This is a genomic window from uncultured Marinobacter sp. (genome assembly GCF_947488835.1).
Taxonomy (GTDB): Bacteria; Pseudomonadota; Gammaproteobacteria; order Pseudomonadales; family Oleiphilaceae; genus Marinobacter.
Map to the genome: position 1 here is coordinate 749,731 of NZ_CANLBK010000001.1, position 57,671 is coordinate 807,401.

The 57,671-nt window shown below is 53.7% G+C and carries 55 protein-coding genes (2 of these 55 only partly in view); 27 read left to right on the top strand and 28 right to left on the bottom strand.

Annotated elements, in window-relative coordinates; translation table 11 throughout:
• Both ruvC and aspS read right to left on the bottom strand, forming a co-directional pair.
• Window positions 1–491, bottom strand: partial view of a crossover junction endodeoxyribonuclease RuvC gene (ruvC, locus tag Q0824_RS03475; protein ID WP_298447556.1) — the 5' portion only. Its footprint begins 37 nt before the window's first position; 491 of the gene's 528 nt are visible here — the first part of the coding sequence; it begins with the start codon at window positions 489–491; its stop codon lies beyond the left edge, outside the window.
• A gap of 24 nt (window positions 492–515) precedes the next feature.
• Complete coding sequence (gene aspS / locus Q0824_RS03480) at window positions 516–2,318, bottom strand: aspartate--tRNA ligase (RefSeq protein WP_298447558.1); 1,803 nt, start codon at window positions 2,316–2,318, stop codon at window positions 516–518.
• 211 nt (window positions 2,319–2,529) lie between these two features.
• On the opposite strand from aspS, the gene fabR reads away from it, so the two are divergent.
• Window positions 2,530–3,153 (top strand): HTH-type transcriptional repressor FabR, encoded by a 624-nt coding sequence (gene fabR / locus Q0824_RS03485; protein ID WP_298447559.1) that lies wholly within the window; start codon window positions 2,530–2,532, stop codon window positions 3,151–3,153.
• A gap of 23 nt (window positions 3,154–3,176) precedes the next feature.
• On the opposite strand, the gene Q0824_RS03490 is transcribed toward fabR, so the two are convergent.
• The 9 genes from Q0824_RS03490 to guaB all read right to left on the bottom strand — a co-directional run bounded on the left by Q0824_RS03490 (window position 3,177) and on the right by guaB (window position 14,751).
• Complete coding sequence (locus Q0824_RS03490) at window positions 3,177–3,608, bottom strand: HIT family protein (RefSeq protein WP_298447561.1); 432 nt, start codon at window positions 3,606–3,608, stop codon at window positions 3,177–3,179.
• 22 nt (window positions 3,609–3,630) lie between these two features.
• Complete coding sequence (locus Q0824_RS03495; protein ID WP_298447562.1) at window positions 3,631–4,974, bottom strand: UDP-glucose/GDP-mannose dehydrogenase family protein; 1,344 nt, start codon at window positions 4,972–4,974, stop codon at window positions 3,631–3,633.
• Between the two features lie 37 nt (window positions 4,975–5,011).
• Window positions 5,012–6,007, bottom strand: coding sequence for a UDP-glucose 4-epimerase GalE (galE, locus tag Q0824_RS03500; protein WP_298447564.1), 996 nt, complete (start codon window positions 6,005–6,007; stop codon window positions 5,012–5,014).
• A 6-nt stretch (window positions 6,008–6,013) separates the two neighbouring features.
• Entirely contained in the window at window positions 6,014–6,517 is a 504-nt protein-coding gene (tadA, locus tag Q0824_RS03505; protein ID WP_298447566.1) for a tRNA adenosine(34) deaminase TadA, read from the bottom strand.
• 133 nt (window positions 6,518–6,650) lie between these two features.
• On the bottom strand, window positions 6,651–7,583 hold the full coding sequence (locus tag Q0824_RS03510) for a formate/nitrite transporter family protein (RefSeq protein WP_298447568.1): 933 nt from the start codon (window positions 7,581–7,583) through the stop codon (window positions 6,651–6,653).
• A 141-nt stretch (window positions 7,584–7,724) separates the two neighbouring features.
• Window positions 7,725–9,290 carry a phospholipase D family protein gene (locus Q0824_RS03515; RefSeq protein ID WP_298447569.1) on the bottom strand — a complete coding sequence of 522 codons (1,566 nt, stop codon included), beginning with the start codon at window positions 9,288–9,290 and terminating at the stop codon, window positions 7,725–7,727.
• A 77-nt stretch (window positions 9,291–9,367) separates the two neighbouring features.
• Entirely contained in the window at window positions 9,368–11,416 is a 2,049-nt protein-coding gene (locus Q0824_RS03520; protein ID WP_298447571.1) for a bifunctional diguanylate cyclase/phosphodiesterase, read from the bottom strand.
• Between the two features lie 231 nt (window positions 11,417–11,647).
• Complete coding sequence (gene guaA / locus Q0824_RS03525) at window positions 11,648–13,225, bottom strand: glutamine-hydrolyzing GMP synthase (RefSeq protein WP_298447573.1); 1,578 nt, start codon at window positions 13,223–13,225, stop codon at window positions 11,648–11,650.
• Window positions 13,226–13,287: 62 nt separating this feature from the next.
• Window positions 13,288–14,751 carry an IMP dehydrogenase gene (gene guaB / locus Q0824_RS03530; RefSeq protein WP_298447575.1) on the bottom strand — a complete coding sequence of 488 codons (1,464 nt, stop codon included), beginning with the start codon at window positions 14,749–14,751 and terminating at the stop codon, window positions 13,288–13,290.
• 223 nt (window positions 14,752–14,974) lie between these two features.
• Here guaB and xseA point away from each other — a divergent pair, with 223 nt between their 5' ends.
• The 3 genes from xseA to Q0824_RS03545 all read left to right on the top strand — a co-directional run bounded on the left by xseA (window position 14,975) and on the right by Q0824_RS03545 (window position 18,634).
• Entirely contained in the window at window positions 14,975–16,330 is a 1,356-nt protein-coding gene (gene xseA, locus Q0824_RS03535; RefSeq protein ID WP_298447577.1) for an exodeoxyribonuclease VII large subunit, read from the top strand.
• A gap of 119 nt (window positions 16,331–16,449) precedes the next feature.
• Window positions 16,450–18,324, top strand: coding sequence for a propionyl-CoA synthetase (locus Q0824_RS03540; protein WP_298447579.1), 1,875 nt, complete (start codon window positions 16,450–16,452; stop codon window positions 18,322–18,324).
• 100 nt (window positions 18,325–18,424) lie between these two features.
• The gene (locus tag Q0824_RS03545; protein ID WP_200200918.1) at window positions 18,425–18,634 is read left to right on the top strand and encodes a cold-shock protein; all 210 of its coding nucleotides are present in this window, start codon (window positions 18,425–18,427) and stop codon (window positions 18,632–18,634) included.
• 82 nt (window positions 18,635–18,716) lie between these two features.
• Here Q0824_RS03545 and leuA read toward each other — a convergent pair whose 3' ends face one another.
• Window positions 18,717–20,423 carry a 2-isopropylmalate synthase gene (leuA, locus tag Q0824_RS03550; protein ID WP_298447581.1) on the bottom strand — a complete coding sequence of 569 codons (1,707 nt, stop codon included), beginning with the start codon at window positions 20,421–20,423 and terminating at the stop codon, window positions 18,717–18,719.
• A gap of 146 nt (window positions 20,424–20,569) precedes the next feature.
• Here leuA and Q0824_RS03555 point away from each other — a divergent pair, with 146 nt between their 5' ends.
• Window positions 20,570–21,067 carry an Lrp/AsnC family transcriptional regulator gene (locus Q0824_RS03555; RefSeq protein WP_298447582.1) on the top strand — a complete coding sequence of 166 codons (498 nt, stop codon included), beginning with the start codon at window positions 20,570–20,572 and terminating at the stop codon, window positions 21,065–21,067.
• Window positions 21,068–21,166: 99 nt separating this feature from the next.
• Window positions 21,167–22,897, top strand: a complete 1,731-nt coding sequence (locus Q0824_RS03560) for a proline--tRNA ligase (RefSeq protein WP_298447584.1) — start codon at window positions 21,167–21,169, stop codon at window positions 22,895–22,897.
• 92 nt (window positions 22,898–22,989) lie between these two features.
• Here Q0824_RS03560 and murB read toward each other — a convergent pair whose 3' ends face one another.
• The 9 genes from murB to Q0824_RS03605 all read right to left on the bottom strand — a co-directional run bounded on the left by murB (window position 22,990) and on the right by Q0824_RS03605 (window position 31,886).
• Window positions 22,990–24,018 carry a UDP-N-acetylmuramate dehydrogenase gene (gene murB, locus Q0824_RS03565; protein WP_298447585.1) on the bottom strand — a complete coding sequence of 343 codons (1,029 nt, stop codon included), beginning with the start codon at window positions 24,016–24,018 and terminating at the stop codon, window positions 22,990–22,992.
• Complete coding sequence (locus tag Q0824_RS03570) at window positions 24,015–24,494, bottom strand: low molecular weight protein-tyrosine-phosphatase (RefSeq protein WP_298447587.1); 480 nt, start codon at window positions 24,492–24,494, stop codon at window positions 24,015–24,017. Before Q0824_RS03570 ends, murB begins: the two co-directional genes overlap by 4 nt.
• The gene (kdsB, locus tag Q0824_RS03575) at window positions 24,491–25,306 is read right to left on the bottom strand and encodes a 3-deoxy-manno-octulosonate cytidylyltransferase (protein ID WP_298447589.1); all 816 of its coding nucleotides are present in this window, start codon (window positions 25,304–25,306) and stop codon (window positions 24,491–24,493) included. Before kdsB ends, Q0824_RS03570 begins: the two co-directional genes overlap by 4 nt.
• 27 nt (window positions 25,307–25,333) lie before the next feature.
• The gene (locus tag Q0824_RS03580) at window positions 25,334–25,522 is read right to left on the bottom strand and encodes a Trm112 family protein (protein WP_298447591.1); all 189 of its coding nucleotides are present in this window, start codon (window positions 25,520–25,522) and stop codon (window positions 25,334–25,336) included.
• A gap of 19 nt (window positions 25,523–25,541) precedes the next feature.
• Entirely contained in the window at window positions 25,542–26,579 is a 1,038-nt protein-coding gene (gene lpxK, locus Q0824_RS03585; RefSeq protein ID WP_298447593.1) for a tetraacyldisaccharide 4'-kinase, read from the bottom strand.
• Entirely contained in the window at window positions 26,576–28,354 is a 1,779-nt protein-coding gene (gene msbA, locus Q0824_RS03590) for a lipid A export permease/ATP-binding protein MsbA (RefSeq protein WP_298447594.1), read from the bottom strand. Before msbA ends, lpxK begins: the two co-directional genes overlap by 4 nt.
• A complete protein-coding gene (locus tag Q0824_RS03595; protein ID WP_298447596.1) occupies window positions 28,351–28,776 on the bottom strand; it encodes a biopolymer transporter ExbD in 426 nt (141 codons plus the stop codon). The genes msbA and Q0824_RS03595 overlap by 4 nt, the downstream gene beginning before the upstream one ends.
• Window positions 28,777–28,781: 5 nt before the next feature.
• The gene (locus Q0824_RS03600) at window positions 28,782–29,408 is read right to left on the bottom strand and encodes a MotA/TolQ/ExbB proton channel family protein (RefSeq protein WP_298447597.1); all 627 of its coding nucleotides are present in this window, start codon (window positions 29,406–29,408) and stop codon (window positions 28,782–28,784) included.
• A gap of 72 nt (window positions 29,409–29,480) precedes the next feature.
• Window positions 29,481–31,886 carry a DNA internalization-related competence protein ComEC/Rec2 gene (locus tag Q0824_RS03605; protein WP_298447598.1) on the bottom strand — a complete coding sequence of 802 codons (2,406 nt, stop codon included), beginning with the start codon at window positions 31,884–31,886 and terminating at the stop codon, window positions 29,481–29,483.
• 83 nt (window positions 31,887–31,969) lie between these two features.
• Here Q0824_RS03605 and Q0824_RS03610 point away from each other — a divergent pair, with 83 nt between their 5' ends.
• Complete coding sequence (locus Q0824_RS03610; protein WP_298447599.1) at window positions 31,970–32,515, top strand: DUF2062 domain-containing protein; 546 nt, start codon at window positions 31,970–31,972, stop codon at window positions 32,513–32,515.
• On the opposite strand, the gene lolD is transcribed toward Q0824_RS03610, so the two are convergent.
• Both lolD and Q0824_RS03620 read right to left on the bottom strand, forming a co-directional pair.
• A complete protein-coding gene (lolD, locus tag Q0824_RS03615; protein WP_298449508.1) occupies window positions 32,503–33,192 on the bottom strand; it encodes a lipoprotein-releasing ABC transporter ATP-binding protein LolD in 690 nt (229 codons plus the stop codon). The genes Q0824_RS03610 and lolD overlap by 13 nt on opposite strands.
• A 13-nt stretch (window positions 33,193–33,205) precedes the next feature.
• Window positions 33,206–34,447: a lipoprotein-releasing ABC transporter permease subunit gene (locus Q0824_RS03620; protein WP_298447601.1), complete on the bottom strand. Its 1,242-nt coding sequence runs from the start codon at window positions 34,445–34,447 to the stop codon at window positions 33,206–33,208.
• A gap of 124 nt (window positions 34,448–34,571) precedes the next feature.
• Here Q0824_RS03620 and Q0824_RS03625 point away from each other — a divergent pair, with 124 nt between their 5' ends.
• The 9 genes from Q0824_RS03625 to infA all read left to right on the top strand — a co-directional run bounded on the left by Q0824_RS03625 (window position 34,572) and on the right by infA (window position 41,495).
• Window positions 34,572–35,159: a PilZ domain-containing protein gene (locus tag Q0824_RS03625; protein WP_298447603.1), complete on the top strand. Its 588-nt coding sequence runs from the start codon at window positions 34,572–34,574 to the stop codon at window positions 35,157–35,159.
• Window positions 35,160–35,245: 86 nt separating this feature from the next.
• Window positions 35,246–35,569, top strand: a complete 324-nt coding sequence (locus Q0824_RS03630; protein ID WP_298447605.1) for a hypothetical protein — start codon at window positions 35,246–35,248, stop codon at window positions 35,567–35,569.
• A gap of 110 nt (window positions 35,570–35,679) precedes the next feature.
• Window positions 35,680–36,732: an agmatine/peptidylarginine deiminase gene (locus tag Q0824_RS03635; RefSeq protein ID WP_298447607.1), complete on the top strand. Its 1,053-nt coding sequence runs from the start codon at window positions 35,680–35,682 to the stop codon at window positions 36,730–36,732.
• Window positions 36,729–37,664 carry a carbon-nitrogen hydrolase gene (locus Q0824_RS03640; protein WP_298447609.1) on the top strand — a complete coding sequence of 312 codons (936 nt, stop codon included), beginning with the start codon at window positions 36,729–36,731 and terminating at the stop codon, window positions 37,662–37,664. The genes Q0824_RS03635 and Q0824_RS03640 overlap by 4 nt, the downstream gene beginning before the upstream one ends.
• Window positions 37,665–37,671: 7 nt before the next feature.
• Entirely contained in the window at window positions 37,672–38,583 is a 912-nt protein-coding gene (locus Q0824_RS03645; protein WP_298447611.1) for an AAA family ATPase, read from the top strand.
• A gap of 139 nt (window positions 38,584–38,722) precedes the next feature.
• Entirely contained in the window at window positions 38,723–39,676 is a 954-nt protein-coding gene (gene trxB, locus Q0824_RS03650; RefSeq protein ID WP_298447612.1) for a thioredoxin-disulfide reductase, read from the top strand.
• Window positions 39,677–39,697: 21 nt separating this feature from the next.
• Entirely contained in the window at window positions 39,698–40,411 is a 714-nt protein-coding gene (gene aat / locus Q0824_RS03655) for a leucyl/phenylalanyl-tRNA--protein transferase (protein WP_298447614.1), read from the top strand.
• Window positions 40,412–41,125 carry an arginyltransferase gene (locus tag Q0824_RS03660; protein ID WP_298447615.1) on the top strand — a complete coding sequence of 238 codons (714 nt, stop codon included), beginning with the start codon at window positions 40,412–40,414 and terminating at the stop codon, window positions 41,123–41,125. It abuts the gene before it with no gap.
• A 151-nt stretch (window positions 41,126–41,276) separates the two neighbouring features.
• Window positions 41,277–41,495 (top strand): translation initiation factor IF-1, encoded by a 219-nt coding sequence (gene infA, locus Q0824_RS03665; RefSeq protein ID WP_071263575.1) that lies wholly within the window; start codon window positions 41,277–41,279, stop codon window positions 41,493–41,495.
• Between the two features lie 95 nt (window positions 41,496–41,590).
• On the opposite strand, the gene clpA is transcribed toward infA, so the two are convergent.
• Window positions 41,591–43,861: an ATP-dependent Clp protease ATP-binding subunit ClpA gene (clpA, locus tag Q0824_RS03670; RefSeq protein WP_298447616.1), complete on the bottom strand. Its 2,271-nt coding sequence runs from the start codon at window positions 43,859–43,861 to the stop codon at window positions 41,591–41,593.
• Between the two features lie 18 nt (window positions 43,862–43,879).
• Window positions 43,880–44,239: an ATP-dependent Clp protease adapter ClpS gene (gene clpS, locus Q0824_RS03675; RefSeq protein ID WP_298449510.1), complete on the bottom strand. Its 360-nt coding sequence runs from the start codon at window positions 44,237–44,239 to the stop codon at window positions 43,880–43,882.
• Between the two features lie 322 nt (window positions 44,240–44,561).
• Between clpS and Q0824_RS03680 the strand changes: the two genes are divergently transcribed.
• The 8 genes from Q0824_RS03680 (at window position 44,562) to Q0824_RS03715 (ending at window position 51,574) form a co-directional block, all read left to right on the top strand.
• The gene (locus tag Q0824_RS03680; protein ID WP_298447618.1) at window positions 44,562–44,843 is read left to right on the top strand and encodes a cold shock domain-containing protein; all 282 of its coding nucleotides are present in this window, start codon (window positions 44,562–44,564) and stop codon (window positions 44,841–44,843) included.
• Window positions 44,844–45,014: 171 nt separating this feature from the next.
• On the top strand, window positions 45,015–45,653 hold the full coding sequence (locus Q0824_RS03685) for a pseudouridine synthase (RefSeq protein ID WP_298447619.1): 639 nt from the start codon (window positions 45,015–45,017) through the stop codon (window positions 45,651–45,653).
• Window positions 45,650–46,099, top strand: coding sequence for an NUDIX hydrolase (locus Q0824_RS03690; protein WP_298447621.1), 450 nt, complete (start codon window positions 45,650–45,652; stop codon window positions 46,097–46,099). The genes Q0824_RS03685 and Q0824_RS03690 overlap by 4 nt, the downstream gene beginning before the upstream one ends.
• A gap of 51 nt (window positions 46,100–46,150) precedes the next feature.
• Window positions 46,151–47,335 carry a tRNA 2-thiouridine(34) synthase MnmA gene (mnmA, locus tag Q0824_RS03695; RefSeq protein WP_298447624.1) on the top strand — a complete coding sequence of 395 codons (1,185 nt, stop codon included), beginning with the start codon at window positions 46,151–46,153 and terminating at the stop codon, window positions 47,333–47,335.
• Window positions 47,332–47,976 (top strand): high frequency lysogenization protein HflD, encoded by a 645-nt coding sequence (gene hflD / locus Q0824_RS03700; protein ID WP_298447626.1) that lies wholly within the window; start codon window positions 47,332–47,334, stop codon window positions 47,974–47,976. Before mnmA ends, hflD begins: the two co-directional genes overlap by 4 nt.
• Before the next feature lie 89 nt (window positions 47,977–48,065).
• Window positions 48,066–49,433 (top strand): adenylosuccinate lyase, encoded by a 1,368-nt coding sequence (gene purB, locus Q0824_RS03705; RefSeq protein ID WP_298447628.1) that lies wholly within the window; start codon window positions 48,066–48,068, stop codon window positions 49,431–49,433.
• A gap of 16 nt (window positions 49,434–49,449) precedes the next feature.
• Complete coding sequence (locus Q0824_RS03710; RefSeq protein WP_298447629.1) at window positions 49,450–50,601, top strand: cupin domain-containing protein; 1,152 nt, start codon at window positions 49,450–49,452, stop codon at window positions 50,599–50,601.
• Between the two features lie 4 nt (window positions 50,602–50,605).
• A complete protein-coding gene (locus tag Q0824_RS03715) occupies window positions 50,606–51,574 on the top strand; it encodes a GNAT family N-acetyltransferase (protein ID WP_298447631.1) in 969 nt (322 codons plus the stop codon).
• On the opposite strand, the gene Q0824_RS03720 is transcribed toward Q0824_RS03715, so the two are convergent.
• Complete coding sequence (locus tag Q0824_RS03720) at window positions 51,563–52,573, bottom strand: LysR family transcriptional regulator (protein WP_298447632.1); 1,011 nt, start codon at window positions 52,571–52,573, stop codon at window positions 51,563–51,565. The genes Q0824_RS03715 and Q0824_RS03720 overlap by 12 nt on opposite strands.
• A gap of 246 nt (window positions 52,574–52,819) precedes the next feature.
• On the opposite strand from Q0824_RS03720, the gene Q0824_RS03725 reads away from it, so the two are divergent.
• Window positions 52,820–53,593 carry a hypothetical protein gene (locus tag Q0824_RS03725; RefSeq protein ID WP_298447634.1) on the top strand — a complete coding sequence of 258 codons (774 nt, stop codon included), beginning with the start codon at window positions 52,820–52,822 and terminating at the stop codon, window positions 53,591–53,593.
• Window positions 53,586–55,592 (top strand): ATP-binding protein, encoded by a 2,007-nt coding sequence (locus tag Q0824_RS03730; protein ID WP_298447636.1) that lies wholly within the window; start codon window positions 53,586–53,588, stop codon window positions 55,590–55,592. Before Q0824_RS03725 ends, Q0824_RS03730 begins: the two co-directional genes overlap by 8 nt.
• On the opposite strand, the gene Q0824_RS03735 is transcribed toward Q0824_RS03730, so the two are convergent.
• Both Q0824_RS03735 and Q0824_RS03740 read right to left on the bottom strand, forming a co-directional pair.
• The gene (locus Q0824_RS03735) at window positions 55,552–56,019 is read right to left on the bottom strand and encodes a MarR family transcriptional regulator (RefSeq protein WP_298447638.1); all 468 of its coding nucleotides are present in this window, start codon (window positions 56,017–56,019) and stop codon (window positions 55,552–55,554) included. The two genes, Q0824_RS03730 and Q0824_RS03735, sit on opposite strands and share 41 nt — an antisense overlap.
• 8 nt (window positions 56,020–56,027) lie before the next feature.
• Window positions 56,028–56,558 carry a glutathione peroxidase gene (locus Q0824_RS03740; protein ID WP_366521624.1) on the bottom strand — a complete coding sequence of 177 codons (531 nt, stop codon included), beginning with the start codon at window positions 56,556–56,558 and terminating at the stop codon, window positions 56,028–56,030.
• Window positions 56,559–56,785: 227 nt separating this feature from the next.
• Between Q0824_RS03740 and Q0824_RS03745 the strand changes: the two genes are divergently transcribed.
• On the top strand, window positions 56,786–57,671 hold the 5' portion of the coding sequence (locus tag Q0824_RS03745; RefSeq protein ID WP_298447642.1) for a pyridoxal phosphate-dependent aminotransferase. 329 nt of this gene lie beyond the right edge of the window; 886 of the gene's 1,215 nt are visible here — the first part of the coding sequence; the start codon lies at window positions 56,786–56,788; the stop codon falls past the right edge of the window.

Below are 57,671 nucleotides of genomic sequence, written 5' to 3' on the forward strand. Positions count from 1 at the left end.
GCACCACCTGCCACTCTCAGTATGCTTTGATTCATGTGTGCATGGCACAAGGCGATAGCCAGTGCATCGGCTGCGTCTGCTTGGGGTTTACGGGAGAGTGACAGCAACACCTGAACCATGTGCTGTACCTGAGACTTTTCGGCACCGCCCTTGCCAACCACCGCCTGCTTGACCTGTCGGGCTGAATATTCATGTACCGCGAGACCGCTGGTTGCCGCACCCACAATTGCCGCCCCACGGGCTTGCCCGAGCTTGAGGGCTGAATCGGGGTTTCGGGCCATAAAAACTTGCTCAATGGCAAATTCTTGTGGCTGAAATTCTGCGATCAGGGTCACCAGGCTCTGAAAGATAATTTTCAGGCGCTCCGGCATGGGCTTTTCACCCATGCGGATGCAACCACTGTCGATATATTCTATGTGCCGGCCCTCGGCGCGGATGATACCGTAACCGGTGATCCTTGAGCCGGGGTCGACACCCAGAATAATTGCCACATCAGAGCCCTGTTATTGCTTTATTTACTCTTCGCCAGTGGTTGGCGCATTGCCTTCAACGGGCTTTACCGGCTTACGCAAGCGAATGTGCAGCTCACGCAGCTGCTTTTCATCCACTTCACCCGGCGCTTGCGTCATCAGGCACGTTGCGCTCTGGGTTTTCGGGAAGGCGATCACATCCCGAATCGAGCTGGAACCGGTCATCAACATGATCAGTCGATCCAGACCGAACGCCAAGCCACCATGGGGCGGGCAACCGTACTTGAGCGCATCAAGCAAGAAGCCGAACTTGGCGCGAGACTCTTCTTCACTAATGCCCAGAATACGGAACACTTCTTTCTGCATGGTGTCACTGTGAATACGAATAGAACCACCACCCAACTCGGTTCCGTTAAGAACCATATCGTAGGCCCGTGACAGAGCCGTTTCCGGATTGTTAGCCAACTCTTCGGGGCTGCAGCTTGGCGCAGTGAACGGGTGGTGAATGGCAGTCAGGCCGCCATCCGGCAGAACTTCAAACATCGGGAAGTCCACTACCCACATAGGTGCCCACTCGCAAGTAAGCAATTTCAGGTCGTGACCAACACGAATGCGCAGCGCGCCGAGCGCTTCGTTAACAACCGTAGTTTTGTCTGCACCGAAGAACACGATATCACCATCTTCTGCACCGGCACGTTCAATAACGGCCATGGCAACATCATCACCCAGGAACTTGACGATGGGCGATTGCAAGCCTTCCACGCCTTTGGCTAGCTCGTTCACCTTGATGTACGCCAGGCCTTTTGCGCCATAGATGCCAACAAACTTGGTGTATTCGTCGATCTGCTTGCGGCTCAGCTCGCCACCCTTGGGCACGCGCAGGGCTGCAACACGGCCTTTTGGATCATTTGCCGGGCCGGCAAACACCTTGAAATCAACACCAGCAACCAGATCGCCCACATCCTGAAGCTCAAGCGGGATACGCAGATCCGGCTTATCGCTACCAAAACGATCCATGGCCTCAGCGTATGGCATGCGGGGGAACGCAGGCAGTTCAACATTCATGACATCTTTGAACAGGGCGCGAATCATGCCCTCGTTCAGGTTCATCAAATCTTCTTCGTTTATGAATGATGCCTCGATATCTACCTGGGTGAATTCAGGCTGGCGATCGGCACGCAAATCTTCGTCACGGAAACACTTGGCAATCTGGTAGTAGCGATCAACGCCCGACACCATCAGCATCTGTTTGAACAGCTGAGGCGATTGCGGAAGCGCAAAGAAAGAACCTTCGTGAGTACGGCTCGGCACCAGATAGTCACGGGCACCTTCGGGCGTTGCGCGGGTCAGGATGGGGGTTTCCACATCCATGAAGCCGTTGCTGTCGAGGTAGTTACGGATATAACTGGTTACCCGTGAACGGAAACGCAAGCGGTTCAGCATTTCCGGGCGACGCAGGTCGACAAAGCGATAGCGCAGGCGCACGTCTTCGCCTACGTCTACGTGCTCATCCAGCGGGAACGGGGGTGTTGCAGCAGCGTTCAGGATTGTTACTTCTTTACCAAGAAGCTCAACCTGGCCTGTCGACATGTTGCTATTCTCGGTGCCGGCGGGCCGGCGGCGAACCAACCCGGTAACCTTCACCACGTATTCACTGCGCACCTTTTCAGCGAGCGCAAAGCTTTCCTCAGTGTCCGGATCTACCACAACTTGCGCAATACCGTCCCGGTCGCGCAGATCAAGGAAGATAACCCCACCATGGTCGCGGCGGCGGTGTACCCATCCGCAAAGTGTAACTTCCTGATCAATGTGAGATTCGTTGATCCCACCGCAATAATGACTGCGCATACCGGTTCCCGTAGTGTCTGGTGTAAGTGTTTGGTGTCTGAGAATAAAGTCCGAAAGCCGCCCATTATAAACATAATGGCAGTGAAAATCAGGCCTGTTTAGCCCCGAACAAAAAACAGCAAAATACCCCGACGCAGTCGTTGTTCAAAGGTTCCCTCGCGGTGAACAGACCGCTAGACTACTGCCCTCACGCATGATTGGAGCCGCAACCTTGTCAACCAGAGCCGAGCAGAAACTTCTCACCCGGCGTTCCCTTATGGATGCGGCACTCGCCCAGTTGAGCCCGGACCGAGGATTTGGAAGCCTTAGCCTGCGTGAAGTCGCAAGGGAGGCCGGCATTGCGCCAACGTCTTTCTATCGCCACTTTGTCGATCTGGATGAGCTGGGGTTGGTGCTCGTAGACGAAGGCGGCGTGGCTTTGCGGCAGTTAATGCGCCAGGCCCGCAAACGCATCGCGAGGGATGGCAGCGCTATCTCAACCTCTGTTGAAACCTTCATGGAGTATCTTGGTAAGAACGCCAACCTGTTCCGGCTAATGCTCAGGGAACGCACGGGCGGCTCCAAACCCTTCCGAACAGCCATCAAAGCCGAGATTGATCATTTCGTAACAGAGTTGGCCGACGACTTGCGGCGATTTGCAGACGAGCAAAACAAGCCTTTGTCTGATGCACGAGTGGTCGCTGAGGCGATGGTAACACTGGTATTCAACCAGGGAGCCGACGCGCTGGATGCGACACAGAAAGAGCGGGAGGAGCTGACAATCAAACTAAAAACCGAACTCAGGATGATTCTGATCGGCTCGCAAATGATGGCCCGGCACGCATCCATACGATAAAGCCCGCTGGCGAGCAAAAATGCTCAGCAAGCGGCGATTTCAGACAATACAGTCGCCAAAGAAAGCCTGACTTCCGCCAGTTCATGCTCTTCGTAAGGAACCGGTGGCTGCTTACCCCACACGGGGCCCGGCCAGGCCGGATCACCCTCAAAACGGACGATGTGATGCAGGTGTAGCTGGGGAACCATATTCCCGAGCGCGGCCACGTTCATTTTGACACCACCAAAGGTTACCATCATGCCGCGACTGAGTGCTGAGGATTCGCGCATCAGCTGGTGCTGCTGCTCCGGGCTTAACTGGTAGATCTCACGAATGCCGGCAAGCGCCGGCACCAGCAAAACCCAGGGCCAGGTTTTATCGTTCATCAGCCTGATTTCGCAGAGGCTGGTACGGCCAAGACTAACGGTATCGACAGCCAGCCGCTCATGAAGACGAAATTCCTGATCCTGAGTCATCACCGCGCTCCTACCTGCCAGTTTACTTCGACTGGAATTGATTACGACCGCGACCGATGGCGTAGTAAATCAATCCGTGGCGATCCAATATTTCCGGCTCGTAAAGATTTCGGCCGTCAAATATGACAGGCTCGCGCAGTGTAGATTTGATGGCGTCGAAATCCGGAGAACGGAATTCTTTCCACTCCGTACAAATCGCCAGTACGTCTGCACCGCGAAGTGTCTGCTCTTTCGTACCGCAAAGCGTCAAACCTTCGTGATCACCGTAGATGCGCTGGGTTTCTTCCATGGATTCCGGATCAAACGCCTGAACAGTAGCGCCAGCCTTCCAGAGATCTTCCATCAACGTGCGTGCTGAAGCTTCGCGCATGTCGTCGGTATTTGGCTTGAACGCCAAACCCCAGATTGCGACGACCTTCCCTTTCAAGTCGCCATCGAAATAATGGCTGATCTTGTCAAACAGCACGTGCTTCTGAGCGTAGTTCACTGCTTCTACAGCATTGAGCAAACGGGCATCGTACCCGGAGTTTGCAGCGGTCCGGGCCAGCGCCTGAACATCTTTGGGAAAACACGATCCACCGTAACCACAACCCGGATAGATAAAGTGGTAACCGATCCGCGGGTCTGAGCCTATGCCGCGGCGGACCGCTTCAATATCGGCACCCAAACGCTCAGCCAGGTTGGCTATCTCGTTCATGAAACTGATTTTGGTCGCCAGCATGGAGTTGGCTGCGTACTTGGTCAGTTCGGCAGAGCGGATATCCATGAAAATCATACGATCGTGGCTACGGTTGAACGGGTAATACACTTCCCGCAGCAGGTCCGCTGCCTTTTCGCTATCCGTGCCGATGATGATGCGGTCGGGCTTCATAAAATCGTTGATCGCCGCGCCTTCCTTGAGGAACTCGGGGTTGGAAACCACATCAAACTCGAGGTCCAGACCACGGCTATCAAGCTGCGCTTTTACTGCGTTGGCTACCTTATCGCCAGTACCAACCGGTACCGTGGATTTATCCACGATAACTTTATAGTCGTCCATGTACTGGCCGATAGACTTGGCGACCGCTGTCACATACTGCATATCCGCGGAGCCATCTTCATCCGGCGGTGTACCCACAGCGATGAACTGGAGCGTGCCGTGCTTCACAGCTTCCTGAACATCCGTTGTGAAGGCCAGGCGCCCGGCTTCCACCGTATGTTTTACGATGTTGTCGAGCCCGGGCTCAAAAATAGGTATCTGGCCATTCTTCAGCTTGTCGATCTTTGCCTGATCAACGTCCATGCACAGCACTTCATGGCCAACATCTGCCAGACACGCTCCGGTAACAAGCCCGACATAACCGGTACCAAAAATCGTTATTTTCATCCGTTAAATCCCGATATTTTAAATTAAAAACAGTCTATTACTGGCCAGCCGCTTCTTTCTTCTTCTGCCAGATCGCTTCCCAGGCCAACGCAGTGCCAACAATTGTTTCCAGATTATCGTAGGCAGGCTGCCAGCCGAGGGTCTTTTTAATCAGTGCATTATCTGCCATCAACGCTCCGGGGTCACCGGCCCTGCGGCCCGTTTCAGCTACCGGAAAACCAACACCGGACTGTTTGCGAACCACATCAATCACTTCGCGCACCGTAAACCCACGACCATAACCGCAGTTCATGACTTTCGACTCGCCACCACCGGCCATATAATCCAGCGCCATAACATGGGCGCTTGCGAGGTCTTCCACGTGAATGTAATCCCGCACGCAGGTGCCATCGCTGGTGTCATAGTCTGTGCCAAAGATGCTCATGCCGTCACGCTGCCCGGTTACGCATTCACAGGCGACTTTGATCAGGTGGGTTGCTTCCGGTGTTGCCTGGCCGAGTATGCCATCCGGATTAGCGCCAGCCACATTGAAGTAGCGCAGCACAACATAATTAAGGCCAGAAGCGGCAGCCAAATCCATAATCATCCGCTCGCTCATCATCTTGGATGCGCCATAGGGATTGATGGGGGCAAGGGGCAAATCTTCCGTAAGAACCGTCTGTTCAGGCATGCCGTAAACCGCGGCAGTTGAGGAAAATACCATGTACGGTACTTTGAACTTATCTACTGCCTTAAGCAGATTAAGGGTGTTGCGGGTGTTGTTGCCGTAGTACTTGAGCGGGTTAGTCATAGACTCCGGCACCACAATATTGGCGGCGAAGTGCAGGACAGCTTCAAATTTGTGGTTGGAAAACACCTGATCAATCTCGGCTTCGTTGGCCAGGTCACCTACAACCAGCTCGCCGGCAGTGACAGCCCAGCGGTACCCCGTTGAGAGATTATCAAAAACGACAATATCATGGCCGGCCTCGGCCAACTGGCGCACCACATGGCTGCCGATATACCCGGCGCCGCCGGTTACAAGTACTTTCATGCAGAACTACTCCTTCCCTGAATTCTGTTTGCGCCGTTGCCGGATTTCGGCCCGCCTACGGCTGAAAAAGTCGCTGATCACTTGGCTGCATTCATTCTGCAGGATGCCGCCCAACGTTTCCACTTGCCAGTTCAACTGTGGCTCGTCCAATGTGCGCCGTGCAGATTCAACCGCGCCGGCCTTGGGCTCGAGAGCTCCATATACAAGACGACTTATGCGACTGTGCACAATGGCGCCAACACACATGGTGCAGGGTTCTAGGGTGACGTAAAGGGTTGCCCCGGCAAGGCGGTAGTTCCCTATCCTTGCGGCCGCATCACGCAAAGCGCAAATCTCGGCGTGGGCAGTAGGGTCGCAACCGGAAATGGGCACATTGAAGCCCGAACCTAACTCTTTACCGTCGAGAACAACAACCGCACCAACCGGCACCTCTCCCAAAGACGCCCCCCGGTTTGCCAATGTAAGCGCTCGGGCCATCCAGTACTCATCACTGTTTTCTGAAGCGGGCATAAATAGATCTGCTCACGAAGGTTCGGGAGGTACGCTGGTACTCTGATGACCTAGGGACGGCCCAGGCGGAGGCGAAACATTATAACCATGAGTGTGCTAATGGAAAGGCCTTATCCCAGTACGCGGAGCCGCGTTACATTTCTTCATGCACCTGACCATAGGCCAGCATGGCAAATAAACCTGTGCCTCCCAGGATGTTGCCAATCAGTACCGGGAAAATATGATAGCTCAGTGCGGTAAACATATTCATATCGCCATTGAGTACCAGAGTGAAAATCTCGTTTGATCCGGCAATCACATGGGTAAAACCGCCTGCTGCAATCAACCAGGTAAACATGACGATCACCAACACCTCAGACCCCTTCGCTGAAGGCAGCATCCACACCATTGCAGCAATAAAGAATCCGGATGGAATACCGCGCAGGAATGTCTCGACCGGGGTCAGCGTTGCCAAGTGATGGGATATCTCAAGAATCGCTGCGAGGGTTTCGGTGGAAATAATCCCGCTGTTAACACCCATGGCTGCGGTGAGGAATGTACCGAATAAGTTGGCTGTGAGCACAATGCCCCAAAGGCGAGCGCTACATGCAAGAAGGTTCCGCGTCGGTTTAGCCAAAACCGGCAAGACGACCGTGATGGTATTTTCAGTAAACAGCTGAAGCCGGCACAGGATAACCAGTACAAACCCGAACGAATAACCCAAGCTTTCAATCAACGTAAGGTAGGGGTGATCCGAACCAAGATTGGAGCGAATTATTCCTTCAACGAGAACCGAGGTCGAAATTCCGACACCCGCCGCCACACCCGACCACCAGAGTGACATTTTTGGGCGTTGCAGCTCATCTTCGCCCTCTCGCAAAACAATGGAGTAGACCGTCAGAGGTGATAAGTTGCCACGCTCAGCAACAGAATCGCGCTCCTTTGGCGTCAGAGACTTTTCACTAGGCGTTGGCGTTTGTTCGCGAGACTCTCGATCCTGCGCCTTGGCACTCGCCTCTTGATCGTCCGAAGATTTGCCGGCTTTCTTCCCGGAGGCGGCATTTCGATCGGCTTTGGCGTCACTCATTGAACTGTCCTGTGGGCATGTGAAACTGCTCCTGCCAGTGCAAGATTCAGTCGCCTGGGAACTTGCCTCAAGTAACTATAGTAGCAGTGTGCCAGAGTAATGCGTGCCGAATCCCATGGCCAGGCAAGCTAATAGCTGAAACTACAGATATTTCTCGATGGGCAACAAGCTGAAGAAGCCGGATTTGAATCGCCGCCAGAATCCTGTGGCTGGCTCGTGGGTCCAGGATTGCTCTTCGCCCGCTGACCAAAGCAACTCCCCATTGGCCTCTCGGGTTACCTGCCAGCTGTTCTCCGGCGCCATTGCGGCTTCAATGTCGTGCGCAAGCTGCGCTGCCAGCTGGGGGCTGTGGATTACTAACACGGTTTCAGAATTCAGGTAGATCGAACGCAGGTTGATATTAAGCGAACCGATGTACACGATTTTACGATCAAATACTGCGGATTTTGCATGCAAACCCACCATTCCTTCAGTGCAGAAACCCGGCATCTTTATCCAGTTGGAGCAGGCTGCCGCATCCGGCCGCAGTTCATAAAGTTCCAGCCCATTATCGAGCATCGCTCCGCGACGGCGTGCGTAGCCCGCATGGTTCGTGGTTAGGTCGTTTGAGGCCAGGGAATTGGTCAGGGCCAGAACGCGAACACCTCGTGCGCTGATCTGCTCCAGTATATCGAGCTGATCGTCACCCAGAATGAGATACGCGGATTCCGCCAGAATCTCCTCGTCGGTCTGCTCAACGAGTTGGAACAGCGTCTCGGCAGCGCGTTGAGGATGGTCCGTCTCCGTGTCACCATCTACCACCGGCGAATCGAACACCAGCTCCGCTTCCGCCCAAGTTATTTCGGAAAACACCTGGGCCATATACTCAAGCGCTTGAGCTGCATCTTGCGGCGGCACCTGGGTGAGCCCCGTGGTACCGGAAGCACTTGCACGTAGCTGATCCAACTGCGAGCTCAAGCCCGGCTCCTGCTCAGCATCAGGCTCTAATTGGCGAATGGGATAGCTTGATGCGCTGTTCCAGAACGCATCAAAATTTGCAGAAAGGTCAGCAACAATCGGCCCTGCAATGAGAACATCACGGTCGCGAAAATTCGTCTGGGGGTGCAGATCGAAGTACTCATCGCCGATATTACGACCACCCATGATGCCCAAGGCGCCGTCGACTACGAAGGTCTTGTTGTGCATGCGCTGATTTAGGCGCTGAAAGTCGATTACGAAGCTCAGCCATTTACCAATGCCCGTGCGAACCGCAAAGGGATTGTAAATGGAAATCTCGATATTGGGGTGGTGGTCCAGCGCGGAGAGCGTGGTGTCGCGACCGTCCAGGTTCACATCATCGAGCAACAGCCGCACATGCACACCGCGGTCGGCAGCTGCCAAAAGACGCTGTGCCAGATAAGTCCCTGATACATCTAGGTTCCAGATGTAGTACTGAGCATCAATACTTTGTTCGGCAGTTTCTATCAGCGCAGCTCGCTGTAGAAAAGCCTCGCGGCCGGTGTCCTGAATGTAAAATCCCGAATAACCTGATTGACCCTGCAGGTGAGACTGAACCTGACGGCCCAAGCGCGTTTCACCTGGATGGTCAAACGCGTATGACAGCGACTGTTCATTTTGAGGGGGCAACTGGGCGCAGCCCTGCATAAACACGATAACAAGTAGGACAGGAATACTTCTGGCACGCAATGCGTGCTTTGCATCGGTCATCGCCCTGCCAGACAAAAAATGTGAAAAACCATTGCCCCCTCCTCAACCGCTTACCTGCTCAGATCTGACTGACGTATTTATTCACGCCGACATCCAATCATCTCTTTTGCCGGCACAGGCTTACTGAAATGATAACCCTGAGCGACATCACACCCCAATTCGCGCAATAAGGTAAGCTGAGCCGCCGTTTCAACGCCCTCGGCAACAACTTGTAAACCCAAGCTGTGGGCCATAGCTATGGTCGCGGTTACCAGATCCCGATCCTCTTTATTTTTTGTTATGCCACTAACAAAGCTGCGATCAATCTTCAACAGATCGAAGTCATACTGCCGCAAATAGCTTAATGATGAATAGCCTGTTCCAAAGTCATCCATTGATAACCTGACCCCAAGCTGATGAAGTTTTCCTAGCGAATCCTCCACGTAAGATTGCCCCGCCATCAGTACGCCTTCGGTTATTTCGAACTCCAGGCGTTCGGGTCTGAGATTTTCATCCCTCAGCCTTTCTTCAACAAAACTGACCAGCTTTTTGTCTCTGAATTGTCTCGGAGAAAGGTTGACCGCCACGGTATAGCCGCTCCGTGACTCACCCTCCCACTCAACCAGGAACTGTAGCGCTTGTTCAATGACATACTTCCCAATAGGGACAATTGAACCCGTATGCTCAGCAATGGGAATAAACTCATCAGGCCCAACATTGCCCAGTATCGGGTTGTGCCAGCGCAACAGTGCTTCAGCGCCAATAACTTTCCCATCCCTGACATCAAACTTTGGCTGATAGTATACTTCGAACTCATTCCGCTCTAATGCACCATGCAACTGCCCTTCAATCTCCATTCGGCGCATAATCATTTCATTCATTTCACGAGTAAAAAACGAATGAGTGTTTCGGCCTGATGCTTTTGCCTGATACATTGCTATATCCGCATTTCTCAGCAAATCCGTGGCGGTATCACCATTATCGGGATAGATAGAAATCCCGATGCTCGTTGTCAGAATTAGTTCCCGCCCATCAATTCGGAAAGGCTCCCGGAAAGCCGCAAGCAAGTTTTCCACTACGTCAACCACACCCGTGCAGTCAGTCAGGGACTTCAACAAAACAATAAACTCATCGCCGCCTAAACGCCCCACCGTATCTGACTTACGAACACTCAAACTCAGCCTTTTGGCAGCCTCAACAAGCAGTTTATCCCCTACATCGTGCCCCAAGGAATCGTTAACTTTTTTAAAATCATCTATATCCAGAAAAATTACAGCAGCTTTCTCACTTTCCCTCTCCATGTCTTTGATCATTTGGAGTAGGCGATCAAGTGACAAGAATCGATTAGGAAGAGAGGTCAGTGCATCAAAGTAAGCCTGTTTACGGATAAGTTCCGAGGCGGTGTGTTGGTCCGTTATATCCCGGACAATGGCGACAACTTGCTCATGTCTTTCCAAGCTCCTGAGCCGTGCCTCGAAGTATCTGATTTCGCCAGTAAAATCCAGCTCATACTCGAAAGATACAACGCGGCCTGCCTCCAGTGCCTCAATGATCTTTGCCTTAAACTTTAATGCGACATTCCTGGGCAGTATGTCGGCAATATTATTTCCGATAATCCCCTCTGGGCGAACGTAAAGCTGATCAAATCCACCGGCATGATAATTGTTGATATTTCCATTCCCAGACATCAGTAAATACAAATCCGGCGTAGACTCAAATACGGCGCTAAGCCAATTTTCCTTCAATGTGACTTCGGCCTGAGCTTGCTTTACGTCACCCAAACCAATATCAATGCAATACATTTCGCATTCATTGCGCTCATTAATAAACATTGCATGGTTAGAAAACACATTGACAACTTGGCCATCTTTGCTGCGAAGCTCAAGCTCCGAGGCAGGGATTTCGACACCCTTGTGTACCCACTCTTTATGGGCCGCGATAACGCCCTCCCGCATTATCTCTGGGATGATCAGCTCTTCCAGCCTTCTGCCCAACGCTTCTTGTGCAGTGTAGCCATAAAGTAGCTCACTACCTCTATTCCAGTAAATAACTCGGCGTTCTTCGTCATATCCTTGAACAGAAATAGCGTCCACGGCATCAAACAATTGATGGACTGAATCCCTTGTAGCTGGCTGAGGGTTTAACATATCGCTAATTTGCCTGCTTTGTGGTTAGACGAATAAACCGTTACACACTCAACACGTAACAGAGCCCAAATGCCTAATGATGTAGCCTCCAGACCGAGAGTAACAGATGATTCTGGGCACAAGCATCACCATTTCTTAACCACTTGTATGTTCCGGCAGGGACAAAAAACCCCCAGCAAGTGGGGGTGGTGGTTAAGCATCTCTTCACTGCATCAGCAGCCAAGCAATTAACTACTCCCACTCAATCGTAGCAGGAGGCTTGGAAGATACATCATAAGTTACCCGTGACACACCGCTGATCTCGTTGATAATGCGGTTAGACACAGTTTCCAGAAGATCGTACGGCAGGTGCGCCCAACGAGCTGTCATGAAGTCGACGGTTTCAACGGCGCGCAGGGCAATGACCCACTCGTAACGACGGGCATCGCCCACTACGCCCACCGATTTCACCGGAAGGAATACAGCAAACGCCTGGCTGGTCTTGTGGTAAAAGTCTGCGCGGTGCAGTTCTTCCAGGAAGATGGCATCGGCACGGCGAAGAATTTCAGCGTATTCTTTTTTCACCTCACCCAATATGCGCACGCCCAAGCCTGGCCCCGGGAACGGATGACGATAGACCATATCGTATGGCAGGCCCAGTTCGAGACCAATGCGGCGAACTTCATCTTTAAACAGTTCGCGCAGTGGCTCTACCAGCTTCAATTTCATGGTTTCCGGCAGGCCACCCACGTTATGGTGGGATTTGATCACATGGGCCTTGCCGGTTTTAGAGGCGGCCGATTCAATCACGTCCGGATAAATAGTACCTTGAGCCAGCCAGTTCACATCTTTAATGCGAGCGGCTTCTTCATCAAATACATCAATGAAGGTATTACCAATAACCTTACGCTTCTGCTCCGGGTCGCTCACGCCTTTGAGGTTGGTCAGAAAGAGCTCTTCCGCATCAGCCCGGATGACTTTTACACCCATGCTGTTGCCGAACATATCCATTACCTGATCACCTTCGTTGAGGCGAAGCAAGCCGTTATCAACAAACACACAGGTAAGCTGGTCGCCAATAGCCTTGTGCAGCAATGCCGCTGTCACAGAGGAATCCACGCCACCGGACAAGCCCAGAAGTACCTTGTCAGTACCCACCTGCTCGCGAATCTTGGCAACAGCATCATCCACAATCTTGGCGGGAGTCCACAAAGCTTCACAGCCACAAATGGACAGTACAAAGTGTTCAAGAATGCGTTTGCCCTGCAGGGTGTGCGTCACTTCCGGGTGAAATTGCAGCCCGTACAGGTTGCGGGATACGTCTTGCATCGCTGCAATGGGCGCGCTTTCTGTTGAGGCCAGCAGCTCGAAGCCTTCTGGCATAACAACAACTTTGTCGCCATGGCTCATCCACACGTCGAGCAGAGAGTCTCCCGTAGACGTGAGGTGGTCAGTGATGTCTTGTAGCAATGGGCCCTTGGCACGCACTTTCACCTGAGCATAGCCAAATTCACGCTTCTCTGAACTGGCAACCCGGCCACCCAGTTGCTCGGCCATGGTTTGCATGCCGTAGCAGATGCCCAGTATCGGAATGCCGCGATCAAACAGCCCCTCCGGGGCGCGCGGGCAATCCAGCTCTGTCACCGATTCAGGACCACCGGCCAGCAAAATACCTTTCGGGTTGAACTCTTTCAGTTCTTCATCAGTAATATCAAATGCGCGAACTTCGCAGTAAACACCTATTTCGCGCACACGGCGTGCAATTAGCTGAGTGTACTGAGAACCAAAATCCAGAATCAGGATACGGTGGTCGTGAATGTTATTGGCCATAGAGTCCTCGAAAAAAATAAGCTGTGCGGCCCAGATCTGAGCCGCACTCAGGCAGTCTGTTCTCAGCTAACGCGGTAGTTTGGCGCTTCTTTGGTGATGGTGACATCGTGCACGTGGCTCTCACGCATGCCAGCACCGGTAATGCGAACAAACTTGGGCTTGGTGCGCATTTCAGGCATGTTGGCGCTTCCTGTGTAGCCCATGGATGCCCGCAGACCTCCAATCAACTGATGAATGATATTGCGCATGGGGCCTTTGCAGGCAACACGGCCTTCGATACCTTCCGGTACAAGTTTTTCAATACCTTTGCTGGCATCCTGGAAGTAACGGTCACTTGAACCCTGCCCCATGGCTCCCAACGAACCCATACCACGATAGGCTTTGTAACTGCGGCCTTGATAGAGTTCGATTTCGCCAGGCGCTTCATCGGTGCCCGCCAACAAGCTGCCAATCATCACGCAGTGTGCGCCGGCAACAATAGCTTTGGATATATCACCGGAGAAGCGTACACCACCATCAGCAATGATAGGGATATCACGGTCTTTCAGCGCTTCGGCAACGCTGGATACAGCAGAAATCTGCGGTACACCCACGCCGGCAACAATACGGGTAGTACAAATGGAACCGGGGCCTATGCCTACTTTAACAGCATCCACTCCCGCGTCGGCCAATGCGATAGCCGCTTCCCCAGTGGCAATGTTACCGCCGATCACCTGAAGATCCGGATAATGCTTTTTAACCCAGCGAACGCGTTCGATTACGCCTTTTGAGTGGCCGTGAGCTGTGTCTACAACAATCACATCCACGCCGGCATCAGCCAGCGCAATAATGCGTGCTTCTGTGTCACCGCCGGTGCCCACCGCAGCACCTACTCGCAAGCGGCCCTGGCTGTCTTTGCACGCCATCGGGTAATCTTTCGATTTTTGAATATCTTTAGCGGTAATCAGACCGCGAAGCTGGAATTCCGCATTAACCACCAACACTTTTTCGATGCGGTGGCGGTGCAATAGTTCTTTGACTTCGTCCAGGCTGGCGCCTTCTTGCACCGTCACGAGTTTGTCTTTCGGTGTCATGATCTGGTGTACAGGGGTATCCATGCTGCTTTCAAAACGGATGTCGCGACCGGTCACTATGCCAACCAGCTCATTGCCATCAACCACAGGCAAACCGGAAATATTGTTGGCCATGGTGATTTCCACCAGCTCGCGCACGGTGTTTTGCGGGCTAACAGTAATCGGGTCTTTTACTACGCCACTTTCAAACTTCTTCACCCGGCGCACTTCGGCAGCCTGATAGTCCGGGCTCATGTTTTTGTGCATGATGCCTATGCCACCTTCCTGGGCCATGGCAATTGCCAGCTCTGCATCGGTTACCGTATCCATGGCCGCAGATATCAGAGGGATGTTCAGCGTAATATCCCGAGTAAGTTTGGTGCGCAGGTCCACTTGGTGTGGCAAAACCTCGGAATAACCGGGCACCAATAGAACATCATCAAATGTGAGAGCTTCTTCGACAATTCGCAGCATTGGGATCGGCCTTTTGAACGTGCTAAATTTAAACCCTACGAGCAGCACCGATGAATAAACAGGGTGCAGACGCAAAGTAAAATGCGTAATCGGCCTATTATAAAGAGGTGTAGCAGGTCAGTAAACTGCACAATTTCCTGTCATTTACCGCATGCTTTTGAAATTCCAGTAATTTACACTCATATTTTTCGGCTATTGCGTATAAGCCGGTTAGGAGTTTTTGGTGAAAAACGTGTTTCCGGACACCCGGCCCAGGGCGCTCTCCGTCAGCGAGCTGAACCATCAGGCCAGACACCTACTGGAATCCAGCTTCATGCAGGTGTGGGTTGAGGGCGAACTGTCAGGCTTTTCCCGGCCTTCCTCCGGGCATTGGTATTTTTCCCTGAAAGACCAGAAGTGCCAGATTCGCTGCGCCATGTTCCGGGGGCTGAATCAGCGCATTCGCCCCTTACCAAAGGAAGGCGACCAGGTTCGTATTCGCGGCAAAGTTACCCTGTACGAAAACCGGGGCGATTTTCAGATTATTGTTGAACATTTGGAACCCGCCGGCCTTGGCGCACTGCAACAGGCGTTTGAAGAGCTAAAGCATAAACTGCAGTCAGAAGGCTTGTTCGAGGTGGGCCGTAAAAAACCGATCCCGACCTTGCCTGCCCATATCGGTGTTGTCACCTCCCCTACCGGCGCCGCCATACACGATATTCTCACCGTTCTGGCAAGACGCTGCCCTGCCATACCGGTCACCCTCTACCCCACAACCGTGCAAGGCAAGCCGGCTACAGCGGAAATTGTTCGGGCGATAGAGATGGCCCAAGCTCATGGAGTGGCCGATGTTCTGGTTATTGGGCGCGGTGGTGGCTCTCTGGAAGATCTCTGGTGTTTTAACGAAGAGGCCGTAGCTCGAGCTATTGCAGCCTGCGCCATACCCACGGTCAGCGCCGTTGGCCACGAAACAGACGTTACCATTGCCGATTTTGTAGCAGATTTACGGGCACCGACACCATCAGCCGCAGCTGAAAAAATCTCCCCCGACCAAAACGACATGCTCCGACAGGTGAATGATCGCGAGTTCCGCCTGGCTAATGCTGTCAAGCGAGCCCTCCAGCGCCTGAATATAAAACTGGACCATCTCTCTGCGCGTTTGCGCGACCCAAGGCGCGAGCTACTGGAGAAAGCCCAGCGGCTGGACGATCTGGAGATGCGACTGGGCAAAGCCATAGCTCATCGCATGGATCGCTCGCAGGTGGTTAGCGCTCATCTGGCACAACGGCTTGCCATGCAGTCCCCCCGCAAACAACTTGCAAACAGCCGCGAAGCGCTTGATCGATCGTCCCTGCAACTGGGCAAAGCCATGGAACGAATACTGGCAAAACTTCAAGACCGACTGGAACACACCGCAGGCACACTCAACGTTGTAAGCCCCCTGGCCACCCTGGGGCGCGGGTATGCCATCGTTCGCGATAATCAGGGCCGCATCATCCGCAACGCACCCGACCTCGCAGTGGGCGATCAAATCTCCGCGAGGGTTGCAAATGGTACAGTTACCGCCGAGGTCACATCTGCCAGCCATGAAAACGACTGACCCCGCCGCCCCCTAGACTAATCCGATGGTCTACTGGTTCATCGCCTCAAAGCGCATAAAGTTGGATAACTGACAACAAAAACTCCAGCAGGTGCTACACGTACTACGAGGCGAATTGTATGAATTACAACTCAGAGTTCCGGAGATCCATTGATAAACCGGAAGAGTTCTGGCGTGAAAAAGCAGGCGATATTGAATGGATACAACCGCCTGGAGCCATCTGGAAAGCTACTGATAATGGTCATGGCCACTGGTTTCCTGACGCCACACTTAATACGTCTGACGTAGCCCTGGATGCCAACGTTCGAGCTGGGCGGGGTAATCAAAAAGCGCTCATCTACGATTCGCCGGTTACAGGCACCAAGTGCAGCTATACCTATACAGAACTGACGAACGAAGTCGCACGTTTTGCCGGCGCCCTCGCCGCTCAAGGCGTAAGCAAGGGCGATGTGGTCATCATCTATATGCCGATGATTCCGGAAGCCGCCATTGCAATGCTGGCCTGCGCGCGGATCGGTGCAATCCACTCAGTAGTGTTTGGTGGGTTTGCAGCCCACGAGCTCGCAGTCAGAATCAATGACGCGCAGCCCAAGGCGGTGATCACGGCATCCTGCGGTATAGAAGTTGCCAAGGTTATCGAGTACAAACCTCTGGTGGACAAGGCCATTGAGCAGGCATCACACAAGCCCGACTTCTGCGTGGTCTATCAGCGCCCGCAAGTAAAAGCTCAAATGCAGGATGGCCGTGACCACGACTGGAGCGACTTGATGGCCACTGCTGAACCCGTTGAACCGGTTCCAGTGAAGGCGACGGATCCGCTCTACGTTCTGTACACCTCGGGCACCACCGGCAAACCCAAAGGTGTGGTAAGAGACAACGGTGGCCATGCGGTGGCTCTGAAATACAGTATGAAGCTGGTTTATGACGCCAATCCCGGTGACGTGTTCTGGGCAGCCTCAGATGTGGGCTGGGTAGTCGGTCACAGCTATATTGTGTACGCCCCGCTGTTTGCTGGATGCACGACCATACTCTACGAAGGCAAGCCGGTTAGAACCCCCGATGCCGGCGCATTCTGGCGCGTTGTGCAGGAGCACAATGTAAACTTGCTGTTTACCGCTCCAACGGCGTTCCGGGCTGTGCGCAAGGAAGATCCCGAGGCTGATCAGCTTTCACGCTACGACATAAGCTCTCTGAGAAGTATTTATCTGGCAGGTGAACGCCTGGACCCCCCAACCTACGATTGGCTAAGGGAGCATACTCAACTCCCAATATTGGACCACTGGTGGCAAACCGAAACCGGCTGGGCTATTTGCTGCAACCCGGTTGGCATTGAAACCATGCCCACTAAACCGGGCTCGGCAACCTTTCCATCACCTGGCTACAACGTACAGGTTGTAGACACTCGCGGCAGCCACGTGCCCGCCGGTGAGCAAGGCCAGATCGCAGTCAAACTCCCACTTCCACCAGGGTGTCTGGTTACGGTTTGGGGGGATGATCAGCGTTTCCAGAGCAGTTACCTCAACCTGATACCTGGTTTTTACACCTCAGGCGACGGTGGTTACGTAGATGAAGACGGCTATATCTTCGTTATGGGCCGAACTGACGATGTGATCAACGTTGCCGGCCACCGCCTCTCTACGGGTGAAATGGAAGAAGTGGTTGCCTCTCACCCGGCAATTGCAGAGTGCTGCGTGGTAGGAGCCCAGGACGACATGAAGGGGCAGATCCCGCTCGGCCTGGTGCTTGTCAAAGACGGTGCAACCATCGACCACGACGAGCTGGAAGAAGAGCTGGTTGAGATGGTACGAGAGAAAATTGGCGCAATTGCCTGTTTCCGCAGAGCCCTCGTGGTAGACCGCTTGCCGAAAACCCGCTCTGGGAAGATTCTGCGCCGGGTTATCCGCCAGATCGCTGATGGCGAGGAGTATGCGATTCCAAGCACCATCGATGACCCGGCAATTCTCGAGGAAATCAGTGAGCAACTCCGCCGCTGAGATTGATGTTGACGACCTTCAAAGTCGGTCTATACTCAATTTGCTGTGGAAAATCTTCAGTGCCCCGTGGGGGGAAATCTCAGAGATACAGGAAAGTTCAATGTCAGATACAGTAACAGGAACGGTTAAGTGGTTTAACGAAGCCAAAGGTTTTGGCTTTATTGCTCAGGATGGTGGCAGTGACGTTTTCGTACACTACAGCGCCATTACCTCAAGCGGCTTCCGCACTCTGACAGAAGGTCAGCAGGTGCAATTCACCGTAACACAGGGCCCTAAAGGCCCTCAGGCGGAAAACGTAACACCTGTTTAAGGCGTTATTTTTCCTCCCTCTGCCCCTCACGGGTATGAGACCCAACACTAAGCCGGCACTTGTGCCGGCTTAGTGTTGTTGATCAGGCGCTTATAGCGCCTTCGGTATTTTTCTCCGACTTACCTTCCATCGATCCAACAGCTCCGACTGCTTGGGCAACAGCTGAAAACAGTGCTTGCAGCGTCGCAGACGTTGTATCTTCAGCTAAAGCAGCAGCGCTGCAATGCTTGTCTCCTGCTGTCAGGCGTATGCAGGCGAGCGCATTGGCACGGGTACCTTCTCCCAGCGCAAACTCATCGTAAGCTTCTACTGCTATTGCCAACCCGAAACGTTTCTCCAGCGCGGCAGAAACTGCTTCCACCGCCCCTAGTCCTTGCCCCTCAAGCCGCACAGGTGCAGACTCGCGACCAAAGATTACCTCAGCGTGCACGCCCTGCTCATCCCTGCGCAGATCATAGCCGCGCAACGCCCAGTCATCGTGAACGTTCAGGTAGCGCTGATCAAATAGGTTGTGGATAGCCATTGAGTCAATCTCGCCACCGTTCGTTTCTGCAGCCTGCTGAACCACTTTACTGAACTCGATTTGCAACCAGCGCGGCAAGCTGATGTTGTAGTCCCGTTCAAGGACATAAGCCACTCCGCCCTTTCCCGACTGGCTGTTGATGCGAACAACCTCTTCGTATCTGCGCCCCAGATCAAACGGATCAATGGGCAGGTACGCCACATTCCACGCGTCCCCATCTTTTCTCAGAGCCAGGCATTTGCGTATGGCATCCTGATGGCTACCGGAGAAGGCCGTGAACACCAGCTCACCCGCGTAAGGGTGGCGCGGGTGGGTGGAGATTTCGGTACAAGCCTCAACGACCTCGGTGATTTCGGCCATGCCCGACAAGTCCAGCATCGGGTTGATGCCCTGGGAGTACAGGTTCATTGCCATGGTCACCAAGTCCATATTGCCTGTGCGCTCGCCGTTGCCCATCAGCGTGCCTTCCACGCGATCGGCACCAGCCATCACCGCCAACTCGGCCGCAGCCACGCCACAACCCCGGTCGTTGTGGGTGTGAACGCTGATACTGATGTGCTCCCGATGGCGAATGTTATCGCATACCCATTCAATCTGATCCGCAAACACGTTCGGTGTGGACATTTCTACGGTTGCAGGCAAGTTGATGATAACCGGCTGCCCTTCATCTGGCCGCCATACCGCAGATACCGCATCAATCACATCAACGGCAAAATCCAGTTCTGTGCCGGTGAAGCTCTCAGGGGAATACTGGAATGTCCACTCGGTTTCCGGGTGCTGTGCCGCCAGGTCTTTAACCACTTGCGCGCCGTTCACTGCTATCGCGCGAATGCCCGCACGATCCAACCCGAACACCTGTTCCCGCTGCACCGTTGAGGTAGAGTTATAAACGTGAACGATGGCGCGCTTGGCACCTTTAAGCGCTTCGTAAGTGCGCTCGATCAACTCAGGGCGCGCCTGGGTGAGAACCTGGATTTTCACATCCTCTGGAATCCGGTTTTCCTCAATCAGTTTTCGGCAAAAATCAAAATCCGGCTGACTGGCGGCGGGAAAGCCGATTTCGATCTCTTTGAACCCAAGCTTTACCAGCAAATCGAACAGGCGCTGTTTCTGGGCAACGTTCATGGGCTTAACCAGTGCCTGGTTGCCATCGCGAAGATCCACCGCGCACCAAGCAGGTGCCTTTTCGATAACCTGATCTGGCCAACGTCGGTCTGGTTTAGCGACCGGACGGAAGGCCACATATTTGCGATGATCAAAAGCCATGTTTGTTGTGCTCCGTTGCAGTTCAGATGTATTCCAGTAATAACATCAGTTTAACGCTTTAGCGGCGGCATTCGATTGCGAACTTACGCCAAGAAGCGTAGTTTATTAGTGATATATTTCACGTCAGCCCGGGTATTAGCAACATTATGCTCAAGAACAAAGAAACCCTCATACAAATTGATAAAATAGACCGGCGCATTCTTGCCCAGATTCAGAACGATGCCTCTTTAACCAACCAGCAGCTCGCAGAAAAAGTGGGCTTATCCCCGTCTCCTTGCCTGAGACGGGTGCGCGCGCTTGAAGATGCCGGCATTATTGTGCGCACGGTTACTGTGCTCGATCACAAAAAGCTTGGCCTTTCGCTAACGGCAATTATTCTGATCGGGATGGATCGGCATACACCTGAACGCTTTGCAGCCTTTGAAGAACAGGTGAGCGAATACCCTGAGATTCTCGAATGCTATCTGGTGACAGGCCACGATGCGGATTACATGCTGAAGGTGGTGGTACCAGACATGGATCACTACCACCACTTTCTGCTTAACCGTATTACCCGGATTCAGGGGGTCAGCGGCGTTCACTCCAGCTTCGTATTGAAACGTGTGCTGGACAGCACCGCCCTACCCCTGGGCTATTTGTCCTGATACCACATTCACTATCTGTACCTTGTGCGGCAGGCTCCGTACAATAAACGCCACTTTACGAAACACCCTTCTACGAAACATCAATGAACGGAAACCACAATGCGAGCAAGCCGTTATCTGATTGCAACCCAGAAAGAGACACCGTCTGACGCGGAGGTTATCAGCCACCAGTTAATGCTGCGTGCCGGTATGATCCGGAAGCTGGCAGCCGGCCTTTACACCTGGCTACCCATGGGCCTGAGAACCTTGCGCAAGGTTGAACGGATTGTTCGTGAAGAAATGGACAAAAGCGGCGCCCAGGAAGTTCTGATGCCCGCCGTTCAGCCAGCGGAACTTTGGCAAGAGTCTGGCCGCTGGGAAGAATACGGCGGCGAACTGCTGCGAATGAACGACCGTCACGGGCGTGAGTTCTGCTTTGGCCCTACCCACGAAGAAGTCATCACTGACCTGATCCGCAATGAGCTGAAAAGCTACAAGGAATTGCCTGCCAACTTCTATCAGATACAAACCAAGTTCCGTGATGAGCGCCGTCCACGATTTGGCGTTATGCGCGCCCGTGAATTCATCATGAAGGATGCCTACTCCTTCCACGTGAATGCGGAATCCCTGGATGAGACCTATCAGGTAATGCACCGCACCTATTGCGCTATCTTTGACCGCCTGGGCTTGAACTACCGCCCGGTACAGGCTGATTCAGGCGCCATCGGCGGCAGTGCCTCCCATGAATTCCACGTACTCGCCTCATCCGGTGAAGACGACATCGTGTTCAGTACAGACAGCGATTACGCCGCGAACATTGAGAAGGCGGAAGCTGTGGCCCCAGCCGGCGAGCGCGCAGCTCCGGGTGAAGAGCTGAAAGAAATTGCAACGCCGGATCAGCGTACCATTGACGCCATTTCTGAATTTTTGAAAATCGATGCCACCCGCACGGTGAAAACCCTGCTGGTTAAAGCGCAAGCCGATGAAGAAGGCAATGCCGGCCTGATCGCCCTGATATTGCGTGGCGACCACACGCTGAACGAGATCAAAGCAGAAAACCTGGCAGGCGTGGCAGAGCCCCTGACCATGGCCACCGATGAAGAGATTGAATCTGCTATCGGCTGCAAAGCCGGCTCCATCGGCCCGGTAAACCTGCCTGTGCCAGTAATTGTGGACCGCAGCGCAGCGCATCTTGCAGATTTTGTGTGCGGCGCCAACAAAGAAGGCTACCACCTGACAGGCGTTAACTGGGAGCGTGATTTACCCCTGGGCCGGGTTGAAGATATCCGTAACGTTGTTGAAGGCGATGTCAGCCCGGATGGCAAAGGCACTCTGGAGATCCGCAGAGGCATTGAAGTTGGCCATATTTTCAAGCTGGGCAACAAGTACAGCACCGCCATGAACGCGACGGTACTTGATGAGAACGGCAAAACCGTGATCATGGATATGGGCTGCTATGGCATTGGCGTATCCCGCATCGTGGCGGCTTCTATTGAGCAAAACCACGATGAAAAAGGCATTATCTGGCCGGATGCGATTGCGCCCTTCCAGGTGGCCATCGTTACGCTTAATGCCCACAAAACCCCTGCGGTGGCGGAAGCTGGCGAGAAGCTCTATGAGCAATTGCAGCAGGCTGGCTACGATGTACTACTGGACGACCGTAAAGAGCGCCCGGGCGTGAAGTTTGCCGATATGGAGCTGATGGGTATTCCCCATCGTTTTGTTATTTCTGATCGTGGGTTAGCGGCCGGCACTTTGGAATATAAGGGCCGCAGAGACGCTGACAAGCAGGACATTGCAATTGAAGAAGCTCTGCCTGTTCTTGCCAAGGCATCACCACAAAAAGGCTGAGAAAAGCGGACGTGACCTAGCTGGGTTCAAGGCCTGAAGTATGGCCTTGAACTACTGTCAGCATGTGTGGGGCCGGAAGTTGTTTGAGGCTGTCAGCCGCCTACAATTCCTGGCTCCATCTCCAAAGCCACACCAAAACGTTCCTGCACCGACTCGCGAATATCTGAAGCCAGCTCCAGTACATCCTTCCCTGTTCCGCCTGAATGATTTATCAAAACCAGTGCTTGCCGGTTATGAACACCCACGGTGGCATTCCGATAGCCTTTCCAACCGCATTGATCAATCAACCATGCTGCCGCCAGCTTTACGGCCTCAGTCTGCGGATAACCAACCACGTCCGGATACATGGCTTGCAGTTCTTCAAACTTCCCGGCTGGTACCACGGGGTTTTTGAAAAAACTGCCTACGTTAGGAATCATCTCAGGATCTGGCAATTTTCGACGGCGCACTGCCATCACGGCTTCAGCCACGGTCAGTGCGTCCAGATCCTTAAAGGCCGCATCCCCAAAGTATTCTTCCAGATCGCGGTATCCAAGCTTTAGGGGTTTGGTACGGGACAAACGGAGCCTGATCTCGGTAATGATGTAACGCCCAGGCGAGCGTTTGAACAGGCTATCGCGATAGGCAAAGCCGCACTCTGCGTTATCAAGACAAACCAGCTGGCCAGACTCGCGGTCCCAGGCTGTTACGGAAATCAGCGTATCGCATAGTTCTACGCCATAGGCACCTATATTCTGTACTGGCGCCGCTCCGGCCGTTCCAGGAATAAGCGCCAGGTTCTCTATACCCTTGTACCCGGATCCAGCTGCATAGAGAACCGCCCCATGCCAGTTTTCTCCAGCTCCCAGAACCAAAGTGGCGCCTGTTTCGTCCACCTGCTCCCAATAACGGGCTGCTATTCGTACACGAATAACCAGGCCGTTAAAGTCTCCGGCAAAAACCAGATTACTGCCACTTCCGAGGACCAGTGTCTGGTGGTCGTTTTCATGGGCCCATGTCAGTGCGCTGCGCAAGTCATCCAGGCTTTCGGCATCCATGTAGTATCTTGCTGTAGCGGACACGCTCAGGGTGTTGAGCTTCAAAAGCCCCACGTTCTCCTGAAGTTCCGCTCCAAAACTCACGCCATGCGCTCCTGAATATCTCTTAGCAGGCCCTCGCCGGCATCCTGAATCAGATCAAGCACATGCTCAAACCCCTCTTCACCACCATAATAAGGATCAGGAACTTCAGTCAGATCTGAGCGGCCGTATTCCAGAAAAAGCGTCGGCTTAGTGCCACCATTCTGATGCCATATATCCTTTACATCGGCCAGATTCTGACGGTCCATTACGATTATATAATCGAAGGTATCCAGATCTTTTTCAGTAAACTGACGCGCTTCAAGGGCACTAATATCAACGCCACGGTTGTTGGCAGCCGCAATCGAGCGCGCATCAGGCCCCTTTCCTATGTGCCAGTTACTGGTTCCGCAGGAGTCGATGTAAACCTTGTCCTGCAATTCAGCCTGCTGCACCAGCTTCCGAAACAGTCCTTCTGCCGTTGGCGATCGGCAAATATTGCCAAGACAAACAAAAAGGACACTGACCTGCATGCTCATGCCTTACTTTCTCCTGTTTCAACCGATTTAGCCATCCAGGCTCTTACCCGCTGTAAATCTTCCTCTGTATCAACGCCCGCTGGCGGTGTTCCGGCGGCCACTTCAACATGGATGCGGGCACCGTTATACAGTGCTCTGAGCTGCTCCAAAGACTCGGCCTGCTCTGTTGGCGCTGGCGCCCAGGATACAAACTGGCTTAACACCTGCGCGCGGTAACCGTAGATACCAATATGGCGAAAGTAACCGGTGCCATCTTTAAGGGCCGCCGCCGCATTGGGTGATGCGAGGTTGTCTTTACCCACACTGCTCCAGTGATCCCGCGCCCAGGGAATGGGGGCGCGGCTGAAGTAGTGGGCCATACCCTCTGCATCAAACACAACCTTGACAACATTGGGGTTGAACACCTGTTCGAGGTCATGGAGCCGCTCGCAAAGTGTCGAGATTGCCGCATCCGGGTAGCGTTCCAGGTTGACTGCCACCTGATCAATCAGCTCGGCGGGGATCAGGGGTTCATCTCCCTGCACATTCACCACACGGTGGTCTGGGTCGAGACCCAACTTGCGCACCACCTCTTCAAGGCGGTCGGTACCACTAACATGGTTGGGCGAGGTCATGACAACCTCAGCGCCGAAGGCTTCACAGGCGGCCTGTATACGCGAATCATCCGTAGCAACAACTACGCGACTTGCCCGGCTTTCCGACGCACGCTCACACACGTGCTGAATCATGGGTTTGCCGGCTATATCCAGCAGCGGTTTGCCAGGTAATCGGGTAGAGGCATAACGAGCCGGAATCACGACCGTAAAAGACATGGGGATTCGATCCTGCAGAGAATCTGCTCAGTTTTTGTGAAGACGTTCGTCGGTGCTTAGAGTGCGCGCTTCAGTGGCCAGCATAACCGGAATACCCTCGCGGACAGGAAACGCCATGGCGTCCGCAAAGCACGTCAGTTCGGTTTTTGCTTCGTTCAATTTCAGCTCGCCCTTGCATACCGGGCAGGCAAGCAGAGCCACGAGTTTTTTGTCCATAGTGCTATCTCACTGACAGTTAGGAAGCAGGCGCTCCGGAGCTCGCCCGCAATTTTTCAAGAACAGCTGCTTTAAATGCCTCAGGCAACACTGCCTCAACATGCAGCACCCAGGCATTATCCGGTGCAAAACTGCTGCATTTGACGCCATCTTTGGCCGTCATCACCAGCATGTGACCCGCCTCGGAGCCAAGGTCTTCCGGGCGGAAGCGATGATGATCGGGAAAAGGCACAGCAATTAACTTTGCCCCCAGGCCTTTGAGCGTATCAAAAAAACGCGTGGGGTTTCCTATGCCAGCTATGGCACGAATTTTTTGGCCCTGCAGGCTTTCGGGTGAGCGGGATTCACCGGTTTTGAGGTTGACCAGGCGCGTTGGCTGAAGCCTCATGGCATACATATGTGGGTGCATAAGACCCGCCAGTGCTTCCGGCGACACCTGGCCTGCTTCGTCGACAGAGGTTGCGCCATTCACGATCACAAAATCAACCTTATCCAGCCGGCTCACTGGCTCTCGCAGTGGCCCCACAGGTATCAACGCGCCATTGCCTATTCCACGAGCAGCATCAAACACTGATAACTCAATATCCCGTGGCAGCTTGTAATGCTGCAGACCGTCATCGCAGATCAACACATCACCTAGCGCATTATCGAGCACGAACGCCGCACCCCTGCGCCTATCCGGGTCAACAACTACGGGTACGCCGGTTGCCTGAGCCAACATAACTGGCTCGTCACCGGCAAGCGACGGTAAGGTATCCGCGGTTACCAATAATGGGTGCTCAGACGCGCTGCCACCGTAGCCACGGCTAAGAACGACAGGGTGCCAACCCTCAGCTTTCATAATGCTGACCAGCCAAGCTGTTAGCGGGGATTTACCCGTACCTCCGGCTGTGATGTTACCCACTACCACAACCGGAACCGGTAGCTTTTCGGTATAAGCCGTCATCGCTTTGCGCCGCCGCGCTTCAGCAATGGCGCGATAAAGCCATGAGAACGGTGATAACAAGACCAAAGGACGACCTTTGCCATACCAGAGGCGATCTACCAGAGATGTCATGAGTGCTCGCTGAATTGCATTTGGTGCAACTGGGCATAAGCGCCTTTCTGTGCGAGTAGCTCTTCATGGCGCCCCGATTCAACAATACGACCGTTGTCCATAACCAATATTCGGTCTGCGCTCTCAATGGTCGAAAGCCTGTGGGCAATAACCAACGTGGTTCGGCCCTGAATAACGGTTTCCAATGCTTTCTGAATGTGACGCTCAGACTCAGTATCCAGAGCGGAGGTGGCTTCATCCAGAATCAATATGGGGGCATCTTTCAACAAGGCCCTGGCAATCGCCAGCCTTTGCCGCTGACCACCTGAGAGCATCACGCCATTGTCACCAATCATGGTGTCGAGCCCTTCAGGCATTCGGTCGATAAACTCCAACGCATGAGCTTTGGCCGCCGCTTCACGAATTTCTTCCCGACTGCAGTCCCGAAGCGCACCATAGGCAATATTGGCCGCAATAGTATCGTTAAACAGCACCACGTTCTGAGTCACCAGTGCAATCTGGCTTCGCAGTGCTTTAAGGGAGAAGTCTTTGAGGGAGCGCCCATCAATGCGGATATCGCCACCGGTATATTCATAAAACCGGGGCAGCAGGCTCACCAAAGTTGATTTACCGCTGCCAGAGCGCCCGACCAGCGCCACGCTCTGACCCGCAGGAATATCAATGGAAATACCTTCCAATACATTATCGAGCTGATCACGGTAGCGAAACGACATGTCATCAAATTCAATGTTGCCTTCCACACGGTCAGGCGAAAAGGTACCGGGGTCCTGCTCCGGGGCCTCGTCGATGGTTTCAAACACATCGTAGGCCGCTGCCACACCCTTCTGAATTTGCGCGTGAACCGAGGTCACCTGACGAATCGGCTTGGCCATGGTGGTGGCGGCAGTAATGAAGGCCACCAGCTGCCCTGTGCTCATCTCGCCTCTAATTTCCGGGGACAACATGGTCCAGACCAACGCAGCTATTGCCACGGCTACCAACGTCTGAATCACCGGAACACTGATTGCCTGGGTAGAGGCCATTTTCAGGCTTTGCTTCAGGTTTCTATCGTTAACCTTTTGAAAACGCTGCTTTTCGTACTCCACACCACCGAACGTTCGGACAACCCGATACCCGGTGATGGACTCAGAGGCCACGTGGGTTATGTCGCCCATAGAGCCTTGAATGCGTTGGCTGATTTTGCGGAATCGCTTGCTGGCGTAACTCACAACTGCCCCAATCAGAGGCCCAACCGCCAGAAATATCAGAGTCAACTTCCAGTTGGTATACAGCATAAAGCCAAGAAGACCGACAATTGTAAGGCCTTCCCGCAAGGTTATGGTGACGGCATTTGTAGTGGCTTCTGCCACCTGTTCTACGTTAAAAGTCAGTTTGGAAACCAACCTGCCGGCAGCATTTTCGTCAAAGTAACGGGATGGCAGAGTCATCAGGCGGTTGAAGACATCAGTGCGAAGGGAGTTGATAACCTGTCGGCCAACGTAGCTGATGAAATATTGGCTTAGAAACGTCCCGATTCCACGGAAGGTAAACATGCCTATGATCAAGGCTGTCAGCAAAATCCGGTTTTGCTCAGTGGGGTTTTCGATGGCCGCGATAACATATTCCATCGCAGCGGCCATGCCTGTGGAGGCAGCCGCATAAATGATGTTACCGACAACTGCAAGCGAGAACGCCAACCAAAACGGTTTTACATACGCAAGTAAGCGCTTGTAGGTCTCCCAGCTTTCGCCGGGTTTGACCGCTTGGGGTTCTGGTGGCGGTACGGCTTGGCTCACTGGGTTTCGGCCTCACGTTCTGTCGTAATACTCAGCTTGGCAAAACCAAGGCGCCCCGCAACATCCATAGCTCTTACCACATATTCATGGGGAGTCCGGGCATCTGCCGTAATCACGAATGGTAGATCCGTGTCACCTTCAGCTAGCTCGCTCACCCCACGCTCAAGGGTCTCGCGGCGATTGTTCACGAGCGCTTTATCGTTGAGGATATACTGGCCTTCAGCATTGATAACAACATCTATCTGCTTCACTTCAGATGCGGCAGACGGCTCGCCGCTGGCTTCTGGCAGCACCACCTGAAGGTGACTTTCCCGAGTGAAGGTCGTTGAGACCATAAAGAAAATCAGCAGCAGGAACACCACATCGATCAGCGGCGTCAGGTCTACCCCAACTTCCTGGCTTCTCTGGCGTGTGAACTTCACGGCGTTCAGGCCCCTTCTACGTCGATTTCACGATCACCGTGAACAACTTCAACCAGCTTGATAGCTTCTTGCTCCATACCTACCACCAGTTCATCCACCCGCCGGATAAAATAGCGGTGACAAATCAGTGCAGGAATAGCAATGCTCAGCCCCGCTGCGGTGGTTATCAAAGCTTCGGAGATGCCACCAGCAAGATTGCCGGCATTACCCACACCTGCAAGCTGGATTTCAGCAAACACCTTGATCATGCCGATCACGGTGCCAAGAAGGCCCAACAAGGGTGTTATGGTTGCAACGGTGCCCAGAGGGTTCAAAAAGCGTTCCAGCTCGTGAATTACCTGGGTAGCCTCATGCTCAATACTCTCCTTCATAATCTCACGGCCATGCTTGGCATTCATGAGACCCGCCGCAAGAATACGGCCCAAAGGTGATGAGCCCTGCAGTGCCTTGAGCTTGCGACTATTAAGCTCTTTTTTCTTGATCCAGCGCCACAGTTCATTGATGGTCTGAGGCGGTGCAACACGTGACGCACGAAGCGTCCAGAAACGTTCCAGAATAATCGCGAGTGCCAGAATGGAACAGGCAATAATTGGCACCATGAGAATGCCACCAGCTTTCAACAGCTCGAACACGCTTGATCTCCCTGATTGTTAACAAGCCGCGCTACTTTAGCATAGCTGCAGGTCGAGGCCACACCCGCAATGTCACGGTATTTCACACTTGGCTCTGGTAAGGCCCGGGCCGCCAATCCAGAAGGGTACTGAGTGGCGGGCTTCTGTAGTTTTTACAGCGCCATTGTCCACGGCCAACAGCAGCCCGCCCGAACATGCAGTGTTAAACGCTGTGGCGCCTCCGCTCCGGTAGCGTGCGGTTACATCCCTGTGAGGATGTCCATATCTATGCATGTAGCCTGCCGTATAGATCACTATGTCGGGCTTCAGTTCATCAACCCAAGCACCGGACGACGATGTTTTACTGCCATGGTGCGGCGCGATAACAACGCGTTCACGGGGCTGACTTTCAGCCCGAAGGTCTCTGGACACTTTCAAATATCGAGCCTCGATACGGGAACTGATATCGCCCGGAAACAGCCATTCCGCAGCCAGGCCCTGCCGGGCGGAGAGAACACAGGATGCATCATTACCTTTGACCTTGCCTTCGGCGCGCCAGAATGAAAGCAGCAGCTCATCTCCCAGTACCCCCTCCCCCGCACATTCGAGGACACTCACTGCCTCAGCGTGCTCCAGCTTGGCACGAACAGCCGCTGGCTCACCGGTCACAATACGACCAACATCAAATTGCTCAAGGATTTGGTTAATCCCGCCGGAATGATCACCGTCGGCATGGCTTATAACCAATGTATCGATGCGTTTTATTCCCAAGGCTTTCAGATTGGGTATCAGCACAGATTCCGCAGCTGAAAACACGCCTTTCACTTCAGGCCCTGTGTCATAGAGCAACACCTGGTCGCCCGCCCTCAACATAGCAGAGAGGCCTTGCCCAACATCCCAAACTCTAACTTCAGGCTGTGCAAGGCTTGGATTACCGGGCTTACCCGGAAAACTCGCGGCAACCCCCCAGCTCGCCAAAACAACTACCCCAACCGCCCGGAATGTCCGAATGGGCACCAATACAACCAACAGCACCAACAACGCAAAGGCGACAATTTCAAAGATGCTGCCATGAAGATCGGGCCAACTCATCCTGGCGACCACGCCAAGAAAGCTCCACAGAACTCCAAGCAAGGCATCCATCAACGGAATAACCAGATCGATCAAGGCCGGAAACACCGCGACAGCAATCCCACCAACGAGAAGCACCGGCATGAGTACGAGAGAAACCCAAGGGATAGCAACAATATTCGCGAGTAATCCCGCAACTGGCTGCCCCTCGCCGACCAGCTCAAGTAGCGGCCAAAGCCCGGCAAATACAGCTCCCTGAGCAATGAACAAACCGGCCAGCCACCCTGTGCCACCCAGGCGACCCGCAAAAGCACAGATGAGAATAGAGACGGCTCCAAATGACAGCCAGAACCCTTGATCCAGCGGAGCAAACGGATCTAACAGAAGCACAAGCCCAAGCGCGATCACAAGCGACTGCCAAACAGGCACCTGCCAGGCGTTCAGCAAAAACCAGCTACCGACCGCCACCATAATCAAGGCCCTGCGTGTTGGCACAGTGAACCCTGTCGCCAATGCATACAACAGACTACAAACAAGCACTACAGTAAACACTGATACGCGGACGGATCGCTCACTAAGCCGGGTTGAGGACACAGCCAATAGAACACGTCGTGTCGCGAACCCTGCGCCCAAAGCAACCAACCCCAGATGAAGACCCGATATAGCAACCAGATGAATGGTTCCTGTCGCCTTTAGAACGCCCCAGTGCTCCGTTGACAAATGCCCGCGGTTGCCAATCAGCAGTGATGCAATTAACGGGTGGTGGCGGGCCCCGGAAAACTGCCCATCCACCCAATCCGCCAGCTGGGCGTGAAGGCGATGATACTGGCACTCTAGCGCGCAAACGACGGTTGGATCCGGAATCGCGCTGCGCACGCTGCCTGTTGCGCGATACCCCTTACGGAACAACCAGTCTTCGTAGCGAAACCCCTCAGGGTTCAGGGTGCCGCGGGGCTGCTTCAGGACTACTTCAAGGCGCAGGCGATGATCCGGAAGCACAACTTCAGGCTGACCATACCAAGCCAGGCGCAATGTTGTGGGGAGTGAATCGTAGGCCTCTTGGGTTAGTGAAAGTCCGTACCAACGAGTCACGCAAAAGCTGAAGCGGATGCTGTTAAAGCTGCCGGCTGATGGAAGATTGCAGATATAGCCTGAAACCTTGGCCCGTTCGCCCTCAAGGCCCTCGGGGAGCCCGTGCCCCAGGCGTTCACTGGCCCACAGGGATGCCCAGGCGATACCCAATGCCAGGCCAATCACAAGCGCCCAAACCGATCCAGGCAACAACCTGCGAACGGGCAAAATCCACAATAAAGCCGGGACTATGGCCAGGAGCTGGCACACTTGAGCTGGCAACACCGCCAATCTATAAAGTAAGATGACGCCGCAGGAAAAAGCGAAAACGCCTATTGCTGTAGAGCTTCCGGACAATCCTTGTCCTCCCGATGTCTTTATCCGTCGGCGGCTTCCTTGACGCCGGATGTTTCATTCTACTTGAAGGTAGAGCATTCCCAATGCCGAAGAAGTTCATGAAACGTTATCTGCCAACACCTGAGAAGGTGCAAGCGATGCAATCGCTTGGTTTTCTTGGCGATATCCTGCATGAACCCAACTTATGGCACATCAACCGTCACAGTGTTTCCCGGGCCTTCCTCATCGGGGTGTTTTTCGCGTTGATCCCCATGCCCTTTCAGATGATTGCCGCGGCCTTCTTTGCCATCTGGTTCAACGCCAATCTGCCGCTATCCGTAGTGCTGGTCTGGATCAGCAACCCGATTACCATGCCGCCCCTGTTCTATTTCAATTACAAGGTGGGCGCCTGGGCGCTAAATCGGCCCGTTCTAAGTTTTGACCTACATTTCTCATGGTCGTGGCTCAGTGAGCGTCTGGTGGATATCGGCATCCCCCTCTACCTGGGATCGCTGATAGTCGCCACGGTTTCCGCATGTATAGCGTATCTGGCGATTCAGTTTATCTGGCGTCGGAAAATCCGCACCGATTGGCAACTGCGCCGCCGGGTCCGCAGAGAGCTCCGGCGTTCCCGCGATCAGGCCTCCTGAACCAACCGACCTTGCTCAAGCCTAAGCACCCGCCCCAGGCTCCGCGCCATTTTCATATCGTGGGTCACCATGACAAACGCAATCCCCAACTGATCCCTCAAAGATTCTATAAGTGCCCGAACCCCTTCACCCGTGTGCTCATCAAGGTTGCCCGTGGGCTCATCCATCAACACACAATCCGGCTCGTTAACCAGCGCCCGGGCTATAGCAACACGCTGACGCTCACCGCCAGATAGCTCCCCAGGCTTATGTTCAAGACGCTCTGCCAGCCCAACCCTTTGCAAAATTGATTGCGCCCGGGCGCGGGCATCATTAACGGCCATTCCGCCAAGCGCGCAGGGCATCATGACGTTCTCAAGTGCAGTGAACTCTGGCAGCAGATGATGGAACTGATACACAAACCCCAGATGACGATTACGGAAACGGGCCCGACCTGATTCGGACAGGCGATGGATATCCTTGCCACAGATCGAAATCTGCCCGGTAGACGGCTTGTCGAGCCCGCCAAGGAGATTAAGCAGCGTTGTCTTGCCGGCACCACTACTCCCTACAATCGCCACCGTTTCGCCGGCTGTAACTTCCAGCGATATGTCGGAGAAAATTGTCAGCTTTTCCGGCCCCTGAGTGTAGGTGCGGGTAACCTGACGGCAGTCGATCACCAGAGGCGTATCCTTCATGGCTTCAGGTTCCTTATTCATAACGAAGAGCCTCCGCAGGATCCACTCTCGACGCTCTCCACGCCGGGTAGATAGTCGCCAACAAACTCATGGCAAGCCCTGCACCGCTGATTATGGCTACGTCATTCCATTGCAGCTGGGAAGGCAAGTAACTGATGAAATACACATCCGCACTCAGGAACTGCTGCCCAAGGGCGCCTTCAAGCCAGGAAATAAACGCACTGATATTGAGGGCACCCAGGACGCCAAGCGTGGTGCCAATCAGAATGCCAAACACACCGATGACCGCCCCCTGTACGATAAAAATCCGCATGATGTGCCCGGGCGTTGCGCCCATGGTACGGAGAATGGCGATATCCGCGGTTTTATCGGTCACCACCATCACGAGTGTGGACACGATGTTGAACGCCGCCACTGCCACAATAAACATCAGCAGTAAGCCGATCATGGTTTTTTCCATGCGAATGGCCTGGAACAGGTTTCCGTGGGTGCGGGTCCAATCTGAAATGTAATAACGGCCAGAGAGCTCTCTTGCAGCCTCTTCTGCAACCTTGGGGGCAGCAAAAAGGTCATCAACCAATAGCCGAACACCCTGCGCCTTACCTCCGGTTCGCATCAGCTTCGCCGCATCATCCATGTGAATCAGCGTGTAATTGCCATCGAGTTCTGCGCCAACACTGAAAACGCCTTTTACGGTAAACCGTTTGAGGCGGGGCAGCACGCCGGCGGGGGTAACTGAAGCCTCAGGCAGCACCACGGTCACTTTATCGCCTAGCTGCAAACGCAAGCTCGCTGCCATGGTACGGCCCACAATAATGCCAAACTCACCGGAAACCAGATCGTCCAATTTGCCTTCAATCATGTGGTTTTCGATGATGGAGACAGAACGCTCTTCCTCCGGAAGTATGCCGTTGAGCATAACGCCCCGCACTTCACCACCGCCGGTAACCATGCCCTGCCCCTGAATGAACGGAGCCGCAGCCAGAACTCTCGGGTGCCGCTGCACCTGAGCATCCACTGATTCCCAGTCTGCAATCGGCCCACTGCCCTGAATGATTGCATGGGGTACCATGCCCAGGATGCGCTGCTTGAGCTCACGATCAAAACCATTCATTACGGACAGCACGATAATAAGTACGGCCACACCAAGCATCAGCCCGATCATGGAGGTGAGGGATATAAAGGAAATAAAATGATTACGCCTTTTGGCCGCGGTGTAACGCAAGCCGATATAAAACGATAAGGGTCTGAACATGGAGAGGTGCCTGTCGCTACCTTCAGATCGGTCGTGGTCTGGAATTCCCCTCGCAGCCTTTCAGTGCGGTGGGAAACTGCTAAACTTTTACTACTGGCTGAAATCCTTGCTCGCGGAGCCCTGAATGCACACCGAAGATACGCCTTTCGAACCGACAGACAATCTACCTGAGCGTCGGGAATTTTTCCGCATCGAAGACCGGATTGGCCTGGAAGTCCGGAAGCTGCCGCACTCAGCCGAGTTTAGCGACAACCCTTTCAACGACGACCATATCGAGACGCTGAAAGCAGACTTCAGACGACTGGATCAGGACATCAAATCACAGCTCGCCAGTCTTGCCGACCAAGACCGCCTGCTTACCGGTCTGGTAAAGTCCTTGAATGGGAAGCTGGATACGCTAGCGCGCATTATGGCCTTTCAGCAAAATCCCTTGCAACCGGAGGACTGGCAAGACGTAACTCTGAGCGAGGGTGGTCTGGCCTTTTCGGGGAGCCCACAAGCATGGCAAACTGGCGATAAGCTTGCAGTCCGCATGACTTTGCCGCCAGAACTATTCCAGCCCCGAGCCGTGGCACAGGTTTTGGATGTGCAGGCCGCCGAAACAGGCGGAGCAAGGGTTCATACGGGCTTTATCCAGATACAAGATGGGGATCGTCAGCAAATCGCCAGACATGTGATGCGTTGGCAGATTCGTCAGCGCCAAAAAGAGTAGACTGGCGAAAACATGTGACTTTTGCCTTTAATTCTCGGATATTACGTTTTATCCATGTCTCCGGAGTGCTTGCCGGAGGCTCAAGTATGAGTGGAGAACGATCAATGACAATGAAGCGAGTCCTGACCAGCACCCTGGTATCGGCACTATTTATTATGGCTTTCGCCCCGGTTACCGGCGCACTTGCGGAAGAACTCCGTGTACCTGTAGGCAGCCAAGCAGACAGAAGCGACCAAAACGTGCCCCGGGTAGGTACCACACAGGCTTCGGTAAAAGCCTCATGGGGCCAGCCAGCTTCCATTGAGGGTCCTATCGGCCATCCGCCGATCAGCCAGTGGAATTACGGTAATTTTGTGGTCTATTTCGAAAATGATCGTGTCATACACTCGGTCCTGACACCTCAGCGCTGACATTTTTCGACACGGTGTTCTTCCCGCCCACCTGTTCAGGGCACACATTCAGACGACATGCCGCCTTTTTTATAGAATGGCGGCTTTTGCAATTTTAAGGTGACTGTAAAGTGACATCCCTACGCGTGTTGCCCGCTGAGTGGGCACCCCAAAGCGCCGTTGTACTTACCTGGCCTCACCCGGGTACCGACTGGGCAGGGATTATTGATGAGGTAGAGCCCGTATTTCTGGAAATTGCCCGCTCGGTTCTCTATTTCCAACATCTCGTAATCAGCTGTGAGCACGTGGTTCGACTGCAAGACCTTGAGCGCGAGCTAAACGCCTGGGCCAGCCAACAAAACCTGCCCGGACGGGTGCGCGCTGTCCCTGCGCCAGCAAACGACACCTGGGCTCGCGATCACGGCCCGATTACCGTAATAACCGATGGCGAGCCCACCCTGCTGGACTTTCGTTTCAACGCCTGGGGGGGCAAATTCCCCTGGGAGAAAGACGATGCACTCAACCGTCATCTTGCGAATTTTGGAGTGTTTGGTACTACCCCCATGCAAGCGGTGGACTTTGTCCTGGAGGGTGGCTCCATCGAATCGGATGGTGAAGGCACCTTACTAGCCACCAGCGAATGCCTTTTGACCCCCTCACGCAATGCCTCCATGGACCGCGGTGCCATTGAGCAGCTGCTGGCTGAAATGCTGGGGGCAGATCGGATTCTGTGGCTAAACCATGGTTATCTGGCCGGCGACGATACTGACAGCCATATTGATACTCTGGCCCGCTTTTGCGCCCCGGACCATATCTGCTACGTGGCCTGCCCGGACGTGGCAGATGAGCATTACAGTGCCCTCGCAGCCATGGAAGAAGACCTTCAGGAGTTCCGCCAGCGGGATGGTTCGCCCTACAAGCTCACAGCACTCCCCTGGCCTGACCCGGTATTCGGTGACGAAGGCGAACGCCTGCCAGCCACCTACGCTAACTTTCTGATCATTAATGGCGCGGTGCTATTACCTGTATACGATGTACCTCAGGATGAAGAAGCCACTCGAATTATGAGCGGGATATTTCCTGACCGGGAGATAATCCCGATTAACTGCCGCCCCTTGGTCAAACAGCATGGCAGCCTGCACTGCGTCACCATGCAGATCCCGGAAGGAGTTGTCACGCTATGAGTCATAACCCCGGCAGAACCCGGAATTCAAGCCAGCTTGTAGTAGCTGCAATTCAGCAGGCGTGCAGTGAAAACAAAGCCGCCAGCCTCGCCACCTCCGAAATGCTGATTCGCGAAGCGGCCGCCGGTGGCGCTGAGTTGGTTATTCTGCAAGAGCTTCACGCAACCCAGTATTTTTGCCAAATCGAAGATACAAGCATATTTGACCTGGCCGAACCCATTCCTGGGCCCACCAGCGAAAAGCTTTCAGACCTGGCTCGGGAACTGAACGTCGTTATTGTGGGCTCTGTGTTTGAGCGACGCATGAACGGTGTTTATCATAATACCGCTGTGGTCATCGAGACCGATGGGGCCATTGCTGGCCTGTATCGCAAAATGCACATTCCGGACGACCCGGGGTTCTACGAGAAATTTTACTTCACCCCGGGTGATGCCGAGTTCAACGACGGCCGCAGCGGGTTCTCCCCCATCGAAACCTCGGTAGGTAAGCTTGGGGTTCTCGTTTGCTGGGATCAGTGGTACCCGGAAGCGGCACGCCTGATGGCGCTCGCCGGCGCCGAAATTCTGATTTACCCCACCGCCATCGGCTGGGACATAACAGACACTCCGGATGAGCAAGCCCGTCAACTGGAAGCCTGGGTCACCGTTCAACGGGGCCACGCCGTGGCCAACAACCTCCCGGTAGTTGCGCCCAACCGGGTAGGCACTGAACCGGATCCCACCGGGCATTCCGACGGTATACTCTTCTGGGGCAATAGTTTTATCTGCGGTCCTCAAGGCGAGTTCCTCGCCCGGGCCGACGACAGCAGCGAATGCATATTGAGTGTCACCCTTGATCGCCATCGCACTGAATCTATTCGTCGCATCTGGCCGTACTTCAGAGACCGTCGCATCGACGCCTACGGCGACATTCTAAAAAGAGTGAGGGACTGAACCCGGCATGAAAAACCTGGTGGACAACGTAGTTACCGAACTGAACCAGATCCTGCTTGGCAAGGAGCACCAGGTTCGCTTGGCCCTCTGTGGCCTGCTCGCCAGTGGTCACTTGCTGATTGAAGACATTCCAGGCATGGGCAAAACCACCCTCTCCCATGCACTGGCCAAAGTGATGGGGCTTAGTTACCAGCGCATTCAGTTTACCAACGACTTGTTGCCCGCTGATGTACTGGGCTATTCCATGTACGACAAACAAGCAGGGAGTCTGGTATTCCACCAGGGCCCTATTTTTGCCCAGGTGGTCCTGGCAGACGAAATCAACCGCGCGTCGCCACGAACACAGAGCGCACTGCTGGAAGCAATGGAAGAGCGCCAAGTATCCATTGAAGGCGAAACCCGACCACTACCCCATCCGTTTTTTGTAATTGCCACCCAGAATCCTACAGAACAAGGCGGCACCTACCCTCTGCCCGAATCCCAGCTTGATCGTTTTCTGATGCGTATTCGGCTTGGCTATCCCGACCCGAGAGCAGAGCGGGAGTTGTTGGAAGGCGAAGATCGCCGAGTAATGACAGACAGGCTCGGCACCCTGCTCTCCGAGACCGAGCTCGCCAAACTTCAGGAAGAGGTAACCCGCATAACCGCCAGCCCGGCACTGCTGGACTACATCCAACGCTTGCTGGAACAAAGCCGCCGCATGCCCGGACTGCTCTATGGTTTGTCACCCAGAGCCGGGCTTGGGTTGCTCAGAGCCACTAAAGCCTGGGCGTTGATGGAAGGCCGCCGCCACGCACTACCTGATGATATACAAGCAGTATTCCCGTCGATTGCCGAACACCGCCTCGAACAAGGCGAATCCGGAAAAAGTTCTGAACGCGTACGCCAACTGCTGGCCAGCGTTTCGGTACTGGAGTAACCGCATAGATAGCATTGCTTTATCGGAGGAATTGAGCAAAACAAATGGAAGCTTGCTGCTTTCGTGATAGCCTTTTGCTCTTCCTCGCAATACAGGCTCCCAATGAGCCCGACACGTACCGAACAAACGAGAGACACCCATGAGCGAAACCAAACATTCCCGGCTAATCATCCTCGGCTCCGGCCCCGCCGGATACACCGCCGCTGTCTACGCAGCCAGGGCAAACCTCAACCCGACCCTGATTACTGGCATTGAAGTCGGCGGCCAGCTCACCACCACCACCGACGTAGACAACTGGCCAGGCGATAACGGCGGCGTACAAGGCCCGGAACTCATGCAGCGCATGCTCAAACACGCTGAGCGCTTCGAGACCAACATCGTATACGACACCATCAACGAAGCAGACCTACAGACCCGCCCCTTCCGCCTCAAAGGCGACAGCGGCGAATACACCTGCGATGCCCTCATCATCGCTACCGGTGCGTCTGCCATGTACCTCGGCCTGGAGTCGGAAGAAAAATTCAAAGGCCAGGGCGTATCCGCCTGCGCCACCTGCGATGGTTTTTTCTACAAAAAGCAAAAAGTCGCCGTGATCGGTGGTGGCAACACTGCTGTTGAAGAGGCACTGTACCTCTCGAACATCGCCGCAGAAGTCACCCTGGTACACCGCCGCGACAGCCTCCGCGCAGAGAAAATCCTGCAGGACAAACTCTTCGACAAAGCGGAAAACGGCAACATCAACATCGTTTGGGACCACACCCTCGACGAAGTTCTGGGCGACGGCACCGGCGTAACCGGCATGCGTATCAGAAGCATGAAAGACGACTCCAAACAGGATCTCGACCTGGCGGGCGTGTTCATCGCCATCGGCCACAAGCCCAACACCGGCTTGTTCGAAGGCCAGCTAAACATGGAAAACGGCTACATCAAGATCCAGTCCGGCCTCGAAGGCATGGCCACACAAGCCAGCATCCCGGGCGTATTCGCCGCCGGCGACGTAGCCGACCACGTTTACCGCCAGGCCGTAACCTCCGCCGGTTTCGGTTGCATGGCTGCATTAGATGCCGAAAAGTTTCTGGATCAGCAAGCTTAAGAGTTATCGGCAAAAGACAGGATGACTTCACTACCCTGGCTAGACCCCGACCAGCTGTGGTTCCCCTCAGCCGATGAAGCCCTCGACGACCCCGATGGCCTCCTCGCGCTGGGTGGTGACCTCTCCACAGAACGGCTAATCCTCGCCTACCGCAGCGGCATCTTCCCCTGGTACAGCGACGACCAACCCATACTCTGGTGGTCCCCAGACCCCCGTTGCGTGCTCTTCCCCGAAAACATACACATATCCCGAAGCCTGCGCAGAACGCTCAACCAGAGGCGCTTCAGCGTCACCACAGACCAAGCCTTCAGCCGAATCATCCGCTTGTGCGCCTCCACCCGCAGCGAAGGCACCTGGATAACCGACGACATGATCGCAAGTTACTCAGCCCTGCACCGCCAGGGAGTCGCCCACTCCATCGAAGTATGGAACCAGAAAGGCGAGTTGGCGGGCGGCATGTACGGGCTGGCCATTGGGCAATGCTTCTTTGGTGAATCCATGTTTTCCCTGGAAACTAATGCATCCAAAGTGCTCATGGTCCATCTTGCCCACCAACTGCAAGACTGGGGCTATCGAATCATGGACTGCCAGGTAGAAAGCTCTCACCTTCTCAGCATGGGCGCACGCACCCTACCAAGAAACGAGTTCTTATCTATAATCAGTGAGTATGCGGACAAAAAACCGAACCAGAGCAACTGGACATTCGACTGGCAGTGGAACCGGCCGGAGGCGTAAATGAGTAGTCTGAGAACTCTGGTGTTCTACGCAACACCAGCCCACGACTGCAGCTATCTTCCAGATCGCGAAGCGACAACTATGTTTGTCGACCCGCGCGCCCAAATCGACAAAAAACTCTATAGCCAACTGACCGCACTGGGCTTCCGGCGCAGCGGCTCACATTACTATCGCCCGCACTGTGAAGCGTGCAACGCCTGTATCCCGGTGCGACTGAACGTGAATCACTTCCAACCGGATCGCAATCAACGCCGGGTCATGAAAAAGAACAGTGATCTTGAATGCACACTGGTGCCGGCCGCCTTCAATGAGAGCTACTATCGGCTTTATGCCAACTATGTGGAACTGCGCCATAAAGACGGTGACATGTACCCGCCCTCCCGTGAGCAGTTCATTTCCTTTCTGGTAGAAGGAAACTCCGACTCCTGGTTCCTGGAAATGCGCAAAGACGGAGAGCTGCTAGCATTGGCCGCAGTCGACGTTCTGGATGACGGGCTCTCCGCCATCTATACCGTATTCGATCCGGCTCAAGAGAGCCGTAGTTTGGGCACCTTTGCCGTTCTCTGGCAAATTGAAGAGACGCAAAGACGCAAACAGCCGCACCTCTATCTTGGATACTGGATAAAACAGTGCAACAAAATGAGTTATAAAACGCGCTTCAAGCCCCTGGAAGCGCTCCATGATGGTCAGTGGCGAGTCCTGAAAACCGAATAACGCGGTATGACACGTAAATACCGATATAAACCGGCAATAAGCGGCTTTATTTGCCGCCAATAATGAACTCACTTTGCCAAACGGCTACAAATAAGGCAGAATTGCGCAATTTAAAATTACGGAAAGTATTTTCAACAGAGGTTTTTACTGAATGGCGAAGACAGATGCTATTGAAATGGAAGGGGTTATTCTTGATACTCTTCCGAACACCATGTTTCGCGTTGAGCTGAGCAACGGACACGTTGTTACCGCTCACATTTCCGGCAAGATGCGTAAAAACTACATCCGCATCCTGACCGGCGACAAGGTCAAGGTTGAATTGACGCCTTACGATCTGAGCAAAGGCCGAATTGTGTACCGCGCCCGTTAATATTACGGCCGACTTCGAAGACGAATAAAAAAACCGCTGCATCATTGCAGCGGTTTTTTTGTTAGTGCCTTTGCTTGGCTGGCCTGCCAGCCGTCTCAGACGGCTTCTGCAGGTTCATCCTCATAATCGAACACCAACTCATCATCCTTGAGGTGGATAAATACATCCCCGCCCTTCTCGGACAGCCTGCCAAACAGTATCTGCTCAGCAAGTGGGCGCTTGATCTTGTCCTGAATCAACCGCGCCATGGGGCGTGCACCCATCGCGACGTCATAACCCTTATCCGCAAGCCACAACTTGGCCGCATCATCCACATGCAGAACCACGTGCTTTTCATCCAGCTGCGCCTGCAACTCGGTGAGGAACTTGTCCACAACGTGAGTGATGGTGTCCCTCTGCAGGTCCCCGAACTGGATAATGCTATCCAGACGGTTGCGGAACTCCGGCGTGAAGGTCTTGCTGATAATTTCCATACCATCACTGCTGTGATCTTGCTCGCTAAAGCCCATCGAGCGCCGAGCCATGCTTTCAGCTCCGGCGTTGGTGGTCATCACGAGAATCACATGGCGGAAGTCAGCCTTGCGCCCGTTGTTATCGGTCAAGGTACCGTGGTCCATTACCTGCAAAAGCAGGTTGAACACTTCCGGGTGCGCCTTCTCGATTTCGTCCAGCAGCAGAACACAATGCGGGTGTTTGTTAACAGATTCCGTTAACAAACCGCCCTGGTCGTATCCTACATACCCCGGTGGGGCACCAATCAGACGAGAAACTGTGTGGCGCTCCATGTATTCCGACATATCGAACCGAACCAGTTCGACCCCAAGCGCTTTCGCAAGCTGCTTGGTCACCTCTGTCTTACCAACGCCCGTGGGCCCGGCAAACAGGAAGGAACCCTGGGGTTTCTCAGGCGCTTTCAAACCGGCACGGGCCAGCTTGATTGCCATTGTCAGCGATTCAATGGCGGGATCCTGTCCGAACACCACCATCTTGAGATCACGCTCCAGATTGCGCAGCAGATCCTTGTCGCTGGTAGACACGTTCTTCGGCGGAATACGAGCGATCTTCGCAACCACATCCTCAATCTCCGGGACATCCACCGTTTTCAGGCGTTTATCCTCAGGCATCAGACGCTGCCTTGCGCCAGCCTCATCAATTACGTCAATGGCTTTATCCGGCAGGTGGCGATCAGTGATGTAACGATCCGCCAGCTCTGCAGCGACGCGCAAAGCCCGATCTGTGTATTTCAGATCGTGGTGCTTTTCGAAGTTCGACTTGAGCCCCCTGAGAATCTGGTAGGTATCCTCAACGCTCGGCTCGTTCACATCGATCTTCTGAAAGCGACGGGCCAGCGCACTGTCTTTCTCGAAAATGCCACGGAATTCTTGATACGTCGTGGATCCAATACAACGAATCTCACCTGAGCTCAGCATTGGTTTTAGCAGGTTCGAGGCATCCATTACGCCACCAGATGCAGATCCCGCTCCAATAATGGTGTGAATCTCGTCGATAAACAGAATTGCGTGCTTTTGTTTTTTCAACTCCGCCAGCAGTGCCTTCAGGCGCTTCTCGAAGTCACCGCGATACTTGGTTCCTGCCAAAAGTGCGCCAAGATCCAGCGAATACACGACGCCGTCGGAAATAATATCCGGTACCTGACCATCGACGATGCGCTTGGCAAGTCCTTCTGCAATAGCAGTCTTGCCTACGCCAGCCTCACCGACCAATAAAGGGTTATTTTTGCGCCGGCGCACAAGAATCTGCACCACGCGTTCAACCTCATGTTCACGACCGATCAACGGATCAATCCGTCCTTGACGGGCTTGTTCATTCAGGTTGGTAGCGTATGTCTCCAAAGGTTTGGACTGCCCACCTTCTTCGCCAGAATCTTCAAGTGACGCCTGCTCAGTGCCTTCCTGATCTTCAGCACCTTGAACACGGGATATGCCATGGGACACGAAGTTGACGACATCAATGCGTGCAACGCTCTGTTTCTTGAGCACATACACGGCCTGGCTTTCCTGCTCACTGAAAATGGCGACCAGAACATTGGCACCGGTAACCTCTTTCTTGCCAGAAGATTGCACATGAAATACGGCGCGCTGCAATACTCGCTGAAACCCTAGTGTTGGCTGGGTCTCGCGCTCGTCATCGCTACCCGGAATCAATGGTGTTGTGGAGTCCACAAATTCAACCAGCTCATCATGAAGCTGCTTGAGGTCTGCACCACAGGCTTTGAGAACACCCACTGCAGATTCATTCTCCAGCAGAGCCAACAACAAATGCTCTACGGTCATGAACTCATGGCGCTTGTCGCGGGCACTTTTAAAGGCCGAATTCAGCGTAATTTCAAGATCTTTGCTCAGCATGGGCCACCCCAACTTGTATCAGTCTGCACATTCAATCTCGCAAAGGAGCGGATGGTCGCATTCAGAGGAATACTGGTTCACCTGTGCCGCCTTTGTTTCCGCGATGTCTCGGGTATACACCCCGCATACCGCCTTTCCCTGCGTATGGACGAGCAGCATCACCTGTGTCGCCTTTTCTTCATTCATACCGAAGAAGGTCATCAACACATCCACTACAAAATCCATGGGTGTGTAATCGTCGTTCAGAAGCATCACCTTATATTGTGCCGGACGCTTCAGTGCAGGCTTTTCGGGAGCAACGCTCAGATCGTCATGACGTCCTGGCAGTTCTTCCTCCCCCTGATTTAATACTAGTAGAGAATTTTCGATAGTCCGCATCATTCTTTACCGGTTATCGGTGTCCTTCATTAATGTGGTTGCCTGGTACCGGGTTTTCAAGTCAGATCCAAACCCGAGCGTGAGATAATTAACAATACGAACATGATACCGCTTCCGGACTGCGTTCAACCACACATTACCGCAATACAAGCTATTGACTCGACCCCGGGTTTCACCGACAGTTAACCTACCGTGTAAAATAATGTAAATATATGAGCGGTTCATGTAACTGCCCCGTAGAGCTAAAACCGGAAAAAAATACTCGAAGCTGGTTTTGAAGCTAACAACAACAAGTGACAGCAAAGGAACAAGGGAGTTCATCATGCCAAGAGGCAAGGTAAAGTGGTTCAACAATGCCAAAGGGTACGGTTTCATCATTGAAGATGGCTGCAGTGACGACCTGTTTGCCCACTTTTCATCCGTGCAGATAGACGGGTATAAAACACTCAAAGCCGGCCAGACGGTCAGTTTCGAGAAGAAGCCCAGCGACAAAGGCGTGCATGCCGTAAACATAGTGCCAGATGAGCAGCCGGCTGCGGCAAACACAGTTAGGCAAGATACAGCCGAGCACGAGGACCACCCCCCTCGCACCATGAACGGCTAAGGCATCTCTATCAGACAAGCCCTGCACATAGTGAGCCTTCCTGCCGGAGCAATCCGGCGGGCTCTTGATTGTTTATGCGCCGAGTATTCAACCTGCGTGGCGCTTCCAAACTCTGCCTTTTCTCCGTAACCTCCCTTCTTAACCTCATTTCCTCGCCCTGGAGACACCTCTGTGGCTGAACTTATTATCTTTAACAAGCCCTTCCAAGTACTCTGCCAATTTACCGATGAGCCTGTGGCTGATGGGCGGGCCTCACGGGCCACCTTGGCTGACTGGATTCGCATTCCGGGCGTCTACCCTGCTGGCAGGCTGGATTACGATTCGGAGGGGCTATTATTGCTTACCAGCGATGGGGCTCTTCAGCATCGCATTGCATCGCCTGGGCAAAACATGCCTAAAACCTACCTGGTTCAGGTTGAAGGCACTCTTTCTGCACGCGCCATAGAAAAGCTATCCGCAGGGGTAACTCTCAAAGACGGCCCCACCAAGCCTGCAAAAGCACGCATCATCACGGAGCCGGAACTTTGGCCAAGGACACCACCCGTGCGCCGCCGCGACACGGTACCCACCAGTTGGCTGGAACTGATCATCACCGAGGGGCGCAACCGGCAGGTGCGGCGCATGACAGCTGCAGTCGGGTTTCCAACGTTGCGATTGATCCGCTATCGTATCGGTGACTGGTCGCTGGATGGGCTTGAGCCGGGCAAATATCGAAAGATAGCCATCAACCTGCCCGCGGCATCACACCCTGGAAAACAACCGTTCCACAGACGTTCGGCCAAGACGCCAAGTAGAGGACGAAGCTCATGACCTGGACCCCACACGCCACCGTCGCAGTGGTTGTTGAAGATGCTCACGGTCGCTTCCTGATGGTTGAAGAGCACAGCAGCGGCAAAGTTGTATTTAATCAGCCGGCTGGGCATGTTGAGGAAGACGAGGCCATTCTCGACGCGGTACGCCGGGAAGCTCTGGAAGAAACAGGCTGGGACATCGAGCCCGAGCACTTTCTCGGGCTGTACACCTACAAGGCGCCTGCTAACGGGGTGACCTACTACCGCTTCTGCTTCATTGGCAGAGCACGCAAACAGGTAACCCATGAGCTCGACACCGGTATTATTGCGGCCCATTGGCTATCGCTGGAAGACATCCGGCAGCTGGGCGACAAACTTCGCAGCCCGCTTGTGATCAAAAGCATAGAGGATTACCGAAAGGGCCGGTGCTTTCCACTGGATGTCATCGCAGACTCGCAGACGTAACCGGCACAAAATGGTAAACTCCCGCGTTTTGCACCGGTGCCCAGAGCTGTCATGACAATTCCATCATTCGAAGCAAAGTCTCCCGAGAAAACCCGCGTCATCGTTGGCATGTCCGGTGGTGTCGATTCATCGGTTGCTGCCTGGTTGCTCAAAGATCAGGGCTATCAGGTTGAAGGCCTGTTCATGAAGAACTGGGACGAGGACGACGGGACGGAATACTGTACTGCCATGACCGATCTGGCCGACGCCCAAACCGTAGCCGATGCAATCGGCATAAAGCTCCATACTGCGAGCTTTGCAGCCGAATACTGGGACCGCGTATTCGAACACTTCCTTTCCGAGTACAAAGCAGGTCGCACCCCCAACCCGGACATTCTGTGCAATAAAGAGGTGAAATTCCGGGCCTTTCTGGATTATGCGGTTACTTTGGGCGCGGACTACATTGCTACCGGGCATTATACCCGCCAGCGCCCGCTTTCAGATGGCTCAGGTAAAGCACACCTGCTGAAAGGTCTGGATAGCAACAAAGACCAGAGCTACTTCCTGCATGCGGTTTCAGGGGATCGAATCGCTCGCACCCTGTTCCCGGTGGGTGAGCTGGAAAAACCCGAAGTTCGCCGGATTGCCGAGCAACAGGGGTTCATAACCCATGACAAGAAAGATTCCACCGGCATCTGCTTCATTGGCGAGCGCAAGTTTACCGACTTCCTGAAGCAGTATTTGCCAGCGCAGCCGGGTGATATCGAAACTCCGGATGGTATAACAATCGGCCGACACCAAGGCCTGATGTATCACACCATAGGCCAGCGTCAGGGCCTTGGCATTGGCGGCTTGAGCGATTTTAATGACGAGCCTTGGTATGTGGCCGAGAAAGATCTTGAGCGCAATGTACTGCGTGCCGTACAGGGCAAGCACCACCCTCTTCTATTTTCTCGCGGGCTGTTATCAGACCCAATTGACTGGGTTGCAGGTAAACCGCCAGCCAGTAGTTTCCGCTGCATGGCAAAAACTCGCTATCGCCAACCGGATCAGGCCTGTGAAGTCACGGTTATTGATGGTGGTGTTCAAGTTGTTTTTGATGACGGCCAAAGAGCAGTGACACCGGGGCAATCCGTAGTTTTCTATGACGGCGACATTTGCCTTGGGGGTGGCGTAATAACCGAAACCTGGCGTGATGGTGAAGCCCTGCCAGATCGTGTCCTCACAACACAGCGTACGCAGGATTCACACCCATGAGCCGGTCGCTCCACGACCAGACCCTTGCATTGGCGGGCGTATTTCAAGCCGCCAATCTGGTTCAGCAAATTGCGAACAATGGCACCTGCAACACAGACAGCCTCGAAACCTGCCTGCGCTCTCTATTTGCAACCGACCCGGCCAGCACCCTCGATGTTTATGGTGGCGAACTCGCCGATGTGCGTGAGGGGCTGGTTACGCTCTCTACGGTTATGAGCGAACAAAAGAAGCAGCAGGATATTGAGGTGCTGCGCTACGTACTGAACCTTATTCATCTGGAATCCAAGCTCAACCGTCACAACGACATGCTGGAAGTGATTGGCAGCCGAATTGATCAGGCCCGGCACACCGCCAGCCATTTTGGCTACGTGCATTCGAACCTGATCAGCAACCTGGCTTCCATTTATACAGACACCATCAGCACCTTCAGCCTGCGCATTCAGGTGAGCGGCAACCCTTCGCTGCTACAACGGGATGAGAATGCCGCCAAAGTACGGGCACTTCTACTGGCAGGCATTCGATCCGCCGTGCTATGGCGACAGTCCGGCGGGCGCCGATGGCAGCTGGTTTTATCCCGTCGGAAGGTGATCCAACATGCGCGAGAACTCGCCGAGAAAGCGAACCGCTCGTTCGATAACTGATCTGTTGCCACTGATTCACCCGCCATGCTGGTGTATTATGGTCTATCCCTTTTTCTGAACCGATTCTTTGATTATTTGAGAGGTTTTCAATGGAACTCAACGCCCTGACCGCCATATCCCCGGTCGATGGACGCTATGGCAGCCGAGTCAGCGTTTTTCGTGATATTTTCAGTGAGTACGGCCTGATCAAGAACCGCGTGACGGTAGAAATCCGTTGGCTGCAACAATTGGCGGCGCACCCGCAGATTACCGAAGTTCCAGCATTCAGCCCAGAGGCAAATGCCTTTCTTGACGGCATGGTCAGCAACTTCAACCTGCAAAATGCCGAGCGCATCAAAGAAATCGAGCGCACCACGAACCACGACGTAAAAGCCGTTGAGTATTTTATCAAAGAACAAATTGCCGAGGTTCCGGAACTGCACGCAGTCACCGAATTTGTGCACTTTGCCTGCACCTCGGAAGACATCAACAACCTGTCTCACGCTCTGATGCTGCGGGAAGGCCTGGCCAATGGCCTGCTACCTGCCATGAACCAGGTTGCCGACAAGCTGAGCGATCTTTCCCAAGAGCATGCAGAGCAGCCCATGTTGTCACGCACCCATGGCCAGACAGCCTCACCAACCACCGTCGGCAAAGAGTTTGCCAACGTGGTGTACCGCCTGCGCCGGCAAATCAAGCAGATCGGCAACATTGAAATTCTGGGTAAGATCAACGGCGCCGTAGGCAACTATAACGCTCACATCTCTGCTTATCCTGCAGTAGATTGGGCAGCCAATGCCAAAACCTTTATCGAAAACCTCGGCCTCGACTTCAACCCGTACACCACACAGATTGAGCCCCACGACTACATCGCCGAACTGTACGATGCCGTTGCCCGCTTCAACACCATTGTGATTGATCTCGACCGGGATATCTGGGGTTATATTTCACTGGGTTACTTCAAACAGAAAACCATTGAAGGCGAAGTGGGTTCCTCCACCATGCCCCACAAGGTTAACCCCATTGATTTCGAAAACTCCGAAGGCAACCTGGGCATTGCGAACGCGGTACTTGGGCACTTGTCTTCCAAGTTACCGATTTCCCGCTGGCAGCGCGATCTGACCGACTCAACCGTGCTACGCAATCTGGGCGTTGGTTTTGCCCACAGCCTGATCGCCTACGAAGCCACCCTGAAAGGGCTAGGCAAGCTGGAGATCAACCCCGCGCGCCTTGATGAAGACCTCGACAACGCCTGGGAAGTGCTTGCGGAGCCGATCCAGACAGTGATGCGCCGGTACAACATTGAGAAGCCCTACGAAAAACTCAAAGCACTGACCCGTGGCAAAGCCATGACGCCTGAGGTGATCCAGAACTTTGTTGAAACCCTTGAGATGCCAGACAGTGCAAAAGCGGAACTCATGGCGCTGACACCCGGCAATTACATCGGTAACGCCGTTGACCAGGCCCGCAACATCTAACTTGAGGAAGCACACAATGGATATGCTTGGCGGACTTTCGCCTTCGGAATTTCTGAGGGACTACTGGCAGAAAAAGCCTCTGGTCATCCGCCAGGCATTTCCCGGCTTTCAATGCCCCGTTGACGCCAACGAACTCGCCGGCCTTGCCTGCGAGGAAGGCGTAGAATCCCGCATCATTATCGAAAACGATAACGGCAAGCCCTGGCAGCTGCACAACGGCCCCTTCCCGGAAGACCACTTCAGCAAACTGCCTGCACAGGACTGGACACTGCTGGTCCAGGGCCTGGACCACTGGGTTCCGGAGATCGCAGATCTGCTCGAGCATTTTCGTTTTGTGCCTAACTGGCGCCTGGACGACATCATGGCCAGCTATGCGCCCAAAGGCGGCAGCGTAGGGCCTCACTACGATCAGTATGATGTATTTCTGCTGCAGGCACAGGGGCACCGCCGCTGGACCTTCGGAGGCCGCTGCGATCAGACCTCGCCCCGGGTAGCAGGCACCCCCCTGCGCATACTCAGCCGCTGGGAAGGCGAAGAAACTGTAACCCTTGAGCCTGGCGATATGCTGTACTTGCCGCCAGGCATAGGTCATCACGGCGTAGCCGAAGATGATTGCATCACTTTGTCAGTGGGCTTTCGTGCGCCCACTGTTGACGACTTGCTTACCGGCTTCACAGACTTTCTGTGCAACCAACCGGGGGCCGACGCCCACATGAACGACCCCGACCTGCAGGTTCAGAATAACCCCGGCACGATCGCGCCTGACGTCATCGACCGCTTGCAAGCGGTACTTAGAGAAAAGCTGGATGACAAACGTCAACTGGCGCTATGGTTTGGCCAATACGCCACCGCACCCAAAAACACGGATGTGGTTGTGCCGGCAGAAGAACCCGCTTCAGATGAAGATATCGCTGAGGCTATCCGCGCGGGTGAGCAGCTGCGCTGGAACGAAGGTTCCCGTTTTGCGTACCATGATGAGAGCGACCAAACCGCTTTGTTTGCAGACGGAGAACAGTTTCTACTCAAGGGTGATGCGCGCCCCTTGGCACCCTTGCTGTGTGCCGGATCGCGCATTGATATGACCGGACTGAAGCAGTTCGCTGGCGACCCTGCCCTCCTCGGCTTGCTGACAAATCTCTATAATCAGGGCTCGGTGTATTTCGAGTGATGCCATGACCGTTCGGATTCGAAAATACAGCTGGCAACTTGCCCCGGGGCATATCCGGGAGATTCGCCAGAAGGTCTTTGTTGAAGAGCAAAAGGTGCCACCTGAGCTGGAGTGGGACGACACCGACGAAATTGCAGATCATTATCTTGCGGTGCTTCCTGACAACACCCCGGTAGGCGTCGCCCGACTGTTTTCAACCATGGGCGAAACCGGCCATATCGGGCGCATGGCCATACTGCCCGCATTCCGCGGCCAAGGTATCGGAGAGGCATTGCTTCAACACTTGATCGTTGAGTCTGCCGGGCAATACCAGGAACTAAAGCTATCTGCCCAGCAGCACGCTATTGCATTTTATGAACGGGCCGGCTTCCATGTCTGTTCCGAACCATACGACGATGCCGGCATACCTCATCTGGATATGCGCTGCCTGGCTCCGGCTCTGCTTGAAGCACAGGCAGGCTCTGGAAGGCTCAAACCTCTGCAACTGGGCAAAGATGCTCAATCCTGGCTTTTTGAAAGCGAAAGCAGCCTGCTGGGCCTTATGGACTCAATGGTAGGGCAGACGAGCCAACGACTGTGGCTGTATGACCGCATACTTGATCACGATCTGTATGATCGCAGCAGGTTCCGGGAACTGGTGTCGGATCTTGCTCGCCGCCACCGGCTTAGCGAAATCCGCCTGTTGATTCATGACGACCAACCCTTGATAAAGCGCCGCCATCAATTGGTCGAGCTAATGCGGCGACTGCCCAGTAAAATCGATCTCAGGTTGATCAACAGCGACTACCCTCACGATGACCGGCCTTTCCTTATCTCAGATCGCGAAGGCGTGGTTTACCGAAACGATTTTATCCGACCTTCAGGGTTCGCCAGCTTTGCAGATGGCGGGCGTGTCAGGTTGCTGTCTGAGAACTTCCAGCGCATGTGGAACGCTGGGCGCACCTCGCTTGAACTGCGCGAGCTACCGATCTGACGGGGGCGCCAGGTGCGCGTCCCCCGATTCAAAACGGGCGCCAAAGGGAGCAAATTCCTCGTCTACTTCTTCCGCAACATCTGAAATCAACCTTCGTAGCCACTGATGATCCGAGTTGTGTTGCAATAGCGGGCTCCAGGCCATCTTCAGTTCAAAAGGCGGGATCTCGAAAGGCGGAATTTTCACCACCAGATTAACGTTGTCTTTTTGCAGCCAGGCAGCCCGGGATGGCAGCGTGGCGATCAAATCGTGTTGCTCAGCCAGTAGCATGGCCGATTGATAATGTCGGGTGAATACTGAAATTTGCCGCTTGCTACCCATACGCGACAAGGCTTCATCAACCCATCCAAGCCGCTGGACGTCCTTTGGATTTACTCCCACACCAACTCCAAACCCGGTTTTACTGACCCATATATGGCTGGCCCCCAAGTATGAATCCAGAGTGAAAGGCTCTTTCAGAATCGGGTTTCGAGCATTCATCAGGCAGGCAAAGTATTCAATCCAAAGTGTCTTCTGGTGAAACGACTGAGGAATTTTGTCAAACCGGTTAATCGCCATATCCAGACGACCCTGCTCCACATCCAGAAAACTCACATCACTGGGAGTGAGAACATCAAGCGTCACATAAGGTGCTTCCTGTCGGATTCGACGTAACACCCTTGGCATCAGGCAGGATTCTGCATAGTCACTGGCCATGATGCGAAACACCCGCTGGCTTTCCAGCGCTGCAAACGGTGTTTTTTCCTGCACTGCCTGCTCAATATCTGAAAGGATACTCCTGACCAAGGGCTGTAGTTCCTGTGCGCGCTCAGTGGCGGTCATTCCTTCGCTGGTTCGAACCAGCAAAGGGTCACCGAAAAGATCCCGTAAGCGGCGCAAGCTGTTGCTCATGGCCGGCTGGGTAATACTCAGGTGGTTCGCGGCCTTGGTTACATTGCGCTCCCTAAGCAAAACATCCAGATAAACCAGAAGATTAAGATCAATACGGGAAAGATTCATGAACGCCTCCTGAGGATCGAAAACACTATTGACCGGGCGAAACCTTTCAGCCCCATTCACCCGCCTAATATACAGCAACCAGTCAATTCACAGAATCAATACACAAAACGAACTTTCACATTTGATTCCGGTTTCAATGCAATATTTCTGCTAATCTTTCTGATACTTGCCGGAAGTTTCGGTACATCGAGTCAGAATTTTGTCGCAGGCATGACTTGCCCAAAAGCTGGAGTCATTACATAACAAATGAATACCATCACAATTGTCCTTGCCCTGGCGGCGATCGTTGTCATATCGATCATCGTAATTGTCGTCACTCAAATGCGCGAAAAAGCCCGCATTGAGCGTGCTCGCAAAATCACAGCACTGGGGGACAGCTACAAGCGGTGTGAACGCCTGCTCGCTGAAATTCCCGGACAATATCTGACATCTGAGCTGAAGCTTTTGTTACTCAAGCGCATGCTGGACATTTGCAACGATTTGGCAGGACTTAAATCCAGCCTGCCCGTGAATCAGTGGCGCGAATCTGCGGAACAACGAAAAACACTGGTTCGAGAAAACCGCGATGAGATCAGGCAGATCAGAATAGATTCGGCAGAGAAATCGAACGCCACCAAAGAACTGCTTCAAAATTTATTCAAACTGATTGAATCCATGCACAAAAGTGGGCGTATCGATGCCGCAACCGCCAAAAAGAACCTGAAGTATGTGCTGTTTCTGGTGCACAAAACCCACGCAGATCTGCATGTGTTTCAAGCGCGTGACCTTATCCGCCAGAATGAGATACGTAAAGCCATTCACGCCTACCATCTGGCCAGCACAGAAATGGGTAAATCACAGGATAATCCGCTTGCCATGAAAGCGGTCAAGAGCTTCCGGATTCGTATAAAGGAACTGGAAGCCATGATGACAGAGGGTGGCAACGGGAACCCTGCAGAGTCCGGTTCCAAGCTCGACAAACAATGGGACGACTTTCTTCACGATGAAGAGTGGAAGAAGAAAGCCGACTACGATGACTAAAGGCTTTAAACACCGCCTCTCCTTTCGCCTCACCCGTGACACGGTTCTGATTGCGATGGTGTTAGGGGTTATTCTTAACGTTGTACAAATCACCCTGGATTACTTCTCTGCACGCGAGTCAATGGAAGAGGACATACAGGCGCTGATTGAAATCAGCCACAACCCGGCCTCCCAGATTGCTTACAATATTGACGTACGCTTGGCCGAGGAGCTTCTTGACGGCCTCCTTCAGCACCCTGCCACCATTGATGCGCGAATCGTAGACAGTGACGGCAGCACCATGGCGGCCGCCAGCAAAAGAAGCTCCGATTCACCCTATCGCTGGATCAGCGACCAATTGTTTGGTCCAAGCAAGGTATTCAGCCGCCAACTGCGCGTTAGCCAGCTCAACAACCTCCCACTTGGCCAGCTTGCTGTAACGATTGACACATACCACTACGGTTTGCAGTTCCTGGAGCGCGCCAGTTACACGCTGCTTAGCGGCTTTCTGAAGAGTCTCATACTGTCAGCGTCATTGCTCCTGATCTTCTACCTCATACTGACGCGACCCATGCTCAGCGTGATCAATACACTCAGCGAAGTGAAAGCTGATTCACCGGAAAAAATCCGACTGCCCGTGCCACCAGGCCACAGGCAAGATGAAATTGGCACAATGGTCGGGATTATCAACCAACACTTGAACACCATGGACACCACGCTTGCGCAGTTGCGCAAGGCAGAAAGTGCCATGAAAAACTACTCCAGCGAACTGGAACACGAAGTTGAAAGCCGCACACGGGAAATATCTGACAAGAACCAGGCGTTGCAGCGTGGTAATCGGGCGCTGGTAAAAGCCAAAGAAGATGCCATGCGTCGAGCCAAGGCAAGGGCAAACTTCCTGGCCAGCATGAGCCATGAAATACGCACACCGCTGAATGGTGTGCTCGGGATGCTCGGGCTTGCCCTGGAGGCCGAGCAGGACCCTTCAAAACACCACAGCCTTGAAATTGCTTTGTCGGCAGGCGAAAGCCTACTTGGCATACTCAATGACGTCCTGGACATTTCAAAAGTTGAAGCGGGTAAACTCAACCTCGAAACCATTCCCTTTAGTATGCGTGGCCTGATTGAAGAGTGCGCCACCCTGCACACTCAGCAGGCTGGCAAAAAAGGCATTGAGTTAATTGCAGAAACAGCGCCTGAGTTTCCGGATCAGTTCCTGGGTGACCCAACCCGTGTAAGGCAGATTCTGAACAACCTGCTTAGCAACGCAATCAAGTTCACAGAGACGGGCAGCGTGCGTATAGACGCAGTTTACTCTGCTGGCATCATGACCATCGAGGTGTCCGATACCGGCATAGGTATGAGCAAAGAAGGTCTGCGTCGAATATTTTCACCCTTCTCCCAAGCCGATACGCAAACCACACGCCTGTATGGGGGCACTGGGCTGGGCCTGACGCTCTGTCGGCAGTTAATAGAGCGTATGCATGGTGAAATATCAGTCGATTCGAAAGAACAGCATGGAACCCGCTTTACGGTCACTTTGCCACTGCCGATATACAGCAATCCCAACCTGGCCAGCACCCTCGAGCCTTCCAAACCGGCTAATTTAGCCAAGCTCACTGCGGCACCACAACCCGCTCTCCGGGTACTTTTGGTTGAAGATAACGAAGTAAACCAGATGGTGGCGTCTACACTACTTAAGAAAATGGGGCACCGTGCCGACATCGCAGAAAATGGACAGTTGGCGCTAACAGCCCTCGAACAAAAGCCGTACGATCTTGTGCTTATGGATTGCCAGATGCCGGTAATGGATGGCTACGAAACAACCCGGCGAATCCGAAAAAATCCGGACTGGCAGAACTTACCCGTGATTGCCGTCACAGCAAACGTAATGCAGGGTGACAGGGCCGACTGCTTTGCCAGCGGCATGAACGATTACATCACCAAGCCATACAACCGTAAGCAGTTATCCGAAGCGATTACCCGTTGGGCTCCGCCTCAATCTCATGAGCCTCAATAGCCTTTAGCACCGCATTGAGCTCGTGCCTAAGGGCAAGCAACCGTTCCGGCGAAACATCCAGGCCGCATAGCAGCTTTTGCGGGACTTGCGCCGCCTGTTCCTTCAACCCTGCGCCCTCACCTGTCAGCGATATAGTGACCACTCGCTCGTCATCCTGACGTCGCTCCCTGTGAATCAGCCCCCGTAGAGCCAAGCGTTTCAATAGGGGCGTAAGCGTGCCCGAATCCAGCCGCAACCGTGTACAAAGATCGGAAACGCGGGTTGGCTGATTGGCACTGGCCCGCTCCCAGAGCACCAGCATTACGAGGTATTGGGGATAGGTAAGCCCAAGCTCGGCAAGCAATGGGCGATACCTTGAGGTAATTGCCCGGTTGGCCGCATACAGGCTAAAACAGATCTGATTATCCAGTGCCAATAATTCGTTCAAAACCTGGCCTACAACAGCTTTTCAATATCCGCTTTGATATCTTCGGGCTTGGTGGTGGGTGGATAACGGCGCAAAACCTTACCATCACGCCCCACCAGGAATTTCGTAAAGTTCCACTTCACTTTTTCTGAACCGAGAAGGCCTTTTGCCTCAGACTTCAGAAACTGGAACAAAGGATGTGCGCTGTCGCCATTCACATCAATTTTAGAAAACATCGGAAAATCCACGCCGTAGTTCAGGCTGCAAAACTCACTGATAGCTTTGTCATCAGCAGGGTCCTGGTTCAAGAACTGGTTGCACGGAAACCCAAGCACCTCAAGCCCCTGCTCCCCAAGCTCCTTGTGCAAAGCCTGCAAGCCTTCAAACTGCGGCGTTAATCCGCATTTACTCGCTGTATTCACGATCAGCAGAACCTGGCCCTGGTATTCAGCCATGGACTTTTCATTACCTTTGATATCTCGAACAGTGAAATCATATATAGAGCTGGTAGACACAAATTTCTCCCTGGCAAAATCATGAATACCTGCAAATCCAGGCATTTCTTACGATCAGATATTTATATTGCGCACAACTTAATTGGACACTACCTTGAAAAACCCACCCATGCAACGGTTCTCGAAGCGGAAATAAAGCCAATAATAGTGCTAACCCGCCATAATTCATCACAATTCCCCTGTTGCCGTTGGCCTCGCCTCCGCTAGAATAGGGGTTTGCCTTTACGGCAGATGCCTGTTTTACGTTTATTGACTGAGGAAGCCCGGGTCTTATGCAGAACTACTACAAATCCGCCAAGCTGGATAACGTGTGCTATGAAATACGTGGCGTAGTTATGCGGGAAGCGCGCAGACTCGAGGAAGAAGGACACCGGGTACTCAAGCTCAATATTGGTAATCCTGCCTCTTTTGAACTGGACGTTCCCGAAGAGATCCAGCAAGACGTGATTTACAACATGCAACAGGCTCAGGGTTATGTGGAGTCAAAAGGCCTGTTTTCTGCGCGCAAGGCAGTCATGCACTACTGCCAGCAAAGAGGCATCGACAAGGTCGATATTGACGACATATTTCTGGGTAACGGTGTCAGCGAACTGATTGTGATGACCATGCAAGCCATGCTCAACACCGGCGATGAAGTTCTGATTCCTGCACCGGACTACCCTTTGTGGACAGCCGCCGTGACACTCTCCAGTGGCAAACCTGTGCACTACCGTTGCGACGAGGAACAGAACTGGTTCCCGGACATCGACGATATCCGCAAAAAGATAACAAACCGCACCCGTGCAATCGTGCTGATTAACCCGAATAACCCTACTGGCGCGGTATATAGTCAGAAACTGCTGGAGCAAGTTATTGAGCTTGCCCGCAAGCACAACCTGATCGTGCTCTCAGACGAGATCTACGACAAGATTCTCTATGACGGTACGCAACACGTTTCTACTGCGTCACTGGCAGATGATGTGCTCTTCTTTACCTATAACGGGCTTTCCAAGAACTACCGGGCTGCCGGTTACCGCTCAGGCTGGATGATCATAAGCGGCGCCAAACACCTGGCCAAAGACCTGATTGAAGGCATCGACATGCTTTCCAACATGCGACTGTGCGCCAACGTACCTGCGCAGCTAGCTATACAAACAGCGCTGGGCGGTTATCAATCAA

What these genes read in the sequence shown, in the direction of transcription:
- aspS (WP_298447558.1), bottom strand. Translation starts at nt 2,318, where the DNA reads ATGCGCAGTCATTATTGCGGTGGGATCAACGAATCTCACATTGATCAG.
- Q0824_RS03490 (WP_298447561.1), bottom strand. Translation starts at nt 3,608, where the DNA reads ATGACTCAGGATCAGGAATTTCGTCTTCATGAGCGGCTGGCTGTCGAT.
- Q0824_RS03495 (WP_298447562.1), bottom strand. Translation starts at nt 4,974, where the DNA reads ATGAAAATAACGATTTTTGGTACCGGTTATGTCGGGCTTGTTACCGGA.
- galE (WP_298447564.1), bottom strand. Translation starts at nt 6,007, where the DNA reads ATGAAAGTACTTGTAACCGGCGGCGCCGGGTATATCGGCAGCCATGTG.
- tadA (WP_298447566.1), bottom strand. Translation starts at nt 6,517, where the DNA reads ATGCCCGCTTCAGAAAACAGTGATGAGTACTGGATGGCCCGAGCGCTT.
- Q0824_RS03510 (WP_298447568.1), bottom strand. Translation starts at nt 7,583, where the DNA reads ATGAGTGACGCCAAAGCCGATCGAAATGCCGCCTCCGGGAAGAAAGCC.
- Q0824_RS03515 (WP_298447569.1), bottom strand. Translation starts at nt 9,290, where the DNA reads ATGACCGATGCAAAGCACGCATTGCGTGCCAGAAGTATTCCTGTCCTA.
- Q0824_RS03520 (WP_298447571.1), bottom strand. Translation starts at nt 11,416, where the DNA reads ATGTTAAACCCTCAGCCAGCTACAAGGGATTCAGTCCATCAATTGTTT.
- guaA (WP_298447573.1), bottom strand. Translation starts at nt 13,225, where the DNA reads ATGGCCAATAACATTCACGACCACCGTATCCTGATTCTGGATTTTGGT.
- guaB (WP_298447575.1), bottom strand. Translation starts at nt 14,751, where the DNA reads ATGCTGCGAATTGTCGAAGAAGCTCTCACATTTGATGATGTTCTATTG.
- Q0824_RS03540 (WP_298447579.1), top strand. Translation starts at nt 16,450, where the DNA reads ATGAATTACAACTCAGAGTTCCGGAGATCCATTGATAAACCGGAAGAG.
- Q0824_RS03545 (WP_200200918.1), top strand. Translation starts at nt 18,425, where the DNA reads ATGTCAGATACAGTAACAGGAACGGTTAAGTGGTTTAACGAAGCCAAA.
- leuA (WP_298447581.1), bottom strand. Translation starts at nt 20,423, where the DNA reads ATGGCTTTTGATCATCGCAAATATGTGGCCTTCCGTCCGGTCGCTAAA.
- Q0824_RS03555 (WP_298447582.1), top strand. Translation starts at nt 20,570, where the DNA reads ATGCTCAAGAACAAAGAAACCCTCATACAAATTGATAAAATAGACCGG.
- Q0824_RS03560 (WP_298447584.1), top strand. Translation starts at nt 21,167, where the DNA reads ATGCGAGCAAGCCGTTATCTGATTGCAACCCAGAAAGAGACACCGTCT.
- Q0824_RS03570 (WP_298447587.1), bottom strand. Translation starts at nt 24,494, where the DNA reads ATGAGCATGCAGGTCAGTGTCCTTTTTGTTTGTCTTGGCAATATTTGC.
- kdsB (WP_298447589.1), bottom strand. Translation starts at nt 25,306, where the DNA reads ATGTCTTTTACGGTCGTGATTCCGGCTCGTTATGCCTCTACCCGATTA.
- Q0824_RS03580 (WP_298447591.1), bottom strand. Translation starts at nt 25,522, where the DNA reads ATGGACAAAAAACTCGTGGCTCTGCTTGCCTGCCCGGTATGCAAGGGC.
- lpxK (WP_298447593.1), bottom strand. Translation starts at nt 26,579, where the DNA reads ATGACATCTCTGGTAGATCGCCTCTGGTATGGCAAAGGTCGTCCTTTG.
- Q0824_RS03610 (WP_298447599.1), top strand. Translation starts at nt 31,970, where the DNA reads ATGCCGAAGAAGTTCATGAAACGTTATCTGCCAACACCTGAGAAGGTG.
- lolD (WP_298449508.1), bottom strand. Translation starts at nt 33,192, where the DNA reads ATGAAGGATACGCCTCTGGTGATCGACTGCCGTCAGGTTACCCGCACC.
- Q0824_RS03620 (WP_298447601.1), bottom strand. Translation starts at nt 34,447, where the DNA reads ATGTTCAGACCCTTATCGTTTTATATCGGCTTGCGTTACACCGCGGCC.
- Q0824_RS03625 (WP_298447603.1), top strand. Translation starts at nt 34,572, where the DNA reads ATGCACACCGAAGATACGCCTTTCGAACCGACAGACAATCTACCTGAG.
- Q0824_RS03630 (WP_298447605.1), top strand. Translation starts at nt 35,246, where the DNA reads ATGAGTGGAGAACGATCAATGACAATGAAGCGAGTCCTGACCAGCACC.
- Q0824_RS03640 (WP_298447609.1), top strand. Translation starts at nt 36,729, where the DNA reads ATGAGTCATAACCCCGGCAGAACCCGGAATTCAAGCCAGCTTGTAGTA.
- Q0824_RS03645 (WP_298447611.1), top strand. Translation starts at nt 37,672, where the DNA reads ATGAAAAACCTGGTGGACAACGTAGTTACCGAACTGAACCAGATCCTG.
- trxB (WP_298447612.1), top strand. Translation starts at nt 38,723, where the DNA reads ATGAGCGAAACCAAACATTCCCGGCTAATCATCCTCGGCTCCGGCCCC.
- aat (WP_298447614.1), top strand. Translation starts at nt 39,698, where the DNA reads ATGACTTCACTACCCTGGCTAGACCCCGACCAGCTGTGGTTCCCCTCA.
- Q0824_RS03660 (WP_298447615.1), top strand. Translation starts at nt 40,412, where the DNA reads ATGAGTAGTCTGAGAACTCTGGTGTTCTACGCAACACCAGCCCACGAC.
- infA (WP_071263575.1), top strand. Translation starts at nt 41,277, where the DNA reads ATGGCGAAGACAGATGCTATTGAAATGGAAGGGGTTATTCTTGATACT.
- clpA (WP_298447616.1), bottom strand. Translation starts at nt 43,861, where the DNA reads ATGCTGAGCAAAGATCTTGAAATTACGCTGAATTCGGCCTTTAAAAGT.
- clpS (WP_298449510.1), bottom strand. Translation starts at nt 44,239, where the DNA reads ATGCGGACTATCGAAAATTCTCTACTAGTATTAAATCAGGGGGAGGAA.
- Q0824_RS03680 (WP_298447618.1), top strand. Translation starts at nt 44,562, where the DNA reads ATGCCAAGAGGCAAGGTAAAGTGGTTCAACAATGCCAAAGGGTACGGT.
- Q0824_RS03690 (WP_298447621.1), top strand. Translation starts at nt 45,650, where the DNA reads ATGACCTGGACCCCACACGCCACCGTCGCAGTGGTTGTTGAAGATGCT.
- mnmA (WP_298447624.1), top strand. Translation starts at nt 46,151, where the DNA reads ATGACAATTCCATCATTCGAAGCAAAGTCTCCCGAGAAAACCCGCGTC.
- hflD (WP_298447626.1), top strand. Translation starts at nt 47,332, where the DNA reads ATGAGCCGGTCGCTCCACGACCAGACCCTTGCATTGGCGGGCGTATTT.
- purB (WP_298447628.1), top strand. Translation starts at nt 48,066, where the DNA reads ATGGAACTCAACGCCCTGACCGCCATATCCCCGGTCGATGGACGCTAT.
- Q0824_RS03710 (WP_298447629.1), top strand. Translation starts at nt 49,450, where the DNA reads ATGGATATGCTTGGCGGACTTTCGCCTTCGGAATTTCTGAGGGACTAC.
- Q0824_RS03715 (WP_298447631.1), top strand. Translation starts at nt 50,606, where the DNA reads ATGACCGTTCGGATTCGAAAATACAGCTGGCAACTTGCCCCGGGGCAT.
- Q0824_RS03720 (WP_298447632.1), bottom strand. Translation starts at nt 52,573, where the DNA reads ATGAATCTTTCCCGTATTGATCTTAATCTTCTGGTTTATCTGGATGTT.
- Q0824_RS03725 (WP_298447634.1), top strand. Translation starts at nt 52,820, where the DNA reads ATGAATACCATCACAATTGTCCTTGCCCTGGCGGCGATCGTTGTCATA.
- Q0824_RS03730 (WP_298447636.1), top strand. Translation starts at nt 53,586, where the DNA reads ATGACTAAAGGCTTTAAACACCGCCTCTCCTTTCGCCTCACCCGTGAC.
- Q0824_RS03740 (WP_366521624.1), bottom strand. Translation starts at nt 56,558, where the DNA reads ATGCCTGGATTTGCAGGTATTCATGATTTTGCCAGGGAGAAATTTGTG.